43 protein-coding genes and 1 tRNA gene (2 of these 44 only partly in view) are annotated in these 57,671 nt (G+C 41.2%); 19 read left to right on the plus strand and 25 right to left on the minus strand.

All coding sequences use genetic code 11. The features are described from left to right. Both arsB and QJ048_RS08630 read left to right on the plus strand, forming a co-directional pair. Positions 1 to 578, plus strand: partial view of an ACR3 family arsenite efflux transporter gene (arsB, locus tag QJ048_RS08625; RefSeq protein WP_282333935.1) — the 3' portion only. It extends 499 nt beyond the left edge of the window; 578 of the gene's 1,077 nt are visible here — the last part of the coding sequence; its start codon lies beyond the left edge, outside the window; its stop codon occupies positions 576 to 578. Positions 579 to 581: 3 nt separating this feature from the next. Beyond that, positions 582 to 1,355: a metallophosphoesterase family protein gene (locus QJ048_RS08630; RefSeq protein ID WP_282333936.1), complete on the plus strand. Its 774-nt coding sequence runs from the start codon at positions 582 to 584 to the stop codon at positions 1,353 to 1,355. A gap of 146 nt (positions 1,356 to 1,501) precedes the next feature. Here the strand turns inward: QJ048_RS08630 and QJ048_RS08635 are convergent, their stop codons facing one another. From QJ048_RS08635 to QJ048_RS08650, 4 genes are all read right to left on the minus strand, one after another. Next, positions 1,502 to 3,451: a right-handed parallel beta-helix repeat-containing protein gene (locus QJ048_RS08635; protein WP_282333937.1), complete on the minus strand. Its 1,950-nt coding sequence runs from the start codon at positions 3,449 to 3,451 to the stop codon at positions 1,502 to 1,504. 61 nt (positions 3,452 to 3,512) lie between these two features. Further along, on the minus strand, positions 3,513 to 5,393 hold the full coding sequence (locus QJ048_RS08640; protein WP_282333938.1) for a glycoside hydrolase family 36 protein: 1,881 nt from the start codon (positions 5,391 to 5,393) through the stop codon (positions 3,513 to 3,515). Positions 5,394 to 5,483: 90 nt separating this feature from the next. Further along, on the minus strand, positions 5,484 to 6,281 hold the full coding sequence (locus QJ048_RS08645) for an endonuclease/exonuclease/phosphatase family protein (protein ID WP_282333939.1): 798 nt from the start codon (positions 6,279 to 6,281) through the stop codon (positions 5,484 to 5,486). Positions 6,282 to 6,481: 200 nt separating this feature from the next. After that, positions 6,482 to 8,443 carry a sialate O-acetylesterase gene (locus tag QJ048_RS08650; protein ID WP_282333940.1) on the minus strand — a complete coding sequence of 654 codons (1,962 nt, stop codon included), beginning with the start codon at positions 8,441 to 8,443 and terminating at the stop codon, positions 6,482 to 6,484. A gap of 220 nt (positions 8,444 to 8,663) precedes the next feature. Here QJ048_RS08650 and QJ048_RS08655 point away from each other — a divergent pair, with 220 nt between their 5' ends. Next, a complete protein-coding gene (locus tag QJ048_RS08655) occupies positions 8,664 to 11,849 on the plus strand; it encodes a glycoside hydrolase family 2 TIM barrel-domain containing protein (protein ID WP_282333941.1) in 3,186 nt (1,061 codons plus the stop codon). A gap of 201 nt (positions 11,850 to 12,050) precedes the next feature. Here QJ048_RS08655 and QJ048_RS08660 read toward each other — a convergent pair whose 3' ends face one another. The 8 genes from QJ048_RS08660 to QJ048_RS08695 all read right to left on the minus strand — a co-directional run bounded on the left by QJ048_RS08660 (position 12,051) and on the right by QJ048_RS08695 (position 25,429). Then, on the minus strand, positions 12,051 to 13,172 hold the full coding sequence (locus tag QJ048_RS08660; RefSeq protein ID WP_282333942.1) for a TlpA disulfide reductase family protein: 1,122 nt from the start codon (positions 13,170 to 13,172) through the stop codon (positions 12,051 to 12,053). 224 nt (positions 13,173 to 13,396) lie between these two features. Then, positions 13,397 to 14,524 carry a TlpA disulfide reductase family protein gene (locus QJ048_RS08665; RefSeq protein WP_282333943.1) on the minus strand — a complete coding sequence of 376 codons (1,128 nt, stop codon included), beginning with the start codon at positions 14,522 to 14,524 and terminating at the stop codon, positions 13,397 to 13,399. Positions 14,525 to 14,621: 97 nt separating this feature from the next. After that, a complete protein-coding gene (locus QJ048_RS08670; protein ID WP_282333944.1) occupies positions 14,622 to 15,866 on the minus strand; it encodes a thioredoxin family protein in 1,245 nt (414 codons plus the stop codon). A 285-nt stretch (positions 15,867 to 16,151) separates the two neighbouring features. Further along, positions 16,152 to 17,591 (minus strand): RagB/SusD family nutrient uptake outer membrane protein, encoded by a 1,440-nt coding sequence (locus QJ048_RS08675; protein ID WP_282333945.1) that lies wholly within the window; start codon positions 17,589 to 17,591, stop codon positions 16,152 to 16,154. 20 nt (positions 17,592 to 17,611) lie between these two features. Further along, on the minus strand, positions 17,612 to 20,872 hold the full coding sequence (locus tag QJ048_RS08680) for a SusC/RagA family TonB-linked outer membrane protein (protein WP_282333946.1): 3,261 nt from the start codon (positions 20,870 to 20,872) through the stop codon (positions 17,612 to 17,614). 314 nt (positions 20,873 to 21,186) lie between these two features. After that, on the minus strand, positions 21,187 to 22,374 hold the full coding sequence (locus QJ048_RS08685; protein ID WP_282333947.1) for a FecR family protein: 1,188 nt from the start codon (positions 22,372 to 22,374) through the stop codon (positions 21,187 to 21,189). A gap of 123 nt (positions 22,375 to 22,497) precedes the next feature. Beyond that, entirely contained in the window at positions 22,498 to 23,175 is a 678-nt protein-coding gene (locus QJ048_RS08690; protein WP_282333948.1) for an RNA polymerase sigma factor, read from the minus strand. A gap of 118 nt (positions 23,176 to 23,293) precedes the next feature. After that, positions 23,294 to 25,429: a glycosyl hydrolase family 95 catalytic domain-containing protein gene (locus tag QJ048_RS08695; RefSeq protein WP_282333949.1), complete on the minus strand. Its 2,136-nt coding sequence runs from the start codon at positions 25,427 to 25,429 to the stop codon at positions 23,294 to 23,296. A 140-nt stretch (positions 25,430 to 25,569) separates the two neighbouring features. On the opposite strand from QJ048_RS08695, the gene map reads away from it, so the two are divergent. After that, positions 25,570 to 26,334, plus strand: a complete 765-nt coding sequence (map, locus tag QJ048_RS08700) for a type I methionyl aminopeptidase (protein WP_282333950.1) — start codon at positions 25,570 to 25,572, stop codon at positions 26,332 to 26,334. 79 nt (positions 26,335 to 26,413) lie between these two features. Beyond that, a complete protein-coding gene (locus QJ048_RS08705; RefSeq protein WP_282333951.1) occupies positions 26,414 to 27,208 on the plus strand; it encodes a hypothetical protein in 795 nt (264 codons plus the stop codon). Positions 27,209 to 27,251: 43 nt separating this feature from the next. Here QJ048_RS08705 and QJ048_RS08710 read toward each other — a convergent pair whose 3' ends face one another. After that, positions 27,252 to 28,979 (minus strand): tetratricopeptide repeat protein, encoded by a 1,728-nt coding sequence (locus QJ048_RS08710; protein WP_282333952.1) that lies wholly within the window; start codon positions 28,977 to 28,979, stop codon positions 27,252 to 27,254. A 271-nt stretch (positions 28,980 to 29,250) separates the two neighbouring features. After that, the gene (locus QJ048_RS08715) at positions 29,251 to 29,895 is read right to left on the minus strand and encodes a toxin-antitoxin system YwqK family antitoxin (RefSeq protein WP_282333953.1); all 645 of its coding nucleotides are present in this window, start codon (positions 29,893 to 29,895) and stop codon (positions 29,251 to 29,253) included. Positions 29,896 to 30,088: 193 nt separating this feature from the next. Between QJ048_RS08715 and QJ048_RS08720 the strand changes: the two genes are divergently transcribed. Next, complete coding sequence (locus QJ048_RS08720; protein WP_282333954.1) at positions 30,089 to 30,880, plus strand: SDR family NAD(P)-dependent oxidoreductase; 792 nt, start codon at positions 30,089 to 30,091, stop codon at positions 30,878 to 30,880. A 77-nt stretch (positions 30,881 to 30,957) separates the two neighbouring features. Further along, on the plus strand, positions 30,958 to 31,374 hold the full coding sequence (locus QJ048_RS08725; protein ID WP_282333955.1) for a VOC family protein: 417 nt from the start codon (positions 30,958 to 30,960) through the stop codon (positions 31,372 to 31,374). A gap of 151 nt (positions 31,375 to 31,525) precedes the next feature. On the opposite strand, the gene QJ048_RS08730 is transcribed toward QJ048_RS08725, so the two are convergent. The 7 genes from QJ048_RS08730 to QJ048_RS08760 form a co-directional block, all read right to left on the minus strand. Then, positions 31,526 to 32,518, minus strand: a complete 993-nt coding sequence (locus tag QJ048_RS08730; protein ID WP_282333956.1) for an aldo/keto reductase — start codon at positions 32,516 to 32,518, stop codon at positions 31,526 to 31,528. A 289-nt stretch (positions 32,519 to 32,807) separates the two neighbouring features. After that, entirely contained in the window at positions 32,808 to 33,701 is an 894-nt protein-coding gene (locus QJ048_RS08735) for an AraC family transcriptional regulator (protein WP_282333957.1), read from the minus strand. A gap of 295 nt (positions 33,702 to 33,996) precedes the next feature. Then, positions 33,997 to 35,523: a RagB/SusD family nutrient uptake outer membrane protein gene (locus QJ048_RS08740; protein WP_282333958.1), complete on the minus strand. Its 1,527-nt coding sequence runs from the start codon at positions 35,521 to 35,523 to the stop codon at positions 33,997 to 33,999. Between the two features lie 26 nt (positions 35,524 to 35,549). Then, the gene (locus QJ048_RS08745; RefSeq protein ID WP_282333959.1) at positions 35,550 to 39,032 is read right to left on the minus strand and encodes a SusC/RagA family TonB-linked outer membrane protein; all 3,483 of its coding nucleotides are present in this window, start codon (positions 39,030 to 39,032) and stop codon (positions 35,550 to 35,552) included. A 293-nt stretch (positions 39,033 to 39,325) separates the two neighbouring features. Beyond that, a complete protein-coding gene (locus QJ048_RS08750; protein ID WP_282333960.1) occupies positions 39,326 to 40,456 on the minus strand; it encodes a FecR family protein in 1,131 nt (376 codons plus the stop codon). A gap of 104 nt (positions 40,457 to 40,560) precedes the next feature. Beyond that, entirely contained in the window at positions 40,561 to 41,163 is a 603-nt protein-coding gene (locus tag QJ048_RS08755) for an RNA polymerase sigma factor (RefSeq protein WP_282333961.1), read from the minus strand. A 66-nt stretch (positions 41,164 to 41,229) separates the two neighbouring features. After that, a complete protein-coding gene (locus tag QJ048_RS08760) occupies positions 41,230 to 42,333 on the minus strand; it encodes an AI-2E family transporter (protein ID WP_282333962.1) in 1,104 nt (367 codons plus the stop codon). Between the two features lie 253 nt (positions 42,334 to 42,586). Here QJ048_RS08760 and QJ048_RS08765 point away from each other — a divergent pair, with 253 nt between their 5' ends. Next, the gene (locus tag QJ048_RS08765) at positions 42,587 to 42,934 is read left to right on the plus strand and encodes a hypothetical protein (RefSeq protein ID WP_282333963.1); all 348 of its coding nucleotides are present in this window, start codon (positions 42,587 to 42,589) and stop codon (positions 42,932 to 42,934) included. 93 nt (positions 42,935 to 43,027) lie between these two features. Here QJ048_RS08765 and QJ048_RS08770 read toward each other — a convergent pair whose 3' ends face one another. Both QJ048_RS08770 and QJ048_RS08775 read right to left on the minus strand, forming a co-directional pair. Then, entirely contained in the window at positions 43,028 to 43,432 is a 405-nt protein-coding gene (locus QJ048_RS08770) for a nucleoside 2-deoxyribosyltransferase (protein WP_282333964.1), read from the minus strand. A 112-nt stretch (positions 43,433 to 43,544) separates the two neighbouring features. Then, on the minus strand, positions 43,545 to 44,294 hold the full coding sequence (locus QJ048_RS08775; RefSeq protein ID WP_217791941.1) for an XRE family transcriptional regulator: 750 nt from the start codon (positions 44,292 to 44,294) through the stop codon (positions 43,545 to 43,547). Between the two features lie 454 nt (positions 44,295 to 44,748). On the opposite strand from QJ048_RS08775, the gene surE reads away from it, so the two are divergent. Both surE and QJ048_RS08785 read left to right on the plus strand, forming a co-directional pair. Continuing rightward, on the plus strand, positions 44,749 to 45,570 hold the full coding sequence (gene surE / locus QJ048_RS08780; RefSeq protein WP_282333965.1) for a 5'/3'-nucleotidase SurE: 822 nt from the start codon (positions 44,749 to 44,751) through the stop codon (positions 45,568 to 45,570). Then, positions 45,552 to 45,866, plus strand: coding sequence for a hypothetical protein (locus QJ048_RS08785; protein ID WP_282333966.1), 315 nt, complete (start codon positions 45,552 to 45,554; stop codon positions 45,864 to 45,866). The genes surE and QJ048_RS08785 overlap by 19 nt, the downstream gene beginning before the upstream one ends. 152 nt (positions 45,867 to 46,018) lie before the next feature. On the opposite strand, the gene QJ048_RS08790 is transcribed toward QJ048_RS08785, so the two are convergent. Next, on the minus strand, positions 46,019 to 46,444 hold the full coding sequence (locus QJ048_RS08790) for a hypothetical protein (RefSeq protein ID WP_282333967.1): 426 nt from the start codon (positions 46,442 to 46,444) through the stop codon (positions 46,019 to 46,021). An 830-nt stretch (positions 46,445 to 47,274) separates the two neighbouring features. On the opposite strand from QJ048_RS08790, the gene thrA reads away from it, so the two are divergent. From thrA to QJ048_RS08835, 9 genes are all read left to right on the plus strand, one after another. After that, positions 47,275 to 49,716 carry a bifunctional aspartate kinase/homoserine dehydrogenase I gene (thrA, locus tag QJ048_RS08795; protein WP_282333968.1) on the plus strand — a complete coding sequence of 814 codons (2,442 nt, stop codon included), beginning with the start codon at positions 47,275 to 47,277 and terminating at the stop codon, positions 49,714 to 49,716. 148 nt (positions 49,717 to 49,864) lie between these two features. Continuing rightward, positions 49,865 to 50,830, plus strand: coding sequence for a homoserine kinase (locus QJ048_RS08800; protein WP_282333969.1), 966 nt, complete (start codon positions 49,865 to 49,867; stop codon positions 50,828 to 50,830). 148 nt (positions 50,831 to 50,978) lie between these two features. Next, positions 50,979 to 52,265, plus strand: a complete 1,287-nt coding sequence (gene thrC, locus QJ048_RS08805; protein WP_282333970.1) for a threonine synthase — start codon at positions 50,979 to 50,981, stop codon at positions 52,263 to 52,265. A gap of 125 nt (positions 52,266 to 52,390) precedes the next feature. After that, positions 52,391 to 53,644, plus strand: a complete 1,254-nt coding sequence (locus QJ048_RS08810) for a pyridoxal phosphate-dependent aminotransferase (protein ID WP_282333971.1) — start codon at positions 52,391 to 52,393, stop codon at positions 53,642 to 53,644. Between the two features lie 310 nt (positions 53,645 to 53,954). Next, positions 53,955 to 54,028 (plus strand) — tRNA-Met (locus QJ048_RS08815). A 129-nt stretch (positions 54,029 to 54,157) separates the two neighbouring features. Then, complete coding sequence (locus QJ048_RS08820; RefSeq protein ID WP_282333972.1) at positions 54,158 to 54,391, plus strand: hypothetical protein; 234 nt, start codon at positions 54,158 to 54,160, stop codon at positions 54,389 to 54,391. Between the two features lie 160 nt (positions 54,392 to 54,551). Beyond that, positions 54,552 to 54,827 carry a hypothetical protein gene (locus QJ048_RS08825; RefSeq protein WP_282333973.1) on the plus strand — a complete coding sequence of 92 codons (276 nt, stop codon included), beginning with the start codon at positions 54,552 to 54,554 and terminating at the stop codon, positions 54,825 to 54,827. A gap of 29 nt (positions 54,828 to 54,856) precedes the next feature. Continuing rightward, on the plus strand, positions 54,857 to 55,369 hold the full coding sequence (locus QJ048_RS08830; RefSeq protein WP_282333974.1) for an RNA polymerase sigma factor: 513 nt from the start codon (positions 54,857 to 54,859) through the stop codon (positions 55,367 to 55,369). Then, positions 55,359 to 55,988, plus strand: a complete 630-nt coding sequence (locus tag QJ048_RS08835; RefSeq protein ID WP_282333975.1) for a hypothetical protein — start codon at positions 55,359 to 55,361, stop codon at positions 55,986 to 55,988. Before QJ048_RS08830 ends, QJ048_RS08835 begins: the two co-directional genes overlap by 11 nt. Positions 55,989 to 56,087: 99 nt before the next feature. Here QJ048_RS08835 and QJ048_RS08840 read toward each other — a convergent pair whose 3' ends face one another. Continuing rightward, positions 56,088 to 57,671, minus strand: the 3' portion of a protein-coding gene (locus QJ048_RS08840; RefSeq protein WP_282333976.1) for an LTA synthase family protein. It continues 369 nt past the right edge of the window; only the last 1,584 of its 1,953 coding nucleotides appear in the window; its start codon lies beyond the right edge, outside the window; the stop codon is at positions 56,088 to 56,090.

A 57,671-nucleotide genomic window follows, 5' to 3' on the forward strand; every position in this document is an offset into this window, starting at 1 on the left:
CTTATGTATTTATTACTATTCTTCCGCCGTTATTTGGGTTCAAAGGATTAACGGTAAATATTACAATCGCGGAGATTGCAAAAAGTGTTGGCGTCTATTTAGGAATACCTTTTGCCACCGGTGTTATCAGCCGCTATGCACTGATTAAATTAAAAGGAGAAGATTGGTTCTCTAACAAATTTGTTCCGGTTATCTCTCCCATCACTTTAATTGCTCTTTTATTCACCATTGTTGTGATGTTTAGTTTAAAGGGAAAATTGATTGTACAAATTCCTATGGATGTGTTCCGCATAGCAGTTCCTCTTGTTGTGTATTTCGCCATTATGTTTCTCGTCAGCTTTTTTGTGGGCAAGCGTTTGGGTGCAGATTATTCCAAAAACGCATCCATTGCTTTCACTGCGGCAGGCAACAATTTTGAACTCGCCATTGCAGTAGCAATTGGTGTATTTGGCATCAATAGCGGACAAGCATTTGCAGGTGTCATCGGGCCTCTAGTGGAAGTGCCCGCACTAATTGCGCTTGTTAACGTAGCATTCTGGCTGCGCAAAAAATATTATTTCAAAACAGTAACTCAATAAGAAATGAAAATTGCATTATTTAGTGACATTCATGCCAACTTACCTGCCTTAGAAGCATTTTTTAAAGACCTTGATACAAGACAAACCGATGCTGTCTATTGTCTTGGAGATTTAGTAGGCTACAATATCTGGCCCAATGAAGTAATCAACGCGATACGCAAAAGAGGAATACCAACGATCGCCGGCAACTATGATTTTGGTATTGGCAGAACCAGTAACGATTGCGGTTGCGCATATAAAACGGATGAAGAAAAAGCAAATGGAAGTGTTTCCATTTCACTCACCAACCAACTGGTGAAAGATGAAGAGAGAAAATATCTGCGTACGTTACCTGCGCATATCAAAATCGAATTTCAATTAAACAATGATAAACTCAATTTGCTTTTGGTACATGGAAGTCCGCGAAAAATAAATGAATATCTTTTTGAAGACAGAGATGAAAAAAGTATGCTTCGAATAATGCAGGATGCAGACGCTGACATCATGTGCTTTGGTCATACGCATAAACCTTATCATCGTGTGCTACCGGCCGTTCCGGAAGAAAACCAACATTACAGACATGCGATAAACATCGGCTCTGTAGGTAAGCCAAAAGACGGAGACAAAAGGGGTGGTTATGTTATTCTCCATATTGACGAGAACAGCAGCATCATGAATAAAGAGGCCGTAAAGGTTGAGTTCATACGATTTGACTACGACTTTGAAAAAGCAGCAAAAGCTGTTGAAGACAGCATACTGCCAAATGCTTACGCGGAAAGCTTACGAAAAGGCATTTAGCCGTTAGCATAAAACTCACAAAAAAGCCAGCAATTCAATTGCCGGCTTTTTTATTTTCTAACCTGACATTTCTGTACAGCAGGATTTTCTTTCTCATCAATTGAACTTCAAAAGACAAACCGAGTTTATTACTTGTTCTGCATCGCTTACCAAACTTTTATTTTTTGCATTCCATCACCTGATATTTCAAAAGGACCAGGAAAAGGATTTGACATGTTTCTCTTTTTTCCTGAAAAATCCATGTCGATTTTTATGGCCGTGCCATCTGTATTTTCAAAAGGCAGATCCGGAACGATGGCCTTGCTCAAGGTTGCTGTGGTCACGGGCTTCCGCTGGTTTGTTATTTTGCTTTTATTAAGTGCTATTTCGAGGTAGATGCTTTTTCCTTCTTCGAGCAAGCGGGCACTGGCATCGAAATTTGTATCCACTACTGCATTTTTTTCAATGGCATTTTGATCATGATATTTGCTCATGCTTTCTTTCGCCTGTTTGTTCATCTCTCCAAATCTCTTTTTTTCGTCTTTGGCATTTTGGATCATTACGGTTCCTTTTGTATACACGTTACCAGAAAAAACCACTGGCAGTAATGCTTTGCTGTACTCAGAAACATTAGCCTGCTTCACAAAAAGGTTGTTGACAAATTGAATATCTCCACCTGGGTTATCGTGCAGGGCCGCAACGAATGTTGAATGTGGCTTATGAAATGGCGTTAACCGGCTGTCATAATTTATGACCGTCATTTTGCCGGCAAAAAGATTATGAGCAAAAGCAGCACCGCTGGAATTCATCGCCAAATTTGTTTCTGACAGCATGATGTTATTGCTTACCAACATTGGTCCATGATTTACTTCTAAAAAAATATCAGTGCCGTTGTCGTTAAACAAATTGTTTTTGATTTGTGCGCCCTGCGCCATCCAATCCAACCAAATGCCCATGTTGGTTTTGTAAATGTGATTGTTTTTGATTTGAACATCTACACCTCCGTGAAATTTAATGCCTGCCATTTCTGCGCCGTCAAACAACTGCCTTACATGTATGTCGTGGATCACATTACCTTCAATAACACTGAACGCACAGCCCATACTGCCAACAATGCCGGTTTGCTCACAATAGGCAACAGTATTGTTACGCACAATATGCCCGCCAACAGTGCCTTTGTTCCAGCCATAAGCGAGCGCCCTGTTGATAGTGCCAACATAACCTTCAGCTGATTCCGTTTGATTGTTGTCGTGATCATCGCCATATTTTCCTAATGATATGCCGACGCATTTTGAATATTGAATTACATTGTTTTCAATGATCCATCCTTTGCTCCAATGTGTTCCAATCAAACCCATTTGTTCAGCCGTAGGTGGCGCCCAATTCGTAGCGGCCTGTTCCATGGTAAAGCCGCGAACTGATATGTAATTGATGAATGATTGAGCAGGATAAAAAACAGTTGGACGAACGTTTATCTCAACCAACTCATTGTTGGGGTCGACGCCTTTAAATTGCGCCCAAATGGTAGTTGTATTACTATCTGCTTCTGCCCACCAGAGTTGATTTTTTTCATTGGCACTTGTTATTACTTCATCCTTGCCGGCAGCCTCCATGAGCCAGTCGCCATTAAGATACACTGCACCTCTGTGATATTTTCTGTCTTTTGGTTTCGGCCAAAACCAATCGCCATGAATCAATTCTTTATAAGGATTAAACTTCCCGAAAAATGCGTCAGGAATTTTCACTACCCATGTATCGTGGTTCAGTTTTGTCCAGCCCTTCACTATTTCAGAACCTTTCACCACAACTTTTTCACCTTTTGCAGCCTGGTATACGATCCGCTCCTGGTCGGAGTTGCCGCCGCGTGGTGGCGTTATCTGCTCACGATAAATTCCTTCATGTACAGTAATCACATCGCCCGGCATGGCCATATTCGCAGCAGCCGTAATTGATTTAAAAGGCTTCTGCACGCTGCCGTCATTTTCGTCATTGCCGTTTATGGAAATATGATACTCTTTCCCATATCCTTGCGTTTTTTTTTGCGCAACGCCATTAAAAAAAGCAGTGATAAAAAACAAAACTGCAGAAAATCTCAAAACAGCAATCGATTTGTACATAAGCAACTATTTTATGAAAATCCTGAATTATGAGTTTTATTTTTTCAAACCAATATTCTCTTTATTGAATTTTAGTCGCTTCAATAAGCAGCGCGGAATGCGGCATTAACATGGTAACATGATATTCATTTTCACCGATGCCAATGGAGTGACCACCCCATTTATTTGTCAGCTGATATCTTCCGCGAGGCAATTTAATAACACGTTGTACGGCAGTGTCACCCCAGTTAAATACGGAGTACACAATGCTGTTCTTTAAATCAGAAACACCTACTTCAAATTTTTCATTTTCAAATCGTGCTGCTGTTCCAGTTGGCGGAACTATTTTTTTCAACATTGCGAGATGTGCCGGAGTAATTTTTGTGAGATCATCTCCGCTTAGCAGCATACCACCTGTTGCATAAATAACTGTTGCATGAAACTGAAATTCGTTTTCTGAAATTCCCGGTTCAGTTACAGCGGCCTTGCCGCCTGCATCATAAACAACATCGTCAGCCCCTTTGCCCGATAACAAAATGCAGTCAGGATCATTCCACCACAAGCGTCCGTTCTGCCAGCCTCTCAACAAATTTTCTTTACCAACGCTTTTGAATGAATTCCAGTTAGGGGCAATATCCATCGAGCTGCGTGAGCCATGAATCAATCCCAATGAGGCCCATACCGGATGATTACAACCTAATAAGAATGCATCTCCTGATCCTTTACGAATCGCCTCCATTCCACGACGATAGGCCTCTATCCTGGTGGCCGCTTTATCATAATGCACACCACCATGAATGGCGCCCCAGTAATTGGCATCCAGTTTAAAATAAGTGCAGCCCCACTTTTCCTTCAATGTTTTAAATAGTTGCGTTAAATACGCCTGCACTTGAGGATGCGTTCCATCCAAAACATACCAGGGGCCCTGGCGCCAGCCACCAAAGCCAATTTTATCTGAGCGCAATGGATTTCCCAAAGAGTCTTTTACCATCCAGTCTGGATGTTCCTTGAATATCTTCGATTCCGGGCTTGCAATGAAAGGAGCCACCCACAATGCAGCTTCCAGGTTCTTTGATTTAATTTCATTCAACACCTGCGTTATGTTACCGCCAAATGCTTTTCCCGCGTCGAGCCAATCTCCCATCCATGGCTGATAACCATCATCGATCTGGATATATTTTAACTGCGGTAAATTTTGAGCGATCCATTGCGCATTGTCTGAAACATTTTTAGCGGTAACGTGCGGGCCGTAACATGCCCATGAGCACCATCCCATTGGTTCGGAATGGTTCATTTTCGGATGATGCACATTGATGGCAGCCGTCAGCCGATCATACAGCTTTTCTCTGTCGCTGCCTGCAATTGCCATAAACTCTTCGAGGTTCCATTCCTCGCCGGGTTGCAATGTCAAATGCTCGCAATCCATTGAAATACGCAAACGCATAGCGTCAAAGGAAAAACGTGAGATAAACTTGTTACAGGATGTGGTTGCCAGCAACAAGCGATCGTTTGGCTGAACCTGTAAGGTGAGCATTCCATAAGCGGTCCGCATCTTCTCCGGCTCCGGAATTTTATAATGATTTCTGTCGGTGTAAGTGCCCCAGTCTTCGGGCTTTGCGAGCGTCCCTCCTATTTGTGCCAACTTTTGAAAGCCCTCGCCGTATACAGGCGTATTGGCATTCAACCCGTGTTGTAAGTCAAACACAACTACTTCGCTAATGCTAAGAGGTTGTGTGGATATATTTTTAACAGACATCTCACACAAATCGCCCTTCCATTTGCGATTTACAATTACTGATGACGAAGAAGCAAAACTGCCGTCAGACAAAACAACTTTTGACGGTGCTTTTTTTAATGCCGTTAAAAAGTCTTTAGCGTTTTTTTGTGGCGGCACACCGTCATAGGCCCAGCTTTTCAGTGAAACCAAAATTGCAAGAAGAGGTATAACTAAAAGTTTATTCATTGTGTTTTTGATGTCTATTTTTTATACAGATTGCAGATCAGCAATTATCAATCAACACTTACAATAAATGATGGCCGGTTTGCAATAAAGTTAGCGCTTAGATTTCGCGGAACGGGTACAACTTAGTTTTATCCATACAGGCAAATGATCAGATGCCACTGGTTCATTTTCTACAACTGACTGTAAAACATTAAACGTGTATCCGTCTTGTTTTCTGGCCATAATGTAGTCGATGCATTCTGTCGGTTTGTTTGCAGGTATGGTAAGCTTCGTGGTATCACTTAGCACGTTCCAGTTTTTTGCAAACGCTTTTATCACTGGTGAAGCCGGAGTGGTATTCAGGTCACCGCCAAGCAATACAGGTTTCGAATACTTTGCAGTAAGTTCATCTATTAGTGCGACGGATTTTATTCTGTCTTCTTCTGTCAATGAAAAATGCGTGCAGGCAAAAACATAATTTTTCATTTCAACAACTACCACACTTCTTCTTTCTTCTTTTCCCGGCAATGCAATACCTTCTACGTGCAAAGGCTTTTCTTTTGAAAGAATACCAATTCCATATTTGCCTCCCTGGTAATCGATGGACGCATGATACGTGGGAATCATTCCCGTTAAACCCGCCAGCTCGTGTAACACACTCAGATGTTTACTTCTGTTGGTAGCGCTGTCCAGTTCCTGTATTGCCACTACATCTGCATTGACCTTTGAAATAACTTTGGCAACACGTTGATAATTCACTGTGTTGTCCATACCCAAACAGTTTCTGACATTGTATGTGAGAACAGTAAGGGTTTCGCTTGCAGAACTTTGTGCCTGCTTACCAGATTTGCAACTCAAACTAAACGCTAGTGCAGAAACAATAACTGCACAATTCAATATCTTTTTCATTTTCAATTTTGATGTAAACTACTCTTAAAATTTATCCGGCTATTTGGCCGCAATCGTGTCTTCTATTTTGATCACCTCTGTCTTTGCTGAAAGCAATCTTTCTGCCGTTTTAATGCGACAATACTACTCTTTAAAACCCGCTTATGGTTTATGTATACTATCTAAATACTACACTTTTTTAGCTCTATAGCTTATTCACATCAATATTCATACTTTGTTTGTCTCGTCATTCCCTCCCAGTCATCTGTGCGGAAGGGCGAAGCCGGCAAACCGTCTGCATTATATAAATTTGCGTCTTCGGCGTTGTCAAGCCATCCATATCTTACCGCTACAGGATTTGCTATTTCTGGGCTAAATACAATCACCTTATTGTTTTGGATATAGGCAAGCGCCCATTTGAACTGCTTATCGGCGCCCGCTATTTCAAAGGTTTTTAACTGGCCATACTTGTCTTTAACTATAAGACCCTTTCCCGTTTCTGTAAAGTCAAGAACTATTTTATTGCCATCAATTTGCATTGATTTATATAACGGTCCGCAAGGCGCAATGTCTTTACCATAAGTTTTGTTCAGCGCATTTAAAGCAAGCCGCAATCCAACATCCTGCTTGTTTTTGGGATGAAGATCCTTAGGATCGCCAATATCAATTGCAACCGCCATTCCTGTATTTGGCAGCGACAGTGCTTTTGCCTGTGCATCTCTCAACTCTGCCCATTTGCTGCCTTTGGTGGTATTTTCCCTGTGTGCGTCATATGTGGCAAGTTGCACAAAATAAAAAGGAAAATTACCCTGCATCCATTTGTTGCGCCAATCACTTATCATTAATGGGAACATGGTCTGGTATTGATATGCACGGTTTGCGTTTGCTTCACCTTGGTACCAGATGGCTCCTTTGATCGTGTATTGAATCAACGGACTGATCATGCCGTTGTACAAACATGAAGGATTGATACCAGGATCAATAATACTCCTGAACGAAGACGTGTCTACCCTCGCTTTCCATGCACCTTCCAGCGATATGGGCGGCTCAGCATCAATCGTTAATTGCAAATTGTTTGCATTACCAACAATGCCGCCATCACCGGCCAGATCGGTTATTTTAATAGCGATTACATTTTTTCCTGCCTTCAGTAAACCTGCAGAAACATTGTACTTGCGCGGAGTGTTCGAAGGCTCACCCGCTTCCGTTCGGCCAACAGGTATTCCGTTTATATAGGTTTCATCTGCATCACCAATTTGTGCGAGTTCCAACAATGCATTTTTCTTTGCCTGCACTTCTGTAACTGTTACGTCCTTTCTGTACCACACTACTCCGTCGAAACCGCGCAGCCCTTGCTGTTCCCAGGGTTTGCGTGCCATTAAAGTTGCCCACTGCGCATCATCATAACCGGCATTCTTCCACGATTGCGTGTCGTTTGTTATGATGCCATTTTGAAATACAGAAATGCTTTTTACCAGGTTTTGATAACGGTTTTTGGCTGCCTGGGAAATGTCTCCGGCATTTTGCCTTGCAACTATTTCTTTAAAATCCGGATGGGTGACTAATGCTTCTTTTGATGTCCATGCTTCAATGTTCGTTCCTCCCCAGCAGCTAACAATAAGTCCAATCGGAACGTGAGTTTCCTGCTGAATTTTTGTCGCAAAAAAATAAGCAGCGGCGCTAAACTTTCCGGCTGTTTGCGGTGAACAGGTTTTCCAGTCTACAGGTAAAATATCGTTCTGTGGCGATAGTGCTGCATTTTGTTTAACTGTTACGCATCGTATCCGGGGATAGTCTGCATTCGCAATTTCCTGTCGCGCATTTACCGCACGATCAAGCGTAAACTCCATATTTGATTGTCCGGAACATATCCATACATCACCAACCAAAACATCATTAATCGCAATTGTATTCTTCCCTTTTATTTGCAGTGCGTAAGGGCCGCCTGCTGCAATGGGACTGAGTTGAATTTTCCAATTTCCCTTTTTGTCGGCCTTCGTAGTTTTTGTCTGGTTGGAAAAAATAACAGTGATCTTTTCATTCTTTTTCGCCCATCCCCAAATGTTGATTGGCACATCACGCTGTAACACCATACCATCGGAAAATATTGCGGGCAACTTTACTTCCGATCTTGGAAGAAGATATGCGAACACCAACGTCAGCAAGGCAAATAATTTTTTCATTGGCTGCTTTTAGAATTTGCGTGCATGTTAGGCAATAATTGAAACAATTCAAGTAATTATTGCCTTTCTTTTGTTATGTTTTCCGGGTAGTAAAAAAGGAGTAAAACAATCATGTTGTTTTGAAACAGAGATCAATTTGTGTCGATTTAGCTATTTTTTATTTTGCAAAATGCAAACGTTTGCACAAAAAATCATAATCTCGCATATAAAACGCTCAAACATGTCTCTTGTATCGAAATTTCTAAGCATTATTTTATTCGGCTCACTAAGTGTCGCTACAGGCACAGCCGATGTGCTTGCCCAAACACCTCCGCCAATATTAAGACCGGGAACAGATTACCCTGCAGAACTTGAAAATCCTGAATGCCTGGGAATTAATAAGGAGCCATATCATGCTACATTAATGCCTTATGCGAATTTGCAGGAAGCATTGAAAGCCAATCGCAGAGCTTCTTCATATGCACAAAGCTTAAATGGCAACTGGAAATTTAACTGGGTACCAAGCCCGGAAAAAAGACCGGTTGATTTTTATAAAACTGATTTTGATGTTTCTAAATGGAAAGAGATCCCTGTTCCTTCCAACTGGGAAGTACAAGGTTATGGCACGCCCTTCTATCGCAACAATGGCTATACGATTAAACGGGATTATCCAAGAGTGATGAGTGAGCCGGATAAAAAGTTTACAGCTTATATTGAAAGAAATCCCGTTGGTAGTTACAGACGAGATTTTGTTGTTCCTCAAAACTGGAACGGCCGACGCATCTTCATCACATTTGATGGTGTTGACTGTGCTTTCTTCATTTGGGTAAATGGCGAAAAAGTTGGTTATAGTGTTAATAGCCGTAATGCCGCAGATTTTGATTTAACGAAGTACGTAAAGCCGGGGAAAAACACACTGGCTGTTGAGGTGTATCAATACAGTTCAGGCACATGGCTCGAGGACCAGGATATGTGGCGCCTGCACGGCATTTTTCGCAATGTAACATTGTGGAGTTCGCCGAAAGTGCATATGCGCGATTTTTTTGTAAAACAAGATCTTGATAAGGAATATAAAAACGCAACAGTTGAAGTAGTAACGAAGGTTAAAAACTTTGGAGAAACGAGCAGTGGCGCTCAAACTTTTACAGCGGTTTTATATGATGCAACCGGAAAAGAAATTGCTAAAGGCAGCGCCGCAGGAAAGCAGCTGAATGCCAAAGAAGAACAACAGTTATCAATCAAATTCGCGGTTAATAATCCGGCTAAGTGGACTGCAGAAACACCGGTATTGTACACTGTTGTTTTAAAAGCTTCGGGCGGTGAAATATTATCTTCCAAAATTGGGTTCAGAAAAATAGAGATCAAAGGAAGAATATTTACTGTAAATGGAGTGCCTATAAAATTAAAGGGCGTTAACCGTCATGAGCATTGGTCAGATGTGGGCCATGCAATCACTGAAGAACAAATGATCAGGGACCTGCAGGTGATCAAGCAAGGCAACTGTAATCATATACGCACTTGTCACTATTCTGACGATCCGCGCTGGTATGAGTTGTGTGACGAATGGGGCATTTGGCTGGTGGCAGAAGCGAATGTAGAGTCGCATGGATATGATGGAAAATTTGATGAAGAGCCAACCATCAAATCAGCAATTATAGATCGCAATATTGCAAATGTTGAAAATTTCAAGAACCATCCTTCTGTTATTATCTGGTCGCTTGGAAATGAGTGCGGCAAAGTAGGCTCCAACTTTGTAGAAGCGATGCACAAGATCAAAGAAATTGATTCGAGCCGTCCTGTACACTATGAACGTTTTGGCACAGGCGAAAAGAATCCTGCTGATCTTGATGGAAGAATGTATGGTACGCCGGACAGCTATGCAGCCATAGCAAAAAACAAACAACTAACGAAGCCATTTTATATTTGTGAGTTTGTGCATGCTATGTTCAATTCAATGGGTTCGTTGTCGGAATACTCAGAAGTGTTCGACAAAAATCCTGAGATTGTTGGCGGTGCGATCTGGGAATTCCAGGATCAGGCATTGTGGAACAAAAGAAATCCGGCGCATCCTATACTGGCTTATGGTGGCGGATTTGGTGAATTTCCAAACAACGACTACTTCATACACAAAGGTGTGGTTTCCTATGACAGGGCAACAACGGGCACGCATGTGAAACCCCATTTTCCTGAAATGAAAAAAGCGTTTCAGTGGATAGGCACAACACTGACAGACACAGCCTCCGGCACTATCGCCATAAAAAACAAATTCCAGTTCATTTCATTAGATGGATTTGCCGCGAGATGGCAATTAACGGAAAATGGAGAAATAATCAGTAGCGGAAATTTACTGCTTCCTCACGTTGCTTCATTAGGCGAAACAAAAATTTCTGTTCCGTATAAAAAAACATTTAAACCAAAGGCCGGAGCATCATATTTTCTTCGCGTTTCTTATGTTCAAAAAGAAAAGACCTTGTGGGCGGACAAATATTTTGAAGTAGCATCCGAACAATTCGAGTTGCCGTCAAACGCAGCACCAGCTATAGACCATGCTGCACAAAATGTTTCACTAACAAAAAACGACAGTTCAATAATAGTGGAGGGAACGGGCTTTCTGGTAACGTTTGACAAACGCACCGGAGCATTAGCACAGATAGCAAGAGGCTCTGAAAAATTGCTTGCAGCCGATGGTTACTCCAAACTAATTTTATGGAGAACACCGCATCGCAACGATGACAACTGGGCCTTTGACAACTGGAAGAAATTTGGGTTAACCGATTTGAAATTTTCCGTGGTTGGCATTAAGACAGAACCAGTTGGTAAAGCTTCCGTGAGAATTACATCAACCGTTAAGGCAGAAGGCAAGGAAGGTTTTGCAGTTTACCATACTGCCACTTACCTGGTTGATGGCCGTGGCGTTATAAACGTTGATAACAACTTGCAATTTGAAGGTCCAAGAATTAACCTGGCCCGAATTGGTGTAAGATATTTATTCAATAAGCAACTGGATCGCTTGAATTACTTTGGTCGTGGTCCATGGGAAAACTATTCTGACCGTAAACAGGCTGCTGATGTGGGCGTTTATTCCATTAAAGTAGATGACCAGTATGAATATGAAAAGCCGATGGAGCATGGCAACCGTGAAGATGTGCGCTGGGCAAAACTGCAAGGCCCGGGTCTCACTCCTTTATTGGTAAAGGCAGATGAGCACTTAATGCAAATTTCTGCGTTGCCATATACTGATGAACAAATGTTCCCTGTAGAATACAAGATTGATTTGCCTGCAAGCACATCAACAGTGTTCACCATTTCAACGAAGACGCTTGGTGTAGGTTCCAAAAGCTGCGGACCGAGACCGCTGGATAAATACCTCGTGTGGAGCGACGAAACTAATTTTTCCTATACACTTGAATTGTTTTCGTCTAAATAAGTTTCAAAATTTTTGAGCATTGATTTGAAAAATCATTAAAAAAGTAAAAGAGCAACAAAATTGCTCTTTTACTTTTTTAATTTACGCCATTCGACATGTTTAGGAGGATATGTCGAATCACAGATAAAGGGATTGAAATCCCTTTTTATTTACCATTCGGAATGCCCTGCGGAACAATCCGAACAGCAGCGTTTCTTTTTATTAAAGAGAAAACAATTCAGCAAGTTTGTTCTCCAACGCTTTACCTCTCAGGTTCTTTGCAATGATTTTTCCATACGGATCTACCAATACATTTTGAGGAAGGCGCCTGATAGAATAGAGTTGGGCAGCCTCATTGTTCCATCCTTTTGAATCTGCAACCTGTTGCCACTCTAAACCATCGTGCCGGATTGCTCTTAGCCAATCTTGCCTGCTTTTTTCATCATCAACTGAAACTCCCAAAATCTCGAATCCCCTGTTACGAAATTTTGCATATAACCTAATCATATTTGGATTCTCGGCGCGACACGGTACGCAACCGGATGCCCAGAAATCAACAAGCACATACTTTCCTCTATAGCCGGAAAGTGTGACAGGATTTCCCGAAGTATCTTTCAGTGTAAACTCAGGCGCCATTGCCCCAACAGCTGTTCTCTTCCACTCAGCAAGCATTGCCGCGTACTCTTTACCCGCCGCACTGTTTTTTACCTGCTCTGAAAATGAGTCAAACAATGGAGCCACTACGCGATAATCAGGATTTAATCTGCCGAAGTCCTTCAAAGCATCAAGACTTACTACATTATCAGTATGAGATTTTATGAATGTTAAGCTGACTGTCATTTGCTCTTCTATAACAGCATTTTTCTTCTTGTTGAACTCAGCACCTACAACCGGATCTTTTTGTTTCTCAGGCGGCAATGCATTATGATAAGCGGTCAATTCATTCCATTTCTCCATAGAAGGTTTTAGTGCCGATGCGAGCACCTCGTAATCCTGATTAATCTTTCCGGATACTTTGGCTGTTGAGAGAGAGTTGTTTCCTTCTATTCTTATATCACCTGGTTCGAGGTAAATAGTTTTTCTTTCCGTATTTTCCCAATGGGTTTCCCACCCTGGATATCTAATAATCATGTTTGCCTTTACCGGCTCATCAATGTTTCCCTGAAAGGCGAATCTGCCATATGTTATCATTGAAGAATCGACAACAGATTTACCATTCCGGGGGTAGAACAAATACACCTTTACTCCGTTTATACTTCCTATTTTTCCATGGATAGAAAATGCTGCTTTTTGCGCCAGCAATGTGCCAGGCAACAGAACAGCGAGAATTGCGCTCAATCTCATTAATTGTTTTTTATAAGCTTAGATAACACTGATCTCCGGGCTATATTACGCAGTGCCAATTTAGCCGTAAAAATCGACAACAAGAAACAGAACTAAAAAAAGAGGAGGCCATTGGCCTCCGTCTTTAATTGTACATTCGAACACAAATAAACCAGAAATATTCTAAGATAATCTTTCCTGCATGGACGATGCAGGAAAGATTATCTGATCGTTTCTTTTTTGTTTTACATTGGAAACAATTCAGACAGTTTCTTTTCCAATTCTTCAGCTCTCAGATTCTTTGCGATGATTTTACCATTGGGGTCCAGCAATACATTTTGCGGAATGGCTTTGATAGCATAAAGTTTCGCAACCTCATTGTCCCATCCTTTAAGATCTGAAACCTGCTGCCAGGTTAATTTATCGTGGCGGATGGCATTCAGCCAATTTTTTTGGGATTTCTCATCATCGAGTGACACACCTAAAATATCAAATCCTTTATCATGAAATTTTGCATACGACTTTACAACGTTAGGATTTTCTGCACGGCACGGGCCGCACCAGGATGCCCAAAAATCAACGAGTACATATTTGCCTCTGAAGCTGGAAAGTTTTATAGGATTCCCCAAGGTATCATTCAGTGTAAACTCCGGCGCTAAAGCTCCAACAGCAGTGTTCTCCATCCTGGAAAGCATTGTTGCATAATCTTTGCCGGCAGCGCTGTTTTTCAAACTTTGCGAAAATGATTTAAACAATGGAGCTACTACATCATATTCAGGCATGGATCCTCCAAATCTCTTGAGGGCATCGAGGCTTACTACATTGTCATTATGAGATTTTATGAAAGAGAGATAAGATGTTTTTTGCTCTTCCATAATAGCATTGTATTTTTTGTCGAGTACAGCTCTTACAGCCGTGTCCTTTTGTTTTTCTGGTGGCATTGCATTATAGTCAGCCATGAATGCGTTCATCTGATCTGTCGATGGCTTCAATGCTAGTTTGAGTTTTTCATAGTCATCATTAATCTTCCCGGATGCTTTGGCAGTTGAGAGAGAATCTTTACCGTCAATTTTTATAGTGCCCGGTTCCAGGTAAATAGTTTTTCGTTGTACATTTTTCCCGTTGGTTCCACTCCCTGTGTAATTAAAAACAACAGTCGCCTGTATGGGCTCTTCAATACTTCCTTTGAATGCGAATTTCCCATTTGTGATTTTCGCTGAATCGGAAATACTTTGACTACCCTGGCGATACGACAGATAAGCCATTGCCGGTGCGTTTATATTTCCCACTTTTCCGTTGATAGAAAATGTTGCTTTCTGCGCCAGCAATGTACCGGGCAACAAAACAGCAAGACCAATTGCGCTTAATTTCATTAGTGTTTAATTTTAAGTATGATAGTGCAATAAAATTAAATGCGGCTGTCTTTCCAAAACAACCGCATGTTTTTATGTGAGCGGTATTACTGGCTGTTTACTTTGATTTGTTCTTCTCTGCAAGCTTTGCCAATCTTGCCCTGTAGGCATCAATCGAAGCGATCTGAGCATCAACCGACTTTGTTGATTCATTATTCTTAATTGCGTTGGCGCGCATTTCATTTGCTACCTCCTGGGCTTTATCACAATGATAATTTCTTACAAGAATATAGAAGTAGGTTGATAAATATTTTGGATCCGGGTTTCGTCTGAGAAGGTCCTCCATCCATTTGATGCCAATCACTGTCTGGTCGGGCTTTCCTGTGCAATTGCCCAACAGGCTTGTCAAGGCAAGCGTGTAGCTATCATTGTTCTTTCCGTATTTCTGTAAGAACGCATCTCCACGCTTCATGTATTCGTTAACGTTTATGTCGCCGGTACTATCTTGTACTTCAAATGCATACAAGAACATGGCGAACTCATCGAAGTACGGATAATTTTTAGCTTTAAACTTTGCCTTGGCTATTTCGTATTGCTTCCTGGTCTCGGGATTAATCATGTTCTTTAAATACCACAAGTAGGAATCGGAAATGTATTTGTCTACCACTGCACTGCCAACTGTCTTGTCATATTTTTTTGCGTTGGCCTCAATGTATTCGAATGAAGGCGTAAACGGCGAAGGTTTAACAAGTTTAACAATCTCAAATGAATTTTTTGTGAGTTTATCTGCAGGGGTCAGCTCATTAAAATAAGTATTGAAATCACTGTTAAGCTTTTCACCTCTGTAGGCATCTTGAAGTGCTTTGAAATATTTCGTTACAAATGCATACTCACGGTTATGTGCATTCCATTCTCTGATCAGTGAAAACATATTTTGATCCGGATCCAGTGCAATTTTTCCCAACTCAATGAATCCCTCAGGAGTAGTGGAACCTGCTGCACTATGAATCATGTTGCCGTTTTTATCGAGATACATTAATGTGGGGTATGCGTAAATCTGGTATTGTTTTCCCTTCTCCACTCCCACTCCTTTGTCATCGCATTGCACCTTACAATTGATGAATTGCTTGTTGTAGAAACGGGCAACATTCTCCAGCGGAAATACATCTTTGGCCATCTCTTTACAAGGTGCGCACCACGATGTGTAAAAATCTACAAAAACAGGTTTGTTCTCAATCTTAGCTTTTGCCAGTGCAGAATCAAGATCATGCATAAATTCAATTCCCTGGGCTTTCATAATCCTTGGGGTACCAATTGTTCCCAGCATCAGGATGAGCATTATTATTTTATTTCTATTGGACATAAAATTTATTTTATTGATGAGTGTATAGGAATACCCCTACACGTATATGACGATTTTTGCTTTTTACTTATTCAATGTCGTTTAGTTAACGTTGTCATCCCGACGAAGGAGGGATCTACGTGATTGTTCTAGCATAGAGTTCGCTAGTGTTAGACCCAGCTCCCTCCTTCGTCGGTATGACAAGCGACATGCCTTTATTTTTTCAAACATCTTAACTAACAACATGCCTAATACCTATTTGAGGCTTTCTATTTTTTACTTTTTACTTTTTATTTTTTACTTAACCTACAGATAAGCGCCATTCTGCACCAGTTTTGGATTATTGCTGATCTCTACATCCGGAACGGGATATAACTCACTACCCGGCTTCCATGTTTTGTTTGGAGAAAGAGGTCCTAACACGGCTTCTGCCCGGTTGGTTCTTTTCAGGTCCAGCCAGCGATGTCCCCATTCTGCGAAGAATTCAACCTGTCTTTCTTTTTCCAGCGCCAGAATTAATGAAGCCTGATCTGTCGCAGTAGAGTTAAGTAATCCGGCACGAGTGCGAACGGTATTCAAGTCGTCGAAAGCAGACTGCAATTTAGCTCCACCCTGACGAGCCCTTGCTTCTGACCGTATCATATATTGCTCGGTGAGTCTGAAGACGATGTAGTATTCAGTAACTGCGCCCGCTCCTGCTTTATACTTAGCCGGGAAAGCCCATGTAGGATATGCAGGATTGCTAAACCCGATCCACTTTGTTTTGCGATTATCAGTGGGTTCAAATGCATTGATCAACTGCTGTGTCAATTGGTAATTTGGCTGAGTGGTTCCTGTTACAAGGAACGTAGAACCTTCAAGCGTATTTACATTGGCACGCACAGGTTGCAATTGCCAGATAGTTTCAGGACTATCCTTTTTGAAAACTTTGTCGAGGATAGGCAGGCCGGCTCCATAGGCACCGGAAACGATGATTGCATCAGCTTCTGATTCAGCACTAGCCCATTGACCGGTGTACAAATACGAACGAGCCAGCAAAGCGCTTGCGGTCCAGCGGTTAGGACGAAGTCTCTCGGTTGTTGGATATGCTTCTTGTAACAGCCCCTTAGCATCTTGCAAATCCGCGATGATTTGTTTCCATACATCAGCAGCCGGAGTTCTTGGCACAAGCATATTGTCCTGGTAATTCGTATTCAATATGAGCGGAACATCTCCATACAAATTCACGAGATAGAAATAACAGAATGCGCGCATAAACTTTGCTTCGCCTGCAAGCTGGTTTTTTGTTGCAGTCGTCACTCCTGTTGAAGTTTGCAGCCCACTTATAATAGCGTTGGTTCGATAGATATACTTATAGCCATCTTTCCAAAATGCCGCTACATAAGTATTTGGAGGTGTTAATGCATGATCAGTAAACTCCTGGTAGGTGGGCGCTGTTGTATTGCTTTGGGTCCAGATCATTTCATTAGCGGACATACCTCCCAGTGCGGTTAGAGAGAAACATACGAAGGAGCCATTGCTGCCAAACTGATCGTTCATCATATCAATATAAATGGATAGCATGGCAGCGGTGGCTGTTTTATCATCCACAAATATTTTGTCACTGGTAAGAACGTCAGGCGGATTCTCTACTGTTACAAATTTTTTGCAGGAAGAAAATGATATCATGCATATCAAACACGCCGCTGTGATCAACCTGCCGGATTGCCCAACTATATGTAGTATTGTAATTTTTGTACTTTTCATTGTAATGATTTTTGAAGTGATCAAAAGACAACCTGCAGACCTACAGTTATCATTTTAAGTGGTGGCATTGTGCTAAAGGACATAATTTCCGGATCACCAATTTTATAGTGTGTAAACGTGAGCAGGTTCTCGGCCTGGCAATACAAGCGAACGTTATCGGCTTTTATTTTTTGAGCAATCTTCCTGTCAAGTTGATAAGCAAGAGACACATTTTTTAACCGGATAAAAGAAGTATTGGCAATTACACCGTCTGAGTAGTTGGCCCAGTAACTATATTGGGTGGCCGCAGCACCGGTTGTGGTGAATCGTTGTACACTGGTGATATCACCCGGCTGCTGCCAGCGGTCAAGCACTGAGACTGGCTGATTGGCTCTTGTACCGGGAGCCTGGAAAAGGAAATTGGCCCTTCCTGTTTGTTTTATGTAGTAGAAAGAGAAATCCAGTGTCCAGCCTTTATAAGCCAATGAGTTTTGAAAGCCGCCATAGTATATCGGTGCCAAATTTTTTGTTACGATTTTGTCTTTTGCAAGATTTATTCCGTTCAATTGATAAATGCCAGTTTTAGGATCCACTCCCTGGCTCTGAATATATTTTTGGATAGTCACCGGTTGCCCGATCGACCATATAGTGGCATAGGCAGTATTTTCAAGACCCGGATAAGCAATCAGCTTATTGCGGGGAATCGAAATATTAAATGAAGACTTCCAGTTGAAATTCTTTGTTTTGATGTTGGTAGAGTTCAGCATAAACTCCCAACCTGTGTTTTCCAATATGGCATCTCTGTTAGCATTCACGCTTGTAAATCCAACCTGGCTTGGCAGTGTTAATCCTACCAATTGATTATCGGTCCGGTTCAGATAGTAGTCGGCAGTAAGGTCAATGCGGTCCTTAAGGAATCCAAGCTCGAGACCAACCTCCCACTTGCGGTTCCGTTCCCAGGCAAAATCAGGATTGTCAAGGTTACTGGCAGATATTCCGCTACTGCCCTGGTAAGGCACTGCTGAATTTGTAGACACCCATCGGGAAATATATTGATAGTTACCAATACGGTCGTTACCGGTAACACCTATACTTGTTCTTAACTTACCATAACTAAGGGCGGGGAAGGATTTCATGAAATTTTCATTAGAAAATATCCACCCGGCTCCTATGGCACCGAAGTTTCCAAATTGTTTTCCGGGGCCAAAGCGGCTTGATCCGTCTCGGCGTCCGGAAAGGTTTATCAGGTACCTTGTATCCCAGTTGTAACTCACTCGGCCAAAGAGCGCATCATAGCGATATTTAGCATAGGTGCTTGTAACACTTTTTGTAGCAGCCGGGCCAGGAGTTAACAACAAAGCATCGTTGGTATAACCGCTGGCACTTACAGTCTCTCCCGTACTTAACTGTTCCTGGAAACTTCCACCCACCAGTACCTGCAGCTGCCCCCTGCTTATTTTTGTTGTATAATCCATTTGCGGTTCTAATATCCAGTTCTTTTGTGTTTGTTTAAAGAAACTTGATGAACTGACCAAAGAAGTGCTGGAAGGACTTTGCGAAGCGATAGGGTTTGTTGCAGTTTGATCAAGTCTTACCACATTGAACCCTCCGTCAAGTTTTACACGAAGTCCTTTAGCCACCGTGTAACTCATGTTCAAACTACTCAACATGTTGTCGGTTAGCCCTATATATTGCTTTTTGGTATATGCCAGTGGATTGGAAAAATTGACGCCTTTATCACTCCAAACCAAATTGCCGCTTGCATCCAATGGATAAGGCGCGTTTGGAATGGTAGTCAGCAACTGCATCAAATCAATTGTGCTCAGGTTGTTTTTATCCGAACTATAGCTGGCATTGAAGGCAATTGAAAACTTATTATCCAGCGTGTGGTGTGCAAAGCTGGAATGCATGTTGATTCTGTCATCGTGCATATTGCCATAGTACACTGGTTCCTCACGGTGATAACCAGCGGCCAGTGAAACCTGGGTTTGCTGATTGCCGCCTGACACGCGTACCTGGCCATCGTAGTTGCGTGCAGTTTGCCCCAAAAGCAAATCCTCCCAGTTGGTGTAGCGCGTTGTATCCCATATCATCAAATCAGTAGCATTGGTCGTATTGGGAACAATGGAGTCATTCTTAAAAGCTTCTCTGCGCATCGTCGTATATTGCTGGGTGTTCATCATCGCCGGCAATTTTGTTGGACGCCCCCAGCCAGTATAAAAATTAAGGTCAACAGCAGTTTTGCCGGCTTTTGCTTTTCGCGTAGTAATCAGGACAACACCGTTTGCGCCTCGTGAGCCATAGATAGCCGTAGCATCGGCATCCTTTAAAACCTCTATACTTTCAATATCTGAAGGATTCAAATTGACAAAGGGACTGCTACCGGCAGTAGCATTAGTTAACCCACCAAGCGTTTGAGCAGATACGCCGCTTGAAAAAGTGACGTTACCCACTGTGTGCGCAAAGGGCACCCCATCGATCACATATAATGGCTCGGAGCCTGCACCCACTGAACTTATACCGCGAACAAAAATACTTACCGGTGCTCCAGCAACGCCTGAGGTCTGTGCGATTTGCATACCGGGCACTTTTCCGCTTAGCGCCAAAAATGGATTATCTACCGGATGCTTCCGAATATCTTCTCCTTTCACCCCGCTGATAGCTCCGGTGGCCAACCTGCGGGTAGTCGTGCCATAGGCGATGACAACTGTTTCATCCAGGCTATTGACTTTTAACCTGGTTCTGATAGTCAGTATGCCATCTTTCAAAAGTGAAGACTGGTTAGCCTTTATTTCCGTAGTTTCTATATTGGTTGCTGAAATAATAAGTATAGCATTTTCATTTACTCCTTTTAATTGAAACATACCATTTTTGTCTGCAGAGGTGCCGAGATTGGTGCCTTTTATTTTAACAGAGGCTCCCGGAACAGGTTCTCCCGATTCGCTAACGACACGCCCCTGCACATCAATAGTTGGCGGCAGTGTAGGTTCGCTTATATTCGTTACGATTCTTTCGTGGGATTTTATTACCACTGTTTTTCCAACAATTGTGTAGGTCAGGTCCTTGTCTTTAAGACATGCACCCAGCGCATCGCGCAGATCTACGTTGTGAAGTTCGACAGAAACATTTCCGGCCTTTTCAAGTAGCTCGACTGCATAAACAAAATCGTATCCGCTCTGGTGTTTAATGGACTTAAAAACAGACGACAAACTTTTATTTTTCGCCGAAATAGTAATCTGTGAATAACTGTGCGCTGAAGCAGCAAAAGAGAACACGACCATAAGAATGGCAGTAATTTTCATAATCAGCAGCGTTTTGGTTGAGCAGAGGCGTCTCCTCCGGTCCTTCTCGTTAAGAGCAGGCATAAAAGAGCAGCCACAAAGAAATTTTAATAACATAACTTTGTTTAGTTTGGGTTGATGAATAATAAGCAGTCTCGCGATTGAAAAATTATGGGGTCAGCCTGAACGTCCGCCAGATGTGTTGCAACCACCTCTGGCTTTTTTTCTTGGTAACCCTCCGTTGCAGTTTTAAGAACTTCTCATACGTTTCAGTTTATTTGGTAAAATATTATGTGTAAAAAATATTGAGCATGTTGCCGTATCGAGTCAGGCAACTATTGTACGATCACTTTTCTTCCAACTACTTCCACTTTCACAACGCCCGTCAACTCCAGTATTTTCAATACTTCAGAGATGTTTGCATTTCTTGAAACAGAACCACCGATATGACCATTAATTTTATGACGGAAAACAACATCTACATCATACCACCGGGCTATCTGGCGCATCGCTTCTTCCACACTCATTGACTCGCCAAATACAAAAGTCCCGTTCTTCCATGCCATCACTTGTTCCAGATCCACATTGTCTGCGACGCTAATTCCCGCCTCTACCGTTGCCTGCTGTCCGGGTACAAGCTTCGCTGTATTCGAAGCCTCGTTCACCAATACACCTCCCTGCAATAGGGTAATTTTTTTTGCATCCTCATCGTCGTAAGCCATTACATTGAACGCTGTGCCCAGCACCTTCACTACAGTTGTTCCGGTATTCACATAAAAAGGTTTTGCAGCATTCTGTGCCACTTCAAAATAACCTTCTCCTGTCAGCTCCACTCTTCTTTCCGTACCTGTAAAAGCAGTTGGAAAGCGCAGTGAGGACGCTGCATTTAGCCAGGCTTTTGTACCATCAGGCAACGTCAATTGATATTGTCCGCCTTTAGGTGTGCTTATTTTGTTCCACATCACTTCTTCGCTTTGCCTGCCCGACATTTCGTACGCAATTTGTCCGCTCGCCAGTTTACGAACACGAACGCCGCCCTGGCTTGTGAGATTGCCATTTGCAGCGCTATCCAGGTTAATGACGCTGCCATCTGCCAAAGTCAGAATAGCTTTATCTCCTCCCGGTTTTATTTGAGCGATCGACTTACTGTGAATGTCAGTAACGCTGTTTTCAGCAGTTCGGTTAGTTGCCCACCAATATGCACCCACACCCACTCCACAGATAATAATAATGGCAGCCGCATATTTAACCCAGGAAAGTCTGTACTCCTTTTTGCCAATGGAAGGAACGGTGTCAGAATATTTTTTATCAGATTCAATCGCTTTGTTTAAGATGTTGGCGCTAACTACATTGCTGAATATTTCTTCGCCGGAAGCGTATGTGTCCCAACCTTCGCCCAACAATTCGGTCAATTGTTGCTCATGCTTAGGTTGAACGGAAAGCTCCGCCAGCTCAATCTTTTCAGACTCGCTCGCGGTTCCATCTATTACACGATAAAATAAATATGATAATCTATCTTCCATAAATATTGATTCGATTTATTGCCGGCGCAATTAATATTTTGCGCCCCGCACAGACAAGGCAGTGCCTTGTCTCTACTGTAAGACACCAAACATTAGCGACAGGATCAATTGAAAATGATTTTTTTAAAACTTTTTTTGCACGGATTGGTACGCTTCAAAAAATAACCAGCAAATCGCCAGCAAATCCGGATAGTGGGCCCTTAAATAGTTGGTGATGGTTTGCAGCGCAATGGTAATGTGACGTTTTACGGTGTTAGGAGAAATCTGCATTTCTACCGCAATTTGCGCATGCGTCATTGCATTCTCGCGGCTCAGCAAATATGCTCTTTGTTGTTGTGCGGGTAATGATGCGATGGCCTCCGCAATTATTTTATTGAGATAAGAAACGTCTGTGTTGTCTTCCATCTCCGAGGCCATATCCTGTTGCTTTATCCATTCGTTGTGTTTCAACAGTTGCCGGGATCGATCCCGCATTGTATTTAAGGCATGGTTCCGGGAGACCATGAAAAGCCATGACTTAAAATTTTTAATTTCTGCTAATGTCGCCCTCTGTTGCCAGGCCTTTATAAATGCTTCCTGAACAATTTCTTCTGCAACGACGCGTGATTCAGTTAGCTTGAATATATAAGATCCCAGCAATTGGTGATAGGCATGAAATAATGATGCAAAGGCGCGTTCATCGCCTTCGGCAGCCAGTTTTAGCAGTTCGGTTTCGTTATGTAAATTATCCGCAAGCAAGCAGTATAGCCAAATGGTTCGTGGTAAATATAGTGGAAAAAACAACCGGCCATCAATAGCCATCCACTTTATATCAAAAGAAATTTATCATTCTATTTTAGCTTTTTGATAAATGGTTTTATCAACAACCTGATTTGCATTTCATTGGATTTTAATGCCAGATTTTACCGGATGCAGGGTGTCACAAAGGTTGTAACCCAATCTTTTCGCCTGACAACGTTTTGATCGCAAACCTTGCACCTTCCAGTATTTCCGCCTTCTTATTATTTCTATATACCTGTACTTTTCTATCGCTCCATGGATTGACTATTGTTAACGGTCTTCCTTTTTCACTTAACACCGCAACATTTTGAACAATACCATTTTTCAATTCTGCCGATACCAGGAAAGCACCAACCGCTCTCAGTGAACCAAATCGTGCATCAAAGTTTTGCGGCCAGCATGGAAAGAAGCGGATGACGCCTTCGTGTGATTGTAACAGCATCTCATTGATGGCCAGTGAAGGGGATGCGTTCTCTATACCACCGCCTCCAAAATAAAGGATCTTGTTTGGCATTGAATGCTTGTCATACATGCTGCGAAGCTCTGCAAGAATTTTTTCCGGCTGATAATTTACACGGGCACAAGCGGTGTACCACGAAGAGGAACCATTGCCATCAACCCAACGTGCCATCGCATCGATCATATTGTGCGATATCTCCAACAACGCCGGATCGGAATCCAGTCCAATCGCTCCTGCGGGAAAAATATGCTGAATGCCCAGCGTGTTATCATTCCACCATGCTGTTCCTTTTTCCGTATAGCGGAACACTGTTTTCCCATTGCGTTCCTGAGTTGGAAACGGACTCAACTTTTCAACAATGTCTTTCCATTTTTCACGAAGTGTTTTATCAACGCCCAGGTCTTCACTCATCATCAACATGTTTTTGTAAAATGTTTTCAATAGTCCGAGGGTTAGAATGGGATTCATGTCTTCACTAACGCCCGACCTGCCCGCGCCGCCGGAGCCTTCGTGAATGGCGTCATGCTCAATTATATATCTGCCGTTTTCGAACGTGAGGTAACTCGTCCAGAATTTTTCTACTTCTCTCATAAAAGCATAACCTTCTTTTCTGAGCCATGCTTTGTCCTGCGTGTATTGGTAATACCAGACAAACGGCAAGGCTGCATAAACTGCATTAGAACGCTGTCCCCAATGACTGTCGGGCCCTTCGGGACTTGTGCCCCATGGCCCTATGGAGACGGGAAGAAAAACGCCCTTCCAGCCATGATGTTTTGCAAGCGTATCACCAAACAGAATCATGTTGTTGATCGCATCGTAATAAGGCAGCGAAATGTCAGCGTGATTCGAAGAATACGTGCTGTAATAAGGCGCCTGGAAGTTATAGTTGAGATGATAGTCACCATGCCATGCTGTCTTGTTGGATGTGATCCAGTTTCCCCAAAGGCCCGGTGCTATTTTACCATCACGGCTGCAAGATGCCATGATGTATTGTGTGGAATACCAATGTTGTTCAATCACTTTATCGAGTATCTGAACAAAAGATCTCTTCCAAAACTTTTCCCACCAACCCTGATGAGCAATGAACAGTGCATCTGCTTTTTTTGAAGAAAGTGAGCTGAGCTCCGACTGTGCTTTTCTTAATGGATCGCTGGCATCTATATCGGAAAAAAGTGCGACTGCATAAATAGCTCTTGTATGAGGCGCAAGCTTAATTACATTCATATTTGATTGCAGCAACGCTGCTGCAAATCCAATCTTGCGGGAATTGGCTTTTCCTTCATCAGGATTGTAAAGGCCACTGTGTTCAATTAGTTGATTGCCTAACGTCGCCTTAATGTTGACTTCAACAGAAACCGAGCCAGTATTTTTTATCTCGATGAAAATATGATTGCCATTCGCATCAACCCATGAGCGAACGCTGAGCGTTCTGTTGTTGTTTGCAAATGTTCCATCCCAAACTGCACGACGCATATCACAGGTTGCGGCATATGAAGCTCCGGAGAGGGCTGGCACTAACAATTGAATCTTTCCAACGGCCATAGGTGCGGCAGTTTGTACACCCCAAAAATCATTTTTACCAATATAAAAAGCAAGCGAATCAGGCGATCCTGCGATGGCAACTCCAATATCCCCATTACCTAACAACGGAGCATCCGGCATCTTGTCGGTAGGTATGTGATGTGCTGGTGCTGAAAAGAAAATTTTATGTGCATCTACAATGGAAAGCGCATCATTCGCAGAGCCTGGTTGGCTCACCGCTATTGATGCTTTTAGCAAAACGATGGCAGCAAAGAGAAATTTTACTTTTTTCATTGTATGTAATACTAATATTTTAAACCCAATTGTGGTTTAGTAAATTATCTAAGTCATGCATTTTGTTAACACCGTTCGTATATTTGAATACGGCCAGTTACGACGACGGCCGGAACAACAAAGCAAACAGGCAAACAAATATGTCAATAACAAAGGAAGAAGAACTGATAGGAATGCAAAAGGCAAGTGAAGCCGTTGCGCATACGTTGAAGGAAATGAGCAACTACGCTCAGCCGGGTATGACAACAAAGCAACTGGACGAATATGGAGCAAAGATACTGGCGGAGTTTGGAGCAAAATCTGCGCCTTATGAAACCTATGGTTTTCCTGGCTGGACCTGCATCAGCGTGAACAATGAATTTTGCCACGGCATTCCTTCCAATAACAGAATACTGAAAGAAGGTGACTTAATTAACATTGATGTGTCTGCCGAATTAAATGGCTTTTGGTCAGACAATGGCAACTCGTTTGTGATTGGCGAAGACATTAACCAACATCAAAAATTAGTAGACGCATCAAAGGAAATTTTACATAAAGCGATCTACAACATCAAGGGCGGTGTTCGCATTTCAGACATAGGTTACCTGATAGAAACGGAAGCTAAAAAACGCGGATTTAAAGTGATCAAAAACCTGACAGGTCACGGCATTGGCAGAAGCCTCCACGAAGCACCAAGTGAAATAGCAAACTATAGGGACAACTATAACAAAACGAGATTTAGAAAAAATTCGGTTGTTGCGATTGAAACATTTATTTCAACCACATCCTCCTACGCAGATACATTAAGCGACGGCTGGACAATGGTTGGCAACAACGGCGGCTTTATGGCACAGCATGAACACACAATTGTAGTAACGGATGATAGGCCGATGATATTGACGGAGGGAAATGGTGTGTGGAATTGATGGATGATTAACCAGCAGTTTTGCACCAGGTAATTTCTGTTTTTGCGGGAAAAATATTAAGTTCACAAATAACCCCCTAATGAAACCCATACTTAAACTCTTTCTCGTTCTGCTTCTTTTTAATCTGACTACGCAAATACATGGTCAACTCAGTATGAAGGATCCACTTTTTTGCCATGACAAGGACAATTACCTGAGATGCTACAATGATGGCACTTATATACTCACATTTGCAAAAGGAAAATTCAATGAATTTAGAACCGTTAATAACCAGATGAGATATTCTGATATAACCCGTACAATAACTTTCATACAAAAAAGACGGGACAATTCCGGAGTTGTCGACACCATACAAATGATCCAACAACCGAAATCCATCATACTTAAAAAAGGGGCCTCTTCTCTTGAGATTGCGTCACTTAAAAATGTACCAGAAGAAACAAAGAACTACGGCATCTCGGTGGATACGACAGAAAACTGGAATCCCAAATTAACGTTTTTGCTGGATAGTAATTATGTTACTGTAGACGTTGGAGATACGTGGAAGAAATGGAGATGGGATATTGTGATCCGGGAAAACGACAGGTTGTTTTGTATACTGTACAATTCATCCAGACACAACAGGGTCAGCTTCATTTTTGCAACGGACAACAATTTAAAATGCGGCACGAGTTTCTCCTCTTCCTTTAGAACAGAGAAAAAAATCCGATGGATAAATCAATCTTATGTCTACAGAATCGACCGCGAAGATGGCAAAATTGTCATTGGCGATCTCTATGATGGAGACAAAGGGTACTACTATGGATACAACAAATCAGGCAAACTCAAAACCAAAAAAATAGTCGGAGAGTTAAAGCTATGTGACTGCGATTAAGGTACATAGCTTTAGTTCAAAAATGATTAACAATTATCGACCATCACAAACTTTCCGATGATTGTATCTGCACATCTGCATACTTCCAGGCCTTATCAAATCTCGCTTTCACACGTTGCGCCTCTGCAGTCTTGCGTTGTTTCTGCAATGCCTGGTACAGACCAATGAGTCCCCAGCCATTTTCTTTATAACCACTTAAATCTTCTAGGTATATTTTTTCTGCTTCGCTGTATTTTCCCGCTTCGAGCAATGCAGCGCCAAGATGATGACGTATGGAAAAGAACCAATCAGGCGGTTCGTCATAATTCAGATTATCTTCAATTGCGATGGCTTTTTTAAATGCAACAATCGATTGATCGTACTCCTTTTTGCTGCGATAAACTTCTGCCGTAAGTGTATTCAAAGCTATGTTTGCAATGTCCTCTGCGCTGTTGATGTTCCAGATCGTAATTTGTTTCAACGAAGAATCTTTTGCCAATTCTTTTAATTGCGTAAGTTCGGTTTCAGCCTTTGCAATGTCTTTCTTTCCAAGATAAGCCATGCCTCTCGCATAACTTAAAATAGCACGGGGATAAACCAGATCTTTATCCAAAGGTTTTATATTGAGAATAGTATCCCACATGCCAAACTTCACTGCAATAAAATATGGAATGCTGTAATAATGTTGCAACGATCCCCACATAGGCTGCTTCATAATGCTGGTGGCAGTATTTTCCTGCAACTTTTGTGCGGCATGCCATGCGAGTTTTGAGTTCCCTTCAAATGTAGCAGTAGCAGCGAGGTAGTGCCAGTTGTGTGGATAATAGCCCAGCGGATAAGCACCTTGCGCATGGCAGGCTGTAAGATAATTGCTGTCGACTTTTACCGCCTCAATATTCGCAAGTGAGCCAAGATGATAATCGCCTGTCCAAATGTAAATATGTGACGGCATATGTACCAAGTGCCCCGAGCCAGGCACCAATGTCATCAACAGGTTTGCGCTGGCAAGGCCTCTCTCCGGATGTTTCGAAGCCTCCACTGCATGAATATAAAAATGCGGAGCACCGGGATGTTTTGGATATAGCTTGATTGCTTTCTCAAGAACGGCTACTATTTCCGGTGTCCAAGGTTTGGGCTCTTTTGTTTTCTTGTCATACATATCCCATGGATGCATGTCCATCAACGATTCTGCATACAAGGCACTAATATCAGGATCGGTAGAATATTTATCATATACTTTTTTCATGGCAGCAGAATATGCGCTGTCCAAATGAGTGCGAACCTTTGGTGGTTCTGCGGCATAACGATATGTCAGGGCTTGTATCAGTGCCTTCTCTTTTTCGGTGCTATTACCTGAGAGCGCAACCGCTTTCTGGCAAGCTTTGTAGGCTCGTTGATAATTATCATCCTCCATGCCCGCATTGTAGTTGGGACCAAGCACTAAAGCAAAGCCCCAGTATGCCATTGCGCAAGTGGAGTCGAGACGTGTTGCCTCAAAAAAGGACCTTGCAGCTTCCGCATGGTTGAAGCCGTACGACAACATCATACCCTGGTTAAAGTATTCCTGCGCTTCTTTATTGTTCGTGGAAATTTTAAAGTCAATGCCTTCAAGGCCTTTTAGTTTGGGAGCTTTGGCGCCGGAACTATACCAGGCTTTGTCGGTGGTTTGCGGAACCGAGCAACCAACTGCGTTTTGTTTTGCAGAAGGTGTTTTGCCGTCTGTTTTTTTTGAGGGTTCATTACAAGCAGTGGCAAGCAGAACCACAGCAATACAGTAATAGCGTTTTCTCATGCTGGTAGTTTTAGCATACTGGCTAATGTACAAAAGCTAATTTATAAAACGAAACGGGAAGGGAGCACGCACCCGCCCGGCTGAAGCCATTCGGACGGGGATGACGGCTGAGCTTGTCGAAGCCTTCTACTGGCAAATATGAATTTTATCCCATCGAAGATGAAGCAAACGTAAACAAAAGAAGAGCGGCAGTTGGACTGCAACCTTTGGAAGATTATGCAAAATTCTTTGGGATTAGTTATACGCCTGCCAAATAGATATTGCGTTGCAGCTATTTTACAGGTATTAAAATTACTTCGCGACTCCGGGTCTTTGAACCCTTTGACGGAGCTTCCGGGATATCGATGCTAATTTCATAAATATCTACTATCATTTTCCCCATAGACGAGTCCGGTTGAGGATTCCACGAGAGTATTTCCCATGAAAAATTTTTAATCGGCCTCACCCTGGCGCCAGGAAAATTGACGAATTGATTTCCGTAGGGAACACCGTTGCTAATAGTCAACGTATCCGCTGTTCCTTTTTCATAATAATTTCTGCCGCTGGCAAAATGATAGGTTGTTTTCGGCTTATCTTTTAGTTGTAGCGGATACTTGAATGTTATGTTGTTCAGACTGTCGAAAACCGTTTGGCTCACCAGTCGACCATTAAAAAATTCAGAAGTAAACATAGCATGATTAACAGAATAAACATTTTTAGGCCCGTTCAACTTACCATTTTTAAATGTAATACTTGAGTCCAAAAAGCCGTCTTCTGCATAATACATGAACACCCCATTTTTCAAGCCTTCAGTATTGGTATACCCTCTTTCTTTTAATGTTCCGTCAGGATAAAACGTTTCTACTAAGCGATCCTTAGTTTGCGAAAATGCAGCAACGATAACAATTGAAGCAATCAGGGTTAAAATTATTTTCATTGCATGCAAAATACTATTTTCTTATTGCGTTAAGAAGACTTTGCGTCCTTGCGATAAATCCGTAAACTGCACCTCAATTCCTACCCCTCCGAATTGTACCAATTAATCCTTGCGCCGTACAAATTTTAGAACAATGACTTCGTGAATTTTGTATTCTCAGAATGAATTCTAAAAATCATTAAAAACATAAGAAATGGATCTTCAACTGACAAACAAAAAAGTATTGATAACCGGCTCCACTGCCGGCATTGGTTTCGCTATTGCAAAACGTCTTGCAGCGGAAGGAGCTATTGTAACGATCAACGGACGCACACAAAAAAGAATTGATGAAGCTATTGCAAACATTAAGAAGGAAGTTCCATCGGCAAACCTTAACGGAATTGTCGCAGATTTTCAGAACGTGGAGGAGATTACGAATTTAACAAAGCAAGTGCCTGAAGTAGATATATTGATCAACAATGTTGCGGTTTTCAATCCGCAGAATTTTGTTGATATTCCTGATGAGGAATGGCAACGTTTCTTTGACATAAACATTATGAGTGGTGTGCGTTTGTCTCGTTTTTATTTGCCTAAAATGTTGTCAAAAAACTGGGGCAGGATCATTTTTATTTCGAGTGAATCTGCTTTAAACATTCCTGAAGAAATGGTTCATTATGGTATGACGAAAACGGCGCAACTTGCCATCAGCCGAGGCATGGCCGAAACGACAAGAGGAACAAATGTTACGGTTAATTCTATATTGCCCGGCCCTACAAGTTCAGAAGGTGTAAGCGACTTTGTTGATCAGCTTGCGCAATCAAAAAACATTAGCAAAGCAGACATGGAACAAGAATTCTTCAAATCCGCACGACCAAGTTCTATTTTACAACGGTTCACAACGCCTGATGAAATTGCAAATCTTGTTGTGTATGTCGCGAGCCCACTATCAAGTGCCACAAATGGCGCAGCATTGCGGGCAGATGGCGGAGTGTATAAGAGCATTTAGGAGCCGATTTGAAAATTTGAAGATTTCAAAATTCTCAAATTGGCTATTTTTGACGCCAAACAAAAAACCATTTAAACATGAAAGCATTTGATCCATATTTAGCATTCAACGGCAATTGCCGTGAAGCGATGGAGTTTTACCAAAAAGCATTTGGCGGTGAGTTGAAAATTATGACGTACGGAGAAGCTCCCGGCGGCAATCAATCAGGAGACGAAAAAGACCTTGTAATGCACAGCCAGTTGGTGAAAGACGGTATTACGTTAATGGCTTCGGATGGTATGGGAGATAACAAAGTAACATTCGGTTCATCTGTGTCTGTTTCGCTTCAGTGCAGCAGCAAAGAGGAAGCGGATACTTTCTTTAAAGGTCTTAACGATGGCGCTAAAATAACAATGCCTTTACAAGACACTTTCTGGGGCGCATACTTTGGCATGCTGACTGATAAGTTTGGAATACATTGGTTGTTGAATTATGATAAACCAGCTGCGCAATAGCGCAATTAATAATTAATAATTAAAAATTAAAAATTAATAAGGCAGCATTCAGTACTGAATACTGCCTTACTTTTTTAACTCATAGAATGCGGCGTTTCGTCTAGCGAGTAACACCTATTAATTCTTAATTATTAATTTATTAATTTTCCTCCTACCGGTTCACCAACTTCATCGCACCATCACTATACCTCTGCCCTACATCCGGATATTTGTTTAGCAATGCATCGATCGCTTGCAGGTCATCTGCTGATAACCTGACGTCTACCGCACCGGCATTTTCTTGTAAATATTTTCTCTTTTTTGTTCCTGGAATTGGTATAATGTCTTCGCCTTGTGCTAACACCCAGGCCAATGCCAGTTGGGCAGGTGTACAGTTTTTATTTCTTGCAAAGTCTGCAAACTCATTTACTAATTGCACATTGTTGTCAGCATGCTCTTCGTTAAAGCGTGGAAGCGTTCTGCGAAAATCTGTTTCATCCAGTTTGGAGAAATCATTTACTGTTGCAGTAACCAACCCTCTTGCCAGCGGACTGTAAGGAATAAACGAGATGCCCAGTTCACGGCAGGTTGGCAATATTTCTTTTTCAACATCGCGGGTCAGCACAGAGTATTCGCTTTGTAGTGCAGTGATCGGGTGCACTGCATGGGCCTTGCGCAATGATGATGCAGAGGATTCGGAGAGCCCAAGGTATTTTACTTTACCTTCTTTCACTAAATCGGCCATAGCGCCTACCATATCTTCTACCGGCACATTGGGATCGATGCGGTGTGCGTAATACAAATCAATGGTATCGATCTTTAAACGCTTTAAACTGGCTTCAACAGCCGTTTTGAGATAAGCTGGTGATCCGTCGAAATAAGTACTCGGTTTTGCCGCATCCTCTTTTAATCTGAAACCAAATTTTGTGGCAATGAAAACTTTATCACGATTTGGAACCAATACTTTTGATATCAGTTCTTCATTTTTTCCAAAGGCATACATGTCTGCCGTATCCCAAAAATTAATTCCCAGCTCAAGCGCTTTGTGTAACGTAGCAATTGATTCTTCGTCGTCTATGGGACCATAGGCAAAGCTCATTCCCATACAACCTAACCCTATTGCCGATAATTTCTCTGATGTTTTTCCAAGATTCCTGTATTGCATAAATAAAAATTTTACGAGGACAAATGTATTCTACAGGAGCGGGTGGGTGTTAATAGATTTCAAACAGAAAATTATAAAATTCAAACCATGCCCGGAGGGCAATTTGAAAATATGAGAATTTGAAAATGCTTCCATTTCATCAGTTTGTAGGAAAAGGAAACACTCTAATTGGCAAAAGTTTTTAATTCATTAATAATTAATAAAAATTTACGACAAAAGGAAGCCACGAAAAAAATAACCCTCTCGCGCATAAAGAATTTTCAAATTTTCAAATCGTCACATTTTCAAATTAGCGAAATGCCTTCGGCACTTCGCTCGTTTGTTTTTTGAAGAAGTTATTAAAATACGCGGGGTATTCGAAACCGAGGGAGTAGGCTATTTCGGAAATGTTCCAGTCGGTGTGTTTTAGAAGGGCCTTTGCTTCGCGAACGATGCGGTCGGCGATGTGTTCGGTGGTGGTTTTGCCGGTTAGTTTTTTTACAGTGCGGTTCAAATGATTGACATGCACGGACAATCTGGTTGCGTAATCAGCTGCTGTTTTAAGTTGCAAAATATGATCGGGCGAATCGATGGGAAATTGACGCTCAAGTAATTCCATGAATAGCGCCACAATGCGTTCAGAAGCATTGCTGTGCCTGAAATAAGAGTCTGCGGGTTGCAGCTTCAGCGCTTCGTGAATAAGCAGGTTGATGTAGTTGCGCAGCAGATCGTATTTGTAAATATATTCGGATTCTATTTCGCAAAGCATCTTTTCAAATATGGCACTTACCTCTTCTACCTGCTTGCTGCTTAAAAAATACACTGGGTCGCCTCCTATTCTGAAAAATGGCGAATCGTGTATGCGTTGTGACGTGTCAATAAAACTATCTGTAAAAAGACAAAAATAACCTAACTGATCTGGCGACAAAGTTTCCCATGCATAGGGAACATTTGGGTTTGAAAACACTAACGCATCGCTGTTTATTTCAATTCCTTTATTGGCATAATATAATGTGCCTTTACCAATGATGAGTGAAATCTTATAAAAATCCCTCCTGTTATACGGCGTATATGATTTGCACAAATAATCATTTCTGCGGTACACGTTAAAGCGTCCGGCATCTTTGTTTACAATCGACCGTTCAGTGGCTTTCTCATCCCCTATCCTTTTATAAAACTCCTGAACTGTTTCTGACTTGCTCATATTGTAAATTTATAAAAATCAAACCAAGTTAATTTGAAAATGTGGAAATGTGGAAATGTGAAAATTAGGGAGCACGCAGATGACACCGATTTAACTGATTTCCACTGATCTTTTTAAAACAGAAGTGTATTTATCGGCTATCCCAAATTCTACACAGAATGCATTCTTAATTCCTAATTCTTAATTCAAAGCATTTGGCGACTCTCCCCTATTAATTATTAATTATTAATTGAAAAAGGCCTGCATTACTGCAAGCCCTTCCTTTTTTATCCTGTTTGTTATGAGTTATGTTTTACTATTGAGGATAGTTGGGATTTTGTTTAAGGTTAGCGGTCTTTACATCAGACGAAGGAATCGGCATCAATTCGTGTTTCCCTTTTACAAAACCCAATGAACCAAGCACCTGGTCGGCCATGCCCCATCTTACAAGGTCAATGTAGCGGAATCCTTCAAATGCAAGCTCTACCTGCCTTGTTTTCACGATATCATTGAACAACGTAGTTCCAGTAGACGTAAGATCAGCCATGCCTCTTATTTTGCGTACCTGGTTGATTGCTTTCAAAGCAGAGCCATCGTTACCTGCTTTGTTGTATGCTTCAGCATCCATCAGCACGACGTCTTCGTAACGGATGTAGCGCCAGTTAGTGCCGTAGTTCAATTCAGCAATACCGGATGATACAGTTTGCGTAGAGTAAGTGCCGTACTTTCTTTGAAAGTATCCTTCGTAACCGTAAGCTGTCGGGCTTGTCCATTTGCCCCCGGCAGCAGTTAATTCTGCTTCGGACATCACTGTTGCTTGTTTTACTGCTGTATTGCCATAAGCAACTATAGCATCGTACAATCCTTTTTTGGGAGAGTTGAAACCCCAACCGCCGAGCAAAGAGTCTGTTGGTGATTTTGTATAGTAGTCACTACGAGGGCCCATTAGCTGAACGTGGATGTTTGCCTCGGGAACGTTGCCCCAGGGGAAGTTACCCCAATCGTAGTTTTTCAAACTGCTGAAAGAAACTTCGAAAATTGATTCCTGGCCAAATTCTCCCGCTTTAGAAAATACGTGAGCAATGGAAGGATCCAAAGTGTATTCGCCGGAATTCATTACAGCATCGAACTGAGTGGCAGCGTCTGCATATTTTCCCTGGTACAAAAGCGCTTTACCTAAAATGGATTGCGCTGTCCCTTTTGACACACGGAATTTGTTTGCCGCAGACAGAGCGCTTTTTGCCGGTAAGTCAGGCACTGCTTCAGTTAAATCTTTTTGAATCTGCGCATATACATCGGCTTTAGGAGTCCTTGTATATTTTTGTATGTCGTCAAGCCCAAGATCCTTCAATACTAAAGGGACATCTCCCCAAAGTGTCACCAGATCCAGGTAGCAATATGCCCTGATGGTTTTTGCTTCCGCGATGCATTGTTTGCGCAATGCATTATCCGGTTTTACATAATTGACGATCTTGTTGGCGCGGAAAATTGTATAGTAGCAGGTTCTCCATCCTGCAAGTACACCGGCATTGTTTGCATCCAGTGTAAATTTATCTATCTGCTGGTATTGTGGCTGATCAGCTTCGCTGCTACCAGCAGCATTACTTTCGTCGGAAGGTAATGTTTTCAGAAAATACATACTGGTCCATGCTGTGTAGTATTCATACTGCAAGCTATTGTAAATGGCAGTAGTACCTTTTGTGGCATCGTCATCTGTCTGATAAAAATCGGCTTCGGAAGCTTTACCGTTTATCGGCTGGTCTAAGAAGCTTTTGGAACAACCAGCAGCTATTAGTGCGGTGGTGCCGGCTATTAAAGTATATTTTAAAAATGTTTTTTTCATCTGTTTGAATTTTGGTAGGTTAATAATTAGAACGTGAATGATAATCCGCCAAGAATTTTTCTTGGTATTGGATACACACCTCTGTCGATACCAAGACTATTATTATTGTTACTACCAGCTTCAGGATCTAAACCCGGATATTTCGTAAATGTGAAGAAATCATCCAGTGATACATATATTCTTAACGTTTTGAAATGCATTTTGCTCAACAAATCTGCAGGCAATGTATAACCTAGTTGCAACTGGCGAATACGCGCATACGAACCGTTGAAGATCATCTTGTCACTGTTGTAAACGTAAGCGCTGCTTGTGTTTGGAGCGAACCATGTGTTGGTGCTGCCATCACCTGTCCAACGGTCAGTATAGAAAAATGCAGGTTTGTTTGCGGTAGGACGGTCAGAACGGTTAAAGCCCATCAGGATATCGTTACCGCTTTGCCCCTGTATAAAGCCAATGAAGTCAAAGCCTTTGTAGCTAAGCGTAATGCGGCCACCATACATAAATTTAGGGTGTGGGCTGCCGATATAAGTTTGATCACCCGTGTTGATCTGTTTGTCGTTATTAACGTCTACAACAATTGGATCGCCAGGTTTTGGAGTGTATCCTTTGATGCCTGTTTTGTTCATATACGCATCAATTTGTCCCTGGTTCTGGAAGATGCCGTCAGTTTTGTAACCGCTGAAGTACCATACAGGCAGGCCTTTCTGGAACATTGTTGCGGTCCAGCCTGTACCCACACTTGTACCAAGTATCTGTGTAAAGTTAGGGTTCACTTCTATCACCTCATTATGCAGTGTAGAAATGTTGCCGCTTACCTCCCATTTCAAAGCCTGGTCATTTCTGCTTCTATATGAGGCGTCAAATTCCCATCCTTTGTTCTGTATCTTACCGCTATTAACGAATTGAATCTGCGCACCCAGAAAAACCGGCACTGCGCCAGAACCTGACATGATCAGGTTTTTTGTTTTCTTGTTATAATAATCTACGCTAAAGTTCAAACGACTTTCAACAAGTGCGAGATCCAACCCAATATCAGTTTGCTCGCTTTCTTCCCATGTCAGCTGTTTGTTGGAAATAGTAGTGGGAGCCGCACCGATCAGGAAGTTTCCTGAAGCATCAGGATACTGAATAGCTGCACCGGTAACATCGGTAGTTGAAATTGCACCAAGCCATTGACCAGGTTTAACGTTTGAAAGGCTACCATTGACGCCCCAGCTTCCGCGGAATTTTACATAATCGAAAATATTAGAAAGTTTTCCTTTAAAGAATTCTTCGTTTGACAATACCCAACCGGCAGAAACAGCAGGATAATTTCTCCATTGCTGGCCTGGTGGGAGTCGTGAAGAACCGTCACGGCGATAACTTGCATTAACCAGGTATTTGCCTTTAAAGTCGTAAGAAATTCTGCCGTAGTAAGAGGACAAAGTGCTAATCTCACTGTTGCTGTTGACTTTATCCTGTGTATCAGGTTCGTAATCGGCCCAGCTGAATTGGTCATTTTCTCTGAACATGCCAGACGCTGTACCGTTAAGGAAATAATAGTTGTTTTTTAATGCTGAAGTACCTGCAAGCAACGAGAAATTATGATCACCTATTTTTTTCGTATAAGAAGCATAGTTTTCCCACTGCCAGTTGAACCACTGGTCCGTATGATCATACGTTGTAGGCGTTTCGTTCAATCTTTCTGAGGAGTACCAGAAGGTTGGATACCAGCTGTGGATCTTTTGAAAAGCGCCGTCGATGCCAAAGCGTGAAGTCACTTTCAAACCAGCAATTGGTTCAATATCTACGTACGCGCTACCCACTATTTTGTTTTGGTTAGTTTGCGTGTGCGTGATATCCATTTGCGCCATCGGGTTACCTATTTCACCACGTATGTACGGAGAAATACCATAGTACTTGCCGTTAGGATCTTTTCTCAGCAAGCTGGAAATAGGCGTTCCTGAAGGTGTTGTGCCTGCGTAAGAATCTTTGAAGTATTGTGTGTAATCAGCTTCACTATTGTACACTACCGGAGTTGTAGGATCAAGCATGATCGCATTGTCAATTACTGATCCAAACTCTGAGTCTTCGGTTACGCCTTTCTTTGTGAAGTTTGAGTAAGATAAACGTTCACCGATATTCAACCATTTTTTAATTCTGCTGTCAGTGTTTATTCTGAAAGTATAGCGGTCGAAGCTCGCTTTATCACCGCCTACGATACCTTGTTGATTGAAGTATGTACCACCGATCCAGTAAGTGGTTTTTTCTGTGCCACCGCTAAGGTTCAGTCCATACCGTTGCAATGGAGCTGTTTGGAAAACCTGATCCAGCCAGTCAGTTGTTTTGCTGGTATTTGTTGGCAAAGGCACAGGCATAGTGGTTTTTGAAGTGGTCATATAGTCAACGTACTGGGCAGAGTTCATCATTGGCATTTTATTACCCAGTGATTGCTGGCCATACTGCATTGCGAAATTTACTTCGGCAGGGCCGGTTCTTTTACCTGTTTTAGTGGTAACAAGAATTACACCGTTTGCACCTTCCGCGCCGTAGATCGCCGCAGAAGCCGCATCTTTCAATACATCCACAGAAGCAATTTCTGTAGGATCAAGATATTCGATACCTAGGGCTCTCATACCATCTACGATGAACAGAGGATCTGCAGCAAGGTTGGAACCTGTACCACGGATGCGCACTTTCATATTATTACCCGGAGAACCGGATGCAGGCAGGACGTTTACGCCCGGAGTTCTACCTTGTAACGCTTGCTCAATACGTGTAGATGAAACTGTGGCGATCTGCTCACTTTTAACCTGTGAAATAGCGCCGGTCACGAGCCCTTTTCTTTGTTGGCCGTAACCTACTACCACTACTTCATCAATGGTTTTGGTACTTTGTTTTAATGCTACACTTAATCCGCTACCAGCAGCCACCTCGTATGTCTCCATGCCCGCATAACTAAAACGCAGAACTGCATTTTTCACAGGAACATGCATGGAAAAATCACCAGTGGCATTTGTCATCGTTGCGATGTTAGTACCTTTTACTGACACTGTAACACCTTGTAAAGGCGTGCCGCCAGCATCTTTTACAGTACCGGTAACGTGAATGGAAGTATCAATAACAGGCTTATTATCAACAATGTATTTAACATTGCTGCCTACATTCACTACTTTACTAAGTACGATGTAGCTGTTTTGCATTTTTTGGAGTTCGTACTTTACGTCCAAAGGGTTAAGAAGTTCCTGTAGCACCAGGTCCAGCTTTTTGCCGCTGGCGTCTACATTTACTTTCTTGGATGAACCGATAATTTCGGGACTGTAAACAAATTTTACATCCGAAATCTTCTCCAGTTCTGAAAGCACATTCTTGATTTTTTCATTTTTCAGGTGCAAAGACACCTTTTTATCAAGAACATTCTGCCCTTCTGAAGTCTTGGCGTAACTACAAAATACGCCGACCACCAAAAAAAACTGAATAAGGGAGATTCTCATAATGGCTAAAGCAATTGGATGAGTCAATTTTTTCATAAATTGCAACCGTTTAACTGTTATTTAATAGGTAAACATCCCGTTAAAGTCTACTTCTAAAAAAGCTTTAAGGGAATTATTTCGACAAAGCTGGTAGTGCTCGTAACATTACCGGCTTTTGTTTTTCATATGACTTCTTACAAAAAATTTCTTGCGTATAATCCTGGCTTGTGAGAATTGATCCTTTCTGTGACTTTACTTATAAGTGTTTCAAACTAAAAATGTGTAACGATTTATTTGATCTGGATTTAGCAATGCTTCTAACCTGATCCTTAGCTTACAAATGCTTTCTTTTATTGCTTTTTAGGACAACCTTTCGTACTGAAAACTACGCTACCATCAATAATTTCGTAGGTTCCATTAATGGCTGTGCAAATCATATCCAGTTTTTGATAAAATGTTTCATTCCCCATTGGTGCGTTAATGGTACAATTTTCAACTGCTTCTTCATCAAACACAATGTTGATTCCATAAGCTTCCTGCATGATGGCAAATACTTTTTTTATTGGGGCTGAATCGAAGTTGAAATTGAAAATTTTAGGAGCCGGTAAAACATCCGGTTTATCTGTGATCTTTTTTCGCAGAATTTTTTCTTCGTCCAGTATTACCATTTGGTTCGGCGTAACCACTAGCCCGCCAAGCTCATATGGTGTTGCGTTGTGCTTTTCGGCTGTTACATTTTTCTTAAACACAGAAACCTTTCCCGTCTTTACTGCTACCAGTGTGAATTTCTTGTCGGCATATGCCTTCACCCAAAAACTCGTTCCCAATACTTTCGTTACAAGGTCGTTTGTGTAAACAATAAATGGCTTTGAGGGGTTTTTAGCTACATCAAAAAGGGCTTCACCTTCCAGGTAGATTTCTCTTTTTTCAGTGGCGTTGCCTGAATAAACAAATTTGCTTTTTGGCGAAAGCATCACTGTTGATCCGTCTGATAATTTAATTTTTTGAGTGATATCTGTAGTGTTCACAAATTCATCAGACGTTTTCTTAACTGCGACGGTAAAAGTTTCATAGCAACTTTCCTTTGCAGGCGGAACCTTATGCGATGCACTGAAGCCCCATACTCCTGCTACTGCAATAACCGCTGCAGCAGCCACTTTCCACCAATTGCGTCTGAAAAAAATAACGGTCCCGTTAGGAGTGATCGTAGTTTGGTTGTCGGCTAAAGAGGGGTCCTCCTTAATGGCAGAAAGTATCTTTTCAATTTCAATTTCGATCTCTTCATCAGAAATACTTTTTCCGCTGGTTTTGAGAATGTACAACAGTTCTTTGGCGTTTTCCATAAGGTCCTGTTTTGTAGGATTCATATGTGCCCAGTTGTGCCAGAAAACTTCAGCCGCCGGATCTGTATGCAATATCCAATCTCTGAAAGATGTATCAGCTATAAAATCTCCTATTGTCTTGTAAGGGTTGTTTCGCATTTCAGCCATTGTGTGTTTACATTCACTTCACACTTACATAAAGCAGATAACTGAAATTTTCTACTGATTTTTTGGAAAGAATTTTAAGAAAAAGTTAAAGCAAATTACAATCCACTGATTGTCAACAATAACAGTAGGCAAATAATAAATTTCTCGGAAACTGCTTTGAGTTTTTTCAACGCATCGTGAAGAAGGTTGTAGACAGATTGGTGATTGATTTCCATGATTTCTGCGATCCTGTCTGCATCTGCATTCATGTAAAAACGGAGATAAATAATTTCCTGTTGTCTTTTGGAGAGAGACTTTAAAGTTTCTTTAATTTTCCTGGTCAATTCAACAGATTTTTCTCGGTCGACTAGTCGGTTTTCCGCGTTAAGCCCAAGATCAAAAAAACTTTCAGAAGAAAAATTATCGTAAGAAATTTCTGTTTTGCCCTTCTTCAATTCTCTGGCAATGTCGCGACGAAGGCATGTAAGGAGATAAAATTTTACTTGTTCTGTCTCACCAATTGTAGTGTGATTTTTCCAGAGAGAAAGAAACACATTTTGGATACAATCCTTTACCAAATGCTCATCCTGTGTGAACTTACACCCATACCTGAATAGATCTTTATAGTACCATTTGATAATAGAACTGAAGGCAGTGGAACTACCATTACGGAAGTCGTTCCAAAGGGCGATAAGTGTATCGTTGGAATAATTAAGCAAGCAGTTATTGTTTCGTTCTGTTAACAAACTTATAAAAAAGAAAATGAATTTGCCAACTCTAATTTTCTAGTTTTTTTCCTGCACTTCAACTTTTCTTCTTTTTCTTGGTTCATGCAAGGCCGCGAAATCGTCTCCCAGCAACATTCCCCACGGTTTTAGTTCATCCACGCGATCAAAAATTGTTTTACAAATAGCTATAAACGGTATACTTAAAAACATTCCGCCTATGCCCGCGAGCGATCCGGCAACGATCACACCTACTATGCAAACGAGTGCATTGAGTTTTACTTTCGATCCTATAATTCGGGGATAAATGAAATTGTTATCGATAAATTGAACAGCTAAAAAAATCACAACCGACCAAATAAGCTTAGAAACTTCACCCGTGTTCGTATACGTTATGAAAGAAATGAGGAACACTGCAATTAATCCTCCGATGTAAGGAATCAAATTTAAAATCGCGCCGATAATGGAAAGCAATAATGCATACGGAGCGCCGATAATAAACAAACCGATCGCGTTCAAAACCGCTACACACGAGTTCTCCAGCAATAATCCCAAAATGTAATGTTGAATAATAAAACGCACTTCACTGATCACTTCAACCACTTTATCGTTATGCTTTTTGTGAAACAATCGTACCACAAATGTTCGCAACAATTCCCTGTAATACATGAAGAGGAAAGTATAAATTGGTATGAGCGTGATGTTACTCAAAGATGAACCAATGATGCTCAAAGCCCCGCCGGCAACGGTTCCTATCTCACCAGTAGCTTTCTCTTTTGCCTGTGCCACTACCTGTTGTTGCTCGTGTTGTGATACATGTAACTGTTGCCGAATCCATTGTTGCACATTCGTTACAAGTGTGTTGATATTTTTCTTTATCGTTGGCAGATCCTGTATGAAATTTTGCACTTGTGATGATATAAAGAACATAACGCCGCCAACGACAATAATGGCGATCAATATGCTCAGGAGTATTGCAGGAACCCTGGGAATTTTCCATTTCATCAAACGCGCTTCGATGGGCCGCAACAAAATCGCGATCAGCACTGCAAAACCCAACGGCAGCAAAAGATACTGACCAATATACAACCCATACAACCACAATGCGAGCAATAAGGAAACAAGGCTTAGTTTAACATACAAAGGGAGCTTTATTTGGTCCATGGTGGGGAATTTAGTGACAATAAGACGCTTGTAAAAAAATCGTTCCGCGGCAATCAATTAAGAATTAGGAATTAAGAATGCTTTATGTGTAGCATCAAAATACGTCGCGGTCATCCATCAGGTATCTCAATGGTTTTCTCCATAAAACTTGTTCAAAACCTGTTGCCATAATTGACCTAACGAATTCTTAATTCCTAATTCCTAATTGTTCGTGCGCGGTACAACATTTGCACCCATATCCAAAACCTCACACATGGAAGCACCAAACGAAATGATCACACTCAGCTATATAATGGAGAAATTGAGATTGAAAAAGTGGGACAATGAGTTCCGCTGGACGCCGGAAGGTTTTCATGCCGGTAAGGGAAAGAATTATCAACCGGATGAATTGCAAATTATTAAGACTTATCGTTTTGAAGGTTCAACAGATCCTGCTGATTCTTCTATTCTATACATTATCGAAGCTAAAGACGGATTGATAGGTTACAGCCTCGATGCCTATGGCGTATATAGCAGTCATGACGATGAAGAGGGCTATGATAATTTTATTAGGGCGATACCGGAGAAGAACAGGGAGGCGCAGTTAACGTTTGAGCTGTAAGAATAACTGAATAACTGAGTGGTTGAAAGTCGTCGTGAATCTTATATATGAACCATTCAGTTATTCAGTCCATTCAGTTTATTCAGTCTATTCCTACGCAATTACAAAATTCTCACTCACTACCTCCATTAACTTCTTCTGCAAATCCTCTGCATTCACATAAACAATGTTAAAATCACTCATTCCTGAAATGGTTGTCGAATGATCTGCATCGTGATGCCTGATATAGATCACTGGTTTATTTTTTGCTTTGGCATACCCCACTTCAACACCCACTCCTATTGCTTTTGTGGAGGCTTCTGCAATAAGAATATCAGCGTTATCAATATCTGTCATTGCCTGTGCCATCATATCTTTTTCCTGGGATAAATCGAATTTGTATTTGTCGACAAATATCAACGGCTCTATGCCAAACATCGTCAGCGTTTCACTAATTGCAGACAACTGATTTTTAAGAAGGCTTCTTTTATGCAGACTTACTGATATATATGCGACCATAGTTAAGGTTTAAATAATGACTGAATAACTGAGTAACTAACTGAGGGGTTGAATTTCATAGTGAATAATTGAAATGAAACTTTCAGTTATTCAGGTATTCAATTATTGTACCCTAGTTTATCTTCTTCTTCAACGTGCTCACCTGCTCCTGCAAGTTGTTCACCAAAGATGCCAGTTGATTCACATCCCAACGCTGTTGTGTATTGGCTTTGGAGATGATCATTTGCGCCTGCCACACTTCCAGAATATCTTCCGCATTTACATTGTATGGTTGGTAAGTTGGGTTATCGCTGATCAATGTCATTTTAGCTTTGTTGCGATTGCTTCGCATGATCCTTTTATACACCACTCCTTCCTGTCGTGAAATAACAATGTAAGTATTGCTGTTTTTAACGTCGTCGAGATCTTCGATCTTTTCGCCCACAATCACCGAACCGCTTGGTGTTGGCAACATAGAATCACCTACAATTTCAAATGCTCTGTACTTACCGGGAGCAAGCATCGGCAAAGTGAATGTATTTAACTCGTCGATAAATTCAGGATCACCATAACCTGCAAGATAACCGGCAACTGCTTTCACAGGCACAAACGCAATATCCTGAGTAGGCATTGAAAGCTTTTGTGCACGGCGCTTCGCAATATAACTTCCTTTTGTATCGCCAAGATCTTTCAGCAACAATTCATCAAGCGATGTCTTGAAAATATTACTAACGAGTTCAAGCACTTCTATACGTGGCTCTGCACGCTCTTCTTCATATGCACCGAGCAAAGACCTTTTGATCTTAAGTTTTAAAGCGAACTCCTCCTGTGTCCAGCCCCGTAGCTTACGTAGGTACTTTAAATTTTTTCCCGCAAACGACATGACTAATAATTTTAGCAGCTAAAATACTAAACTTTTTAACAAAATGAAATTTTATAATAGGATTTTTTGTTGCTCGGGAATCAACCTTTCGGAGCCAAGCACCCGCCCAAAGCCCTGCTTTGTGTACGAAGTACGATGTACGATGTACGAAATTCATTTGAGTGCGCCTTGCTAAAGTATTTCGTACATCGTACTTCGTACATCGTACATTCCATAATAGCCAACTTATTTCCCAAACCAATGATCAACCTAACGAATTTTCAAATTCCCATATTTTCAAATTTTCAAATTATCAAATTGCCACCCCGCACACTAATCTAAATTTTGCCAACGTTATAATATTTGTGATTTTTACAATACACAATTGCCGAAAGAAATTCCGGGCATCAGAAAAATCGCTTGTCTTCACACTCATCCCTGAATTTCTTTCACCTAAACAATGAATCATTTCAGTATGGCTAAAGCAGTTAAAGCAGTTAAAGCAGTTAAGGCAGCTAAGAAAAAAGAGAAACCTATCATACTTATCACCAATGATGATGGAGTTACGGCGCCGGGTATCAGAAACCTTATAGAAGCAGTTAAAGATCTTGGACATATCGTAGTAGTGGCGCCAGACAAAGCACAGAGTGGAATGGGGCACGCCATTACAATTGGTCACCCACTTCGTTTAAGCGCAGTTAATTTGTTTGAAGGAATAGAGGCTTATCAGTGCACGGGCACACCGGTCGATTGTGTAAAACTGGCGGTAGACAAAATCCTGCATCGCAAGCCAGACCTTTGTTTGAGTGGCATCAACCACGGAGCCAATCACTCTATCAATGTGATCTACTCCGGCACTATGAGTGCTGCCATGGAAGCAGCTATCGAAAGCATTCCATCTGCAGGTTTTTCCTTGCTGGATTACAGCATCGAAGCAGATTTTACGGGTGCCAGAAAATATGTCCGGATCATTACAGAGTTGATGCTAAAAAAGAAACTGGACAAGCATTCTCTTTTGAACGTAAACATCCCCGCCGTTCCGGAGTCGCTGATCAAGGGCATGAAAATTTGCCGCCAGGCGTACGCGAAATACGAAGAAAGCTTTCTCGAAAGAATGGACCCACATTCCAGGAAGTATTACTGGCTCACCGGCGAGTTCCAAAACTTCGATAAGGGTCGCGATACGGATGTGTGGGCACTCGAAAATAATTACGTAAGTGTGGTTCCTGTACAATTTGATCTGACCAATTACGTTCTAAAGAGCAAACTTGAAAAATCGTGGAAACAAAACCAATAATGTTTAGAAAAGACAATATAAAACTGGGCCTTATCCTTGGGGCAATCGCTCCTCTTGCAGCGATGTACATCTATTACGCCATTATGCTTTCAAAGCAAATTAACCTTTCGGAATATTTCTATTACCTAAAAACAAATAAATCCCTTTTAACCGGAGTAAGCAGCATCAGCCTCATCGCGAATGCTATTTTCTTTACGGTTTATGTAAATACACAAAAAGACAAAACCGCTAAAGGCATTTTCATCAGCACATTAATTTATGGAATTGCAGTGCTGTTGATAAAGCTTGTGAGGTAGGAAGAAAGTTGTTGGTTGTTAGTTAATAGATGTTATACTTTAATGACGACTATTCAAAACTGAAGCCTAACAACTAACAACCATCAACTAACAACTTCAGCATAAAAAAGCCGCACAATGTGCGGCCTTTTTGTATCTGCTAACTGTAAGAATTACAATTTCGCAGTTTCTGTTACATTGATCGCGTAAGCTACGTCGATGTCAAAGTATTTTTTTACAGTTTCATTTTTTGAAGCCAATACAAACTGCAACTTGCTTACTTCATCTTTGTAGATCTTCACTTTTTTGTTGTAAGTGCCTGCATTTACTGCATCAGTGTAAAGATCAACACCGTAACCGTCTTTGATATAAATAGTGGCTTTTTGCAAATCGGGCTGAGATACTTCGATATCAAAATACAGATAATCGTCTTTAGTACCCAGGTAAGTAACTTTTACATCCGCCGATTGTTTTTTATCTTTTTCAGATTTTACAACCGGTTTTTCATTGGCAGCAAACAATTGTGCTGGAGTTACAACGCTAACAGTTAAAAACGCGCCTAACAACAGTGTTCCGAATGTGATTTTGTTTGCTTTCATAATTGTAATATTTATAGTGAATAAAAAAACTACGTTGATTCCATAGGCAAGCAAACAAAAAAAGTATAACAAGCTGAATTGTAATGTGCAAGCAATATATTCAAGAAAAGCAAACAACCGTGGGTGGCAAAGGAAAAATCGAAAGAGGACAGTGTGTATGTAAAGCTTAGCGTTTTGTATTTGCTATGTGAATTGCTTTACGATTATGACACAAAGATATAACCGCAATTCGAAAATCCAAATTTTTTTACGATGAAGTTTGTGTTAAGGGGCTAACGGGCGTTAGGTTTTATCGTAATATAACAAGCATGCTTATGCGCGAATTATTAATTAATAATTAAGAATTAATAGAGTGTAGCAGCGCGATTTATGTCACGGTCTTTCTATGTTTGTTAACTTCTTTTGAGTTACTAAAATCGTCGAAATAAATTAGCATAACCTTACCGGATGTTTTTTTAACTCTACCGAAATTTCAATCTGTTGAACCATATTTTGAGGCATGCCCTATTAATTCTTAATTATTAATTATTAATTCCTTTTTTAAACCAAATTCAAGATTTATCAAGAAAATTAGAAAAAAAGGCAAAACTAACGCTTGTTATTTCAGATTTGTAAATTACCTTAGCGATCTCATTGAAAATGGCACAATTAAATTTACATATCACGTCTTCTGCGCTGACTGCAACTGCAGCGGCCACTACTATTGCCATTATTGCAACCCGTTAAGGGTTGTACATATTCATATTATCCAATGGGCACATGCTGTATCTCGCTGAAAAGCTCAATCATTCTGTTCTAATCTATTTTCCCAAAATATCATTACTAAACTTATGCAGGTTTTAAAATTCGGTGGCTCCTCCGTAGCAAATGCCGTAAACATACAAAAGGTTATATCTATCGTATTACAGGCCGGTAAACAAGATTCAACAATTGTGGTAGTTTCAGCTTTGGGTGGTATTACGGACACTCTGCTGGATTGTGGCGCGAAAGCTGCCAACGGTGACGAAGGCTACAAAGAAGTGTTGCAAAAAATTGAAACACGTCACCTCGAAACAGTGAAGTCACTAATCCCCGTTACACAACAAAGCAGCATTCTTAGCCTTGTTAAAAAAACCTGCAACGAGCTGGAAGATGTTTGCACAGGCGTTTTCCTGCTTGGCGAATTGTCTTCACGCACTAAGGACAAGATAGTAAGCTTTGGAGAATTGCTTTCTTCACAGATCATTGCTCACGCTTTTCAGCAACATACTTTCTGCACATGGAAAGATAGTCGCGAACTGATCGTTACAGACGATAACTTCGGTTCTGCGAAAGTTGATTTCGAAGAAACCAATAACCGCGTGCACAAATTTTTCAATAGCAAAGACAGCCTTTCTAAATTATTTGTAACACCAGGTTTCATCTCCTCTAATAAACACGGCGCCGGTACTACGCTTGGCCGCGGAGGTTCTGATTATACAGCTGCAATATTTGCTGCGGCACTAAGTGCGGATGCCTTGCAAATATGGACAGACGTTAGCGGTATGATGACTGCTGATCCTCGTCTTGTCGCTAATGCTAAAAACATCCCGCATATCTCTTACCAGGAAGCAATGGAACTTTCCCACTTTGGAGCAAAAGTTATTTACCCTCCAACCATACAGCCGGTAATGACTAAACAAATTCCAACATGGGTGAAAAACACTTTCGCGCCAGATGATTTCGGAACGTTGATAGAAACAGCGCCGTTGGAAAACGGAAGCCTGATACGTGGCATCTCGAGCATGAATAACATTGCATTGCTCAGCCTTGAGGGCAGCGGAATGATAGGTATACCGGGCTTTTCAAAACGCTTGTTCGAAGCGTTGTCAAACGAAAAGATCAACGTTATCCTCATCACTCAAAGTTCATCCGAACATTCAATAAGCGTTGCTCTCAACACTTTTGATGCTGACAAAGCAAAAGAAGCAGTTGACAGACAATTTGATTATGAAATAAAATTGAGAGTCCTCGAACCGGTTACAGTCGAAAAAGATTTAGCAATCGTTGCGGTTGTGGGCGACCACATGCGTAGTCACCCGGGCATCAGCGGAAAAATGTTTGGAACACTTGGCCGTAACGGTGTGAGTGTGAGAGCAATCGCACAGGGTTCTTCAGAAAGAAATATTTCTGCTGTAATTGCAGCGAAGGATGTTCGCAAAGCGATCAACGTATTGCACGAAGATTTCTTTGAAACCACTTACAAACAAATCAATCTTTTCATAGCAGGTACAGGAAATGTTGGCGGCAAACTGCTTGCGCAATTACAACAACAGGCAGATTTTCTGCAAGAACACTTACGTGTTCAACTGAAAGTAGCAGGCTTGGCTACCAGCAAAAAAATGCTTGTTCGTTCAGAAGGCATTGATCTTGGCAACTGGCAGGAACTTTTAAGCGAAGGCGAAAAAAGCAATCTGCAACAATTTGTTGACCAGATAAAAAACAACAACCTGCGCAACTCTATATTCGTTGACATCACTGCCAATGAAACCGTGGCAACTGTTTACGATCAATTATTGCAAAGCAGTGTGTCCGTGGTTGCTTGTAACAAAATAGCTTGCTCATCACGCTATCAGAACTATAAAAAATTAAAGGACCTTGCGAGAGAATACAACGTTTCTTTCCTGTTTGAAACCAACGTTGGCGCGGGTCTTCCGGTAATTGGCACGCTAAATGATCTAAGAAGAAGTGGTGATACCATTAAAAAAATAGAAGCGGTATTAAGCGGTACTTTGAACTTTGTGTTTAACAATTACGATGGTTCACGTCCGTTTGCAGAAGTAGTAAAACAAGCGCAGGACGAAGGCTACACAGAACCAGATCCACGCCTTGATTTGAGTGGTACAGATGTAATGCGCAAGATCATGATCCTTGCACGTGAATCGGGCGAGAAAATAGAAATGGAAGATATCAGCAACGATGTGTTCTTACCAGCGTCATGTATGGACGGCGACGTTCCTGCGTTCTACGAAGAGTTGAAAAAACATGAAGCTCATTTCAAAAAATTGTACGACGACGCAGCTGCAAAAAAATGCAAACTGAAATTCGTTGCTAAGTTTGAAAATGGCAAAGCTTCTGTTGGTCTGCAACACATAAACGAGCAACACGATCTCTATCATTTATATGGCAAAGACAACATCGTATTATTTTACACCAATCGCTACCCTTCCCAACCACTGATTGTAAAAGGCGCCGGCGCAGGTGCAGAAGTAACGGCATCTGGAGTGTTTGCAGATATATTGAGAGCGGTGTAAGAGCAATGTACGGAGTACGGAGTATGATGTACGAAAGTCATCACAGTGTTACACTCTAACAAATATCGTACACCGTACTTCGTACATCGCACATAACGACCTTAAACAAAGATTCAATTTTAAGAATACTATTAAACGATCAACATACATGTCCACTAACAACGAAACAAAACAAGCAATAGCGAAACCCGGCGACAGTATTAAAGTGCATGCACCGGGCACTGTAGCAAACCTTGTTTGCGGCTTCGATATTCTTGGTCTTGCGCTGAATGAACCTTGTGATGAAATGGAAATAAAGATCATTGAAGAACCCAAAGTGATCATTCATCACAACGACAATTACAATCTGCCACTTGAACCCGAAAAGAATGTTTGCGGCGTAGCACTCCTTGCTATGATGGACAAACTGGATCACAAATTCGGCTTCGAACTGACAGTTACAAAACATATCAAGCCAGGCAGCGGCATAGGCTCCAGCGCTGCAAGCGCAGCAGGTCCTGTAGTTGCAGCCAATAAATTGCTCGGCAATTATTTCAGCAATGAAGATCTTGTGCAGATGGCCATGTTTGGTGAAAAATTAGCCTCTGGCGTAAAGCATGCTGACAACATTGCACCTTGCATTTATGGCGGCATCACATTGATCCGTGCTATTCATCCGCTGGATATCATTTCCATTCCAGCTCCACCAATGTATGTAACTCTGGTGCACCCCCAGATCGAAGTAAAGACGTCTGATGCAAGACAAATTCTAAAGAAACAAGTATTGCTTAAAGACGCCATCAAGCAATGGGGAAACATTGCGGGACTGGTTGCAGGTTTCATCAAAAGTGATTATGAACTGATCGGCCGTTCATTGGAAGATGTGATCATCGAACCTGTACGCAGCATCTTGATACCCGGCTTTGATGATGTAAAAGCGCAGAGCAAGGAAGCAGGCGCATTGGGTGGTGGAATCTCAGGTTCAGGCCCTTCTATTTTCATGCTTAGCAAAAATGAAAAAGAAGCAAGAGCCGTGGAAGTTGTAATGAAAGACATTTATGAAAAGATCGGCATTGAGTATTATACGTATGTGACGACGATAAATAATGAAGGAGTGAAAGCCATAGGGAATTAATAATTAATAATTAATAATTAATAATTAACAGGTGCTGCACTCATACGAATTCCAAACAAGCTTTGAGGACCCTTTTAATTATTAATTATTAATTATTAATTCGACAATCGCCGAATTCTTAATTCTTAATTCTTAATTCTTAATTGAAATGAACTATTTTTCTCTCAATAAAAAAGCTCCAAACGTAGACTTCAAAACCGCTACTATACTGGGTCAGGCACCGGACAAAGGATTGTATTTTCCCGAAAGAATTCCTGTGCTGGATGCAGATTTCTTCAACAACATTGAGAACATCAGCAATGAAGAAATTGCTTACAAAGTGATTGCACCTTATGTGGGCAACACGATTCCAGAAGCAGAACTAAGAAGAATCGTAAAGGAAACGATCGACTTTCCATTGCCATTGGTTACAATCAACGAAAACATTTCTTCACTTGAATTATTTCACGGTCCTACTCTTGCGTTCAAAGATATCGGCGCAAGATTCATGAGTCGTTGTCTGGGATATTTTTCCAAAGAACGTTCTGAAAAAGTAACGGTACTCGTTGCCACATCAGGCGATACGGGCGGCGCTGTTGCCAATGGCTTTTATGATGTTCCGGGTGTTGAGGTAGTGATCCTATACCCTTCGGGAAAAGTGAGCGATGTACAGGAAAAGCAAATGACTACGTTGGGTAAAAACATCCATGCATTGGAAATCAGCGGCAACTTTGACGATTGCCAGGCATTGGTAAAACAAGCTTTTGCAGATGATGATCTTACTAAAAAATTGTTCCTGACATCTGCAAACTCAATCAACGTCGCGAGATGGCTGCCACAGCAATTCTACTATTTCTTTGCATGGAAACAATGGGCAGACAAAAAAAATCCTCCGGTGATCAGCGTTCCGAGCGGAAACTTTGGCAACATTTGTGCAGGCTTACTGGCACACAAATCAGGTTTGCCTGTTAAACATTTTATTGCAGCATGTAATGCAAATGATGTGGTGACGAGATTTTTACAAACAGAAAAATACGAACCGCGCCAGGCCGTTGCAACTTTATCAAACGCAATGGACGTAGGAAGTCCAAGTAATTTTGTAAGAATACTGGAATTGTTCCAACACAAGTTCACGGATTTAAAAGACAAGATCAGCAGCACCAGCATAACTGATGATGAAACAGTAGCAACAATTAAGAAAGTGTATGCAACAGACAAATACTTGCTTGATCCGCATGGAGCCGTTGGCTACATATCATTAGAGCAATATTTGCAGCAACATTCATCTGATAAAGGATTTATTCTAGAAACTGCTCACCCTGTTAAATTCAACGACAGCGTAGAAAAAATAACCGGCGAAAAGATCAACATGGATGTACCTGCAAACGGACCAAAGAAAACAGTGAAGATGAACCCGGATTACAAAGAGTTGGTAGAGTTTCTTGAGAAAAAATAGCGCTACGATGAATGTACGGAGTACGATGTACGATGTACGAAATTCATTAGAGTGCAGCATCACAACGCATTTCGTACACCGTACTTCGTACCTCGTACATAGCGTACAAACCGAACAATAACCAAATGTTACAAAAATTCCTTTCTGAAGAGCAAGGGCACATAACAATAAACAATATGCTTACAATCAGCGATCGCGGCCAGAACATGCCAGCTTCTCCTATACGCAAACTTGTACCATATGCAGAAGCAGCAAAAGCAAAAGGCACACATATCTACCACCTGAACATCGGCCAGCCGGATATCGAAACACCTCCGGTAATGATGGAAGCCATACGCAATGCACATTTCAAAGTGCTTGAATATAGCCACAGTGCGGGCAATGAAAGCTATCGCAAAAAAATGGCAGCGTATTATAAGCGTGTAAATATTGACATTGATTACAACCAGATCATCATTACAACCGGCGCGTCTGAAGCAATATTCTTTGGTATTATGTGTTGTTTAGACGCTGGCGATGAGATCATCATGCCAGAGCCATTTTATGCAAACTATTACGGATTTGCCATCGCTGCAAACGTAGTGGTAAAGCCAATTACATCGCATATTGAAAACAGCTTTGCTCTGCCTTCGATGGAAGCTTTTGAAAACGCAATCACCCCAAAAACAAAGGCTATTCTTATTTGCAACCCAAATAACCCAACCGGCTATTTGTACAGCAAAGAAGAAATGGAAACACTAAAATCCATTTGCCTTAAACATAACCTGTTCCTTTTTTCTGACGAAGCTTACCGCGAGTTTTGCTACTCAGGTAAACATTTCAGCGCTATGAATCTCACCGGCATGGAAGAACATGTTATCTTATTGGATTCAATCAGCAAAAGATATAGTGCTTGCGGTGCAAGACTTGGAGCATTCATCACCCGCAACCAGCAAGTACTGGATGCTGCAATGAAATTTGCGCAAGCAAGACTTAGCCCTCCGGGTTTTGGACAAATTGGAGCAGAAGCTTTGATGGATCTTCCGGAAAACTATTTCGATGCCATAAAAAACGAGTACCAGAAAAGAAGAGACACTTTGGTGAGCCGCCTTAATAAAATGCCGGGCGTTTTTTGTCCGAACCCCGGTGGTGCATTTTATGCAATGGCAAAACTGCCGATTGACAATGCGGATAAATTTTGTCAGTGGTTGTTAGAATCGTTTTCATACAACAACAAAACTTTAATGCTCGCTCCCGGTTCTGGGTTTTATGAAACAACGGGATTGGGTCACCAGGAAGTTCGTTTGGCCTATGTTTTGAATGAAGATGATATCAATTCAGCTATGGATTGCCTGGAAAAAGCGCTGGAAGAATATTCAAAACAGGTAACATTAAGTTAACATTAATATTAAATTATTGCAAATCAATGTCTTAACATTTCACATAATTCAGTAGTTAACATTACAATAAATAATATACGTTATTTTAATTTAGTTTACATTAAATTTGATCCATAATCATAAATAAAACACTAAATATATTTTTTATTTAATACAACTAGTTTCTAACCAAAACTAACGAGCTTTACAATTTTTTCATATGGCAAGCAATCGTTGAAGGCCCTCTGTTTCTACAGAGGGTATTTTTTTAAAAAATATTTTAAAATAGTTTTTCTGTTTAGTTTCGTTTCTCTATTTTTGCCGCCCACTTGGCGAGGTAGCTCAGCTGGTTAGAGCATCGGATTCATAACCCGAAGGTCGGCGGTTCAAGTCCGCTCCTCGCTACAAGTTTTAAAACCCTGCAAAGGGTTTTATTTTTTTGTACATCCCCCAACTGCGACGCTTCTACTTTCGTTAATAATTCCAACCATTTATGTTGGCACGTGTTTTACTAAAAAATAGAAAACAAATGTCATGAATGTAGAATTTCGTTTTCCCAATAGCCAGGTGATAAGAGCGCTGCTAAATGTCATTCCCAGACAAGGCGACCGCGTCTCTTTCAAAGGAATCAAAAACATCGAGGACCGGTTGCATGACGATGTCCGTACCAAGGATTGGTCGGTAAGTTCGGTTCTGTGGAATGTGGAAGATGGCGGAATAACTTCCGTCGCAATTTCCGTTTCAGAAGTAGGCGGCATCAGCAATTGATCTGATTAATAACTGAACGTAATCAATATTGTATTTGCAAAGACCTGATGGGTTCATTCGAGCCTGTCGGGTCTTTTATGTTTAATACACTTTTTAAAATTTTCTTCATTCGACTGTAACAAATGTTTCTTACCTCCTACTTACTTTTAAAACGAAGACCATGGGACACTTTGTAATTAGTTTACCAAATAACAGTTATGCGGATGTTCATTTCGGAACAGTAAGAAAAAAGCAGTTTCTTAGCCTTCGAAATATATTGTCAGGAAAATGGTGGCATACAGAAAAACAAAAAGGCTATGTAGTAATCATTGATCAGCAGAAAAAATGCATATTGCTCAAAACCATGGAAGAGGAATGGATAAATGAAACCAGCGACGAGCAATCCATTTTTTTACAGACAAAGATTGACGAGTTTGAAAGCACACATCAACACTAACCATTTTCCGTAACCTCTCAATTCTTTAATTGAATACCAGCAACAATAAACAAACCTCTTTTCTCCAACTTATAGAAATGCATAAAGGCATTCTTTATAAGATCTGTCGCATCTACGAGGATAAGAAAGAAGAACAGCAGGACCTGCTCCAGGAAATGATCCTGCAATTGTGGCGATCATATGATTCGTTTCGCGGTGAAAGCAAGTTCAGCTCTTGGATGTACCGTGTTGCATTCAACACTGCCATTAGTTATTTCAGAAAAGAGAATAATTATAAAACTTCCGGGCTGGAAACCTATCACGACCTTCCGGATGAATTGCACGCCGTTAAAGAAAAAGAAGAACAACTCGCCATTTTTTACAAGGCTGTGCAGCAGTTGAACAAAGTAGAGAAGGCGCTTATTTTCCTATACATGCAAGGACAGTCGGGCGATGAGATTGCAGACATAATGGGTATTTCATCAGTAAACGTTCGCGTACGACTGAACCGTACCAAAGAAAAAATTAAATACATTATTAAAACATTGGGTTATGAATTTTGATGACTTAAAAAATGAATGGGCGGACGACATTTCAAAAGATATTCCGCTTGAGATAAAGAAGGTACCACTTGATAAAACAAGATCTACCATCGACCGGTTGAAAATAAATATGAGAAGGGAGTTTTTCGGTCTGGGACTGTCTTACTTTTTCATATTCCTGGCCTTCTTCTTTATGTCAAAACCTTATCTATCCTTTTTAATTGGAGGAACAGCCTGTTTTATTTTGCTGATGCAAACCATTTATTTCTGTTACCACTGTTATGTTTTTTACAAACAGTTAGAAAGATATGATTTGAGTTTGCGCAAAAACATCCGCAAGATTGCCTATGATCTGGAGCTCAACATTGAAAGATATAAAACATACGCATTTTGTTCAATGCCTATCGGCATCCTCACTGGTGTGGCATATTTAAATACAGACAGAGTCAGCGAATTACTCAAACAAACATTCTATGCGGGATCAATTGTGCAAGTAAAACCATTACTCATTACCGGCATCATAATAATCTTCGCGCAGTTGCTCAGTTACTATCTTTCCAAAAGGCACATTGATTGGCAGTACGGACGATATTTGAAAGAGTTGAAACAAGTGATGAATGATTTGGAGGAAGAAAATTAATAATTAAAAATTAATAAAGCCGCATTCATGTTTGAATGTGGCTTTATCATAACAAACGAGATATCACTTTTATGTCGGTGCTACACCTTTAATTATTAATTATTTCTCTCTCATCCCTCCGTTCTTATACAACTGATACGCAGATTGATAGTTCGCAATGGCTTCATGCAAAAGACGATCATTCATCGGCACTTGCTTTTGCTCATCTGATTGTTGTTTGTAGAAATAACAATCTGCTTTTTGCTGAGGCCCCAAAACGATCAGCGTATCATTTTTCAGGTAACCCAGCTTTTGATAAGTTCCCATCAAAGCTCTTGGTTGATATTTAGCGGCATTAATATTCTCGCCAAACAAATTTGACTTGTAACTCCAATCTAAATAATTAAACAAAGTTGGATACAAATCAATCTGCGAACAAACCGGAGAAAGCTCAACAGGCTTAGCGTTTGGCAAATTATATACGAGACATGGAATGTGGTATTTAGAAACGTTGATCTCATTTTTGCCGGCACTGCTTGCACAGTGATCAGCAACAAATATGAAAACTGTATTGGCGAACCACGGCTTTGTTTTTGCTTCTTCCAGCAATTTTCCAATTGCAAAATCTGTATAGCGAACTGCGCCTTCCCTGCTGCCTTGCGGAATACTTATTTTGTTAGCAGGATATGTATAAGGTCGGTGGTTCGAAGTTGTCATTACAAAATTGAAAAACTTCTTTCCTTCGTTATAATTAGAGTCCGCGTCGCGAATCACTGCTTTATAAATATCCTCATCGCAAATGCCCCACGCATTTTCAAACTGTACATCCTTATCTGCAATAAAAGTTCTGTTTGTCGCCAGTTTGTCTTTTATCATTATTTTTCTTCCGCGATCTACAATGTCAAAACCATTGCCGCTGAAGAACTGGTTCATGTTGTCGAAATATCCATCACCACCGTAAAAGAAAGTACGTTTGTAACCGGCATTTTTAAAGATTGACCCAACCGTAAATAAGTTTGCATTATCATCCCTGCGAACAATACTACTTCCCGGTGTAGGCGGGACAGCGAGCGTAAGCGCTTCCATGCCGCGCACCGTGCGGGTTCCCGTTGCATACATGTTGGTAAACAAAATACTTTGCTTTGAAAGAGAATCAAGCACCGGCGTTAATCCCTGTGTATTGCCAAAACGAGTCATGAAGTCTGCACTAAAACTTTCAATGGTAATCATGATTACGTTCGGGCGAGCAACAAGCGTGTCGTTGCCGGTTATTTGCCTGTAAATTTCACTGTCATTCCCCAAAAACCTTGTGCTGGAATCAGTGAGTAAATTGCGCATGCGTGCAAAAACTTCCGCATCCGGATCCTTTTTATAAAATTCGCTGTAGCTAAGCTCGTTATTTTTAAATGCTGAAAAGAAAGAGTAAATGCCTGCTTTTGACAACTCGGCTCTGTAGCGATTGTCAGTTTTTTCGGCCCAGTTATTTTTTATATTGAATATGTAGAATACAGGAATCAAAAGCAAAACAACTGTTGCAATTGCACGACTCCGGAATGTCATTGCAGAATTGAAACTTGCGGCAAAAATACCTCTCTTATAAAACCACCAGGTGATCAACGAAGTCACCAGCACCATTCCTCCTATCAAGTACGGAAGCGGGTAAGACTGGTTGATATTATTTACCACCTCAAAAGTGTAGACAAG

The sequence above is a fragment of the Pinibacter soli genome (assembly GCF_029961145.1).
Taxonomy (GTDB): domain Bacteria; phylum Bacteroidota; class Bacteroidia; order Chitinophagales; family Chitinophagaceae; genus Pinibacter; species Pinibacter soli.

Bases quoted from the DNA above. Each gene is read 5' to 3' on its own strand.
- QJ048_RS08630 (WP_282333936.1), top strand. From the start codon at position 582: ATGAAAATTGCATTATTTAGTGACATTCATGCCAACTTACCTGCCTTA.
- QJ048_RS08635 (WP_282333937.1), bottom strand. From the start codon at position 3,451: ATGTACAAATCGATTGCTGTTTTGAGATTTTCTGCAGTTTTGTTTTTT.
- QJ048_RS08640 (WP_282333938.1), bottom strand. From the start codon at position 5,393: ATGAATAAACTTTTAGTTATACCTCTTCTTGCAATTTTGGTTTCACTG.
- QJ048_RS08645 (WP_282333939.1), bottom strand. From the start codon at position 6,281: ATGAAAAAGATATTGAATTGTGCAGTTATTGTTTCTGCACTAGCGTTT.
- QJ048_RS08650 (WP_282333940.1), bottom strand. From the start codon at position 8,443: ATGAAAAAATTATTTGCCTTGCTGACGTTGGTGTTCGCATATCTTCTT.
- QJ048_RS08655 (WP_282333941.1), top strand. From the start codon at position 8,664: ATGTCTCTTGTATCGAAATTTCTAAGCATTATTTTATTCGGCTCACTA.
- QJ048_RS08660 (WP_282333942.1), bottom strand. From the start codon at position 13,172: ATGAGATTGAGCGCAATTCTCGCTGTTCTGTTGCCTGGCACATTGCTG.
- QJ048_RS08665 (WP_282333943.1), bottom strand. From the start codon at position 14,524: ATGAAATTAAGCGCAATTGGTCTTGCTGTTTTGTTGCCCGGTACATTG.
- QJ048_RS08670 (WP_282333944.1), bottom strand. From the start codon at position 15,866: ATGTCCAATAGAAATAAAATAATAATGCTCATCCTGATGCTGGGAACA.
- QJ048_RS08675 (WP_282333945.1), bottom strand. From the start codon at position 17,591: ATGAAAAGTACAAAAATTACAATACTACATATAGTTGGGCAATCCGGC.
- QJ048_RS08680 (WP_282333946.1), bottom strand. From the start codon at position 20,872: ATGAAAATTACTGCCATTCTTATGGTCGTGTTCTCTTTTGCTGCTTCA.
- QJ048_RS08685 (WP_282333947.1), bottom strand. From the start codon at position 22,374: ATGGAAGATAGATTATCATATTTATTTTATCGTGTAATAGATGGAACC.
- QJ048_RS08690 (WP_282333948.1), bottom strand. From the start codon at position 23,175: ATGGCTATTGATGGCCGGTTGTTTTTTCCACTATATTTACCACGAACC.
- QJ048_RS08695 (WP_282333949.1), bottom strand. From the start codon at position 25,429: ATGAAAAAAGTAAAATTTCTCTTTGCTGCCATCGTTTTGCTAAAAGCA.
- map (WP_282333950.1), top strand. From the start codon at position 25,570: ATGTCAATAACAAAGGAAGAAGAACTGATAGGAATGCAAAAGGCAAGT.
- QJ048_RS08705 (WP_282333951.1), top strand. From the start codon at position 26,414: ATGAAACCCATACTTAAACTCTTTCTCGTTCTGCTTCTTTTTAATCTG.
- QJ048_RS08710 (WP_282333952.1), bottom strand. From the start codon at position 28,979: ATGAGAAAACGCTATTACTGTATTGCTGTGGTTCTGCTTGCCACTGCT.
- QJ048_RS08715 (WP_282333953.1), bottom strand. From the start codon at position 29,895: ATGAAAATAATTTTAACCCTGATTGCTTCAATTGTTATCGTTGCTGCA.
- QJ048_RS08720 (WP_282333954.1), top strand. From the start codon at position 30,089: ATGGATCTTCAACTGACAAACAAAAAAGTATTGATAACCGGCTCCACT.
- QJ048_RS08725 (WP_282333955.1), top strand. From the start codon at position 30,958: ATGAAAGCATTTGATCCATATTTAGCATTCAACGGCAATTGCCGTGAA.
- QJ048_RS08730 (WP_282333956.1), bottom strand. From the start codon at position 32,518: ATGCAATACAGGAATCTTGGAAAAACATCAGAGAAATTATCGGCAATA.
- QJ048_RS08735 (WP_282333957.1), bottom strand. From the start codon at position 33,701: ATGAGCAAGTCAGAAACAGTTCAGGAGTTTTATAAAAGGATAGGGGAT.
- QJ048_RS08740 (WP_282333958.1), bottom strand. From the start codon at position 35,523: ATGAAAAAAACATTTTTAAAATATACTTTAATAGCCGGCACCACCGCA.
- QJ048_RS08745 (WP_282333959.1), bottom strand. From the start codon at position 39,032: ATGAAAAAATTGACTCATCCAATTGCTTTAGCCATTATGAGAATCTCC.
- QJ048_RS08750 (WP_282333960.1), bottom strand. From the start codon at position 40,456: ATGCGAAACAACCCTTACAAGACAATAGGAGATTTTATAGCTGATACA.
- QJ048_RS08760 (WP_282333962.1), bottom strand. From the start codon at position 42,333: ATGGACCAAATAAAGCTCCCTTTGTATGTTAAACTAAGCCTTGTTTCC.
- QJ048_RS08765 (WP_282333963.1), top strand. From the start codon at position 42,587: ATGGAAGCACCAAACGAAATGATCACACTCAGCTATATAATGGAGAAA.
- QJ048_RS08770 (WP_282333964.1), bottom strand. From the start codon at position 43,432: ATGGTCGCATATATATCAGTAAGTCTGCATAAAAGAAGCCTTCTTAAA.
- QJ048_RS08775 (WP_217791941.1), bottom strand. From the start codon at position 44,294: ATGTCGTTTGCGGGAAAAAATTTAAAGTACCTACGTAAGCTACGGGGC.
- surE (WP_282333965.1), top strand. From the start codon at position 44,749: ATGGCTAAAGCAGTTAAAGCAGTTAAAGCAGTTAAGGCAGCTAAGAAA.
- QJ048_RS08790 (WP_282333967.1), bottom strand. From the start codon at position 46,444: ATGAAAGCAAACAAAATCACATTCGGAACACTGTTGTTAGGCGCGTTT.
- thrA (WP_282333968.1), top strand. From the start codon at position 47,275: ATGCAGGTTTTAAAATTCGGTGGCTCCTCCGTAGCAAATGCCGTAAAC.
- QJ048_RS08800 (WP_282333969.1), top strand. From the start codon at position 49,865: ATGTCCACTAACAACGAAACAAAACAAGCAATAGCGAAACCCGGCGAC.
- thrC (WP_282333970.1), top strand. From the start codon at position 50,979: ATGAACTATTTTTCTCTCAATAAAAAAGCTCCAAACGTAGACTTCAAA.
- QJ048_RS08810 (WP_282333971.1), top strand. From the start codon at position 52,391: ATGTTACAAAAATTCCTTTCTGAAGAGCAAGGGCACATAACAATAAAC.
- QJ048_RS08820 (WP_282333972.1), top strand. From the start codon at position 54,158: ATGAATGTAGAATTTCGTTTTCCCAATAGCCAGGTGATAAGAGCGCTG.
- QJ048_RS08825 (WP_282333973.1), top strand. From the start codon at position 54,552: ATGGGACACTTTGTAATTAGTTTACCAAATAACAGTTATGCGGATGTT.
- QJ048_RS08835 (WP_282333975.1), top strand. From the start codon at position 55,359: ATGAATTTTGATGACTTAAAAAATGAATGGGCGGACGACATTTCAAAA.